General features: G+C 64.8%; 41 protein-coding genes (1 of these 41 running past the window's edge). 28 read left to right on the forward strand and 13 right to left on the reverse strand.

Annotation, left to right across the window (positions count from 1 at the left end; translation table 11 throughout):
- Positions 1–140: 140 nt before the first annotated feature.
- Positions 141–272 carry a hypothetical protein gene (locus tag HWY05_RS38655; RefSeq protein WP_279614189.1) on the forward strand — a complete coding sequence of 44 codons (132 nt, stop codon included), beginning with the start codon at positions 141–143 and terminating at the stop codon, positions 270–272.
- 41 nt (positions 273–313) lie between these two features.
- On the opposite strand, the gene HWY05_RS31495 is transcribed toward HWY05_RS38655, so the two are convergent.
- From HWY05_RS31495 to HWY05_RS31525, 7 genes are all read right to left on the reverse strand, one after another.
- Positions 314–853: a hypothetical protein gene (locus HWY05_RS31495; protein ID WP_176060790.1), complete on the reverse strand. Its 540-nt coding sequence runs from the start codon at positions 851–853 to the stop codon at positions 314–316.
- 9 nt (positions 854–862) lie between these two features.
- A complete protein-coding gene (locus HWY05_RS31500) occupies positions 863–2,914 on the reverse strand; it encodes an alkyl sulfatase dimerization domain-containing protein (RefSeq protein ID WP_176060791.1) in 2,052 nt (683 codons plus the stop codon).
- Between the two features lie 249 nt (positions 2,915–3,163).
- Positions 3,164–3,541: a response regulator gene (locus HWY05_RS31505; RefSeq protein ID WP_176060792.1), complete on the reverse strand. Its 378-nt coding sequence runs from the start codon at positions 3,539–3,541 to the stop codon at positions 3,164–3,166.
- A gap of 115 nt (positions 3,542–3,656) precedes the next feature.
- The gene (locus HWY05_RS31510; RefSeq protein ID WP_176060793.1) at positions 3,657–4,268 is read right to left on the reverse strand and encodes a response regulator; all 612 of its coding nucleotides are present in this window, start codon (positions 4,266–4,268) and stop codon (positions 3,657–3,659) included.
- The gene (locus tag HWY05_RS31515; protein ID WP_176060794.1) at positions 4,231–6,240 is read right to left on the reverse strand and encodes an ATP-binding protein; all 2,010 of its coding nucleotides are present in this window, start codon (positions 6,238–6,240) and stop codon (positions 4,231–4,233) included. The genes HWY05_RS31510 and HWY05_RS31515 overlap by 38 nt, the downstream gene beginning before the upstream one ends.
- Positions 6,241–6,524: 284 nt before the next feature.
- Positions 6,525–7,292: a hypothetical protein gene (locus tag HWY05_RS31520; protein WP_176060795.1), complete on the reverse strand. Its 768-nt coding sequence runs from the start codon at positions 7,290–7,292 to the stop codon at positions 6,525–6,527.
- 237 nt (positions 7,293–7,529) lie between these two features.
- Positions 7,530–8,291 carry a GntR family transcriptional regulator gene (locus HWY05_RS31525; protein ID WP_176060796.1) on the reverse strand — a complete coding sequence of 254 codons (762 nt, stop codon included), beginning with the start codon at positions 8,289–8,291 and terminating at the stop codon, positions 7,530–7,532.
- Positions 8,292–8,555: 264 nt separating this feature from the next.
- On the opposite strand from HWY05_RS31525, the gene HWY05_RS31530 reads away from it, so the two are divergent.
- Genes HWY05_RS31530 through HWY05_RS31555 form a run of 6 tightly spaced genes read left to right on the forward strand, consistent with a single transcriptional unit; the run spans position 8,556 to position 13,383 of the window.
- The gene (locus tag HWY05_RS31530; RefSeq protein WP_035546069.1) at positions 8,556–9,290 is read left to right on the forward strand and encodes a succinate dehydrogenase/fumarate reductase iron-sulfur subunit; all 735 of its coding nucleotides are present in this window, start codon (positions 8,556–8,558) and stop codon (positions 9,288–9,290) included.
- A complete protein-coding gene (locus tag HWY05_RS31535) occupies positions 9,287–9,631 on the forward strand; it encodes a succinate dehydrogenase (RefSeq protein WP_176060797.1) in 345 nt (114 codons plus the stop codon). Before HWY05_RS31530 ends, HWY05_RS31535 begins: the two co-directional genes overlap by 4 nt.
- Entirely contained in the window at positions 9,628–10,071 is a 444-nt protein-coding gene (sdhC, locus tag HWY05_RS31540) for a succinate dehydrogenase, cytochrome b556 subunit (RefSeq protein WP_176060798.1), read from the forward strand. The genes HWY05_RS31535 and sdhC overlap by 4 nt, the downstream gene beginning before the upstream one ends.
- Positions 10,072–10,092: 21 nt before the next feature.
- Complete coding sequence (locus tag HWY05_RS31545) at positions 10,093–10,998, forward strand: fumarate hydratase (RefSeq protein ID WP_051980256.1); 906 nt, start codon at positions 10,093–10,095, stop codon at positions 10,996–10,998.
- A complete protein-coding gene (locus HWY05_RS31550; protein WP_051980254.1) occupies positions 10,988–11,650 on the forward strand; it encodes a fumarate hydratase C-terminal domain-containing protein in 663 nt (220 codons plus the stop codon). Before HWY05_RS31545 ends, HWY05_RS31550 begins: the two co-directional genes overlap by 11 nt.
- Positions 11,647–13,383: an FAD-binding protein gene (locus tag HWY05_RS31555; RefSeq protein WP_176060799.1), complete on the forward strand. Its 1,737-nt coding sequence runs from the start codon at positions 11,647–11,649 to the stop codon at positions 13,381–13,383. Before HWY05_RS31550 ends, HWY05_RS31555 begins: the two co-directional genes overlap by 4 nt.
- On the opposite strand, the gene HWY05_RS31560 is transcribed toward HWY05_RS31555, so the two are convergent.
- Genes HWY05_RS31560 through HWY05_RS31575 form a run of 4 tightly spaced genes read right to left on the reverse strand, consistent with a single transcriptional unit; the run spans position 13,314 to position 17,074 of the window.
- The gene (locus HWY05_RS31560; protein ID WP_176060800.1) at positions 13,314–14,231 is read right to left on the reverse strand and encodes a LysR substrate-binding domain-containing protein; all 918 of its coding nucleotides are present in this window, start codon (positions 14,229–14,231) and stop codon (positions 13,314–13,316) included. The genes HWY05_RS31555 and HWY05_RS31560 overlap by 70 nt on opposite strands.
- 12 nt (positions 14,232–14,243) lie before the next feature.
- Positions 14,244–15,149, reverse strand: coding sequence for an ABC transporter permease (locus HWY05_RS31565; RefSeq protein ID WP_176060801.1), 906 nt, complete (start codon positions 15,147–15,149; stop codon positions 14,244–14,246).
- Entirely contained in the window at positions 15,142–15,939 is a 798-nt protein-coding gene (locus HWY05_RS31570) for an ABC transporter ATP-binding protein (RefSeq protein WP_176060802.1), read from the reverse strand. Before HWY05_RS31570 ends, HWY05_RS31565 begins: the two co-directional genes overlap by 8 nt.
- A gap of 1 nt (position 15,940) precedes the next feature.
- Positions 15,941–17,074, reverse strand: a complete 1,134-nt coding sequence (locus HWY05_RS31575) for an ABC transporter substrate-binding protein (RefSeq protein WP_244146747.1) — start codon at positions 17,072–17,074, stop codon at positions 15,941–15,943.
- Between the two features lie 410 nt (positions 17,075–17,484).
- On the opposite strand from HWY05_RS31575, the gene HWY05_RS31580 reads away from it, so the two are divergent.
- The 4 genes from HWY05_RS31580 (at position 17,485) to HWY05_RS31595 (ending at position 21,735) form a co-directional block, all read left to right on the forward strand.
- Positions 17,485–17,829 (forward strand): UxaA family hydrolase, encoded by a 345-nt coding sequence (locus HWY05_RS31580; protein WP_231584824.1) that lies wholly within the window; start codon positions 17,485–17,487, stop codon positions 17,827–17,829.
- 143 nt (positions 17,830–17,972) lie between these two features.
- Positions 17,973–19,148, forward strand: coding sequence for a UxaA family hydrolase (locus tag HWY05_RS31585; protein ID WP_035546058.1), 1,176 nt, complete (start codon positions 17,973–17,975; stop codon positions 19,146–19,148).
- Between the two features lie 171 nt (positions 19,149–19,319).
- Positions 19,320–20,675 (forward strand): C4-dicarboxylate transporter DctA, encoded by a 1,356-nt coding sequence (gene dctA, locus HWY05_RS31590; RefSeq protein WP_244146758.1) that lies wholly within the window; start codon positions 19,320–19,322, stop codon positions 20,673–20,675.
- Positions 20,676–20,739: 64 nt separating this feature from the next.
- Positions 20,740–21,735 carry an Ldh family oxidoreductase gene (locus tag HWY05_RS31595; RefSeq protein ID WP_035546055.1) on the forward strand — a complete coding sequence of 332 codons (996 nt, stop codon included), beginning with the start codon at positions 20,740–20,742 and terminating at the stop codon, positions 21,733–21,735.
- Between the two features lie 54 nt (positions 21,736–21,789).
- On the opposite strand, the gene HWY05_RS31600 is transcribed toward HWY05_RS31595, so the two are convergent.
- Complete coding sequence (locus HWY05_RS31600; RefSeq protein ID WP_176060804.1) at positions 21,790–22,857, reverse strand: substrate-binding domain-containing protein; 1,068 nt, start codon at positions 22,855–22,857, stop codon at positions 21,790–21,792.
- A 219-nt stretch (positions 22,858–23,076) separates the two neighbouring features.
- Here HWY05_RS31600 and HWY05_RS31605 point away from each other — a divergent pair, with 219 nt between their 5' ends.
- The 17 genes from HWY05_RS31605 to HWY05_RS31685 all read left to right on the forward strand — a co-directional run bounded on the left by HWY05_RS31605 (position 23,077) and on the right by HWY05_RS31685 (position 56,702).
- The gene (locus HWY05_RS31605; protein WP_231584823.1) at positions 23,077–23,868 is read left to right on the forward strand and encodes an ABC transporter permease; all 792 of its coding nucleotides are present in this window, start codon (positions 23,077–23,079) and stop codon (positions 23,866–23,868) included.
- A complete protein-coding gene (locus HWY05_RS31610; RefSeq protein WP_081935628.1) occupies positions 23,865–24,770 on the forward strand; it encodes an ABC transporter permease in 906 nt (301 codons plus the stop codon). The genes HWY05_RS31605 and HWY05_RS31610 overlap by 4 nt, the downstream gene beginning before the upstream one ends.
- Before the next feature lie 53 nt (positions 24,771–24,823).
- Positions 24,824–25,630 carry an ABC transporter ATP-binding protein gene (locus HWY05_RS31615; RefSeq protein WP_035546050.1) on the forward strand — a complete coding sequence of 269 codons (807 nt, stop codon included), beginning with the start codon at positions 24,824–24,826 and terminating at the stop codon, positions 25,628–25,630.
- Between the two features lie 35 nt (positions 25,631–25,665).
- Entirely contained in the window at positions 25,666–26,721 is a 1,056-nt protein-coding gene (locus HWY05_RS31620) for an ABC transporter substrate-binding protein (RefSeq protein ID WP_035546049.1), read from the forward strand.
- Positions 26,722–26,874: 153 nt separating this feature from the next.
- Entirely contained in the window at positions 26,875–28,188 is a 1,314-nt protein-coding gene (gene hisD / locus HWY05_RS31625; RefSeq protein ID WP_035548990.1) for a histidinol dehydrogenase, read from the forward strand.
- Between the two features lie 2 nt (positions 28,189–28,190).
- Positions 28,191–28,985 carry an SDR family oxidoreductase gene (locus HWY05_RS31630; RefSeq protein ID WP_231584821.1) on the forward strand — a complete coding sequence of 265 codons (795 nt, stop codon included), beginning with the start codon at positions 28,191–28,193 and terminating at the stop codon, positions 28,983–28,985.
- A 24-nt stretch (positions 28,986–29,009) separates the two neighbouring features.
- A complete protein-coding gene (locus tag HWY05_RS31635; protein ID WP_176060805.1) occupies positions 29,010–30,014 on the forward strand; it encodes an alcohol dehydrogenase catalytic domain-containing protein in 1,005 nt (334 codons plus the stop codon).
- 286 nt (positions 30,015–30,300) lie between these two features.
- Positions 30,301–31,815 (forward strand): sugar ABC transporter ATP-binding protein, encoded by a 1,515-nt coding sequence (locus tag HWY05_RS31640; protein ID WP_176060806.1) that lies wholly within the window; start codon positions 30,301–30,303, stop codon positions 31,813–31,815.
- A gap of 16 nt (positions 31,816–31,831) precedes the next feature.
- The gene (locus HWY05_RS31645; RefSeq protein ID WP_035546044.1) at positions 31,832–32,857 is read left to right on the forward strand and encodes an ABC transporter permease; all 1,026 of its coding nucleotides are present in this window, start codon (positions 31,832–31,834) and stop codon (positions 32,855–32,857) included.
- A gap of 87 nt (positions 32,858–32,944) precedes the next feature.
- Positions 32,945–33,886 (forward strand): ABC transporter substrate-binding protein, encoded by a 942-nt coding sequence (locus tag HWY05_RS31650; protein ID WP_035546042.1) that lies wholly within the window; start codon positions 32,945–32,947, stop codon positions 33,884–33,886.
- 122 nt (positions 33,887–34,008) lie between these two features.
- On the forward strand, positions 34,009–35,313 hold the full coding sequence (locus HWY05_RS31655; RefSeq protein ID WP_176060807.1) for an L-fuconate dehydratase: 1,305 nt from the start codon (positions 34,009–34,011) through the stop codon (positions 35,311–35,313).
- A gap of 387 nt (positions 35,314–35,700) precedes the next feature.
- Entirely contained in the window at positions 35,701–36,093 is a 393-nt protein-coding gene (gspI, locus tag HWY05_RS31660) for a type II secretion system minor pseudopilin GspI (RefSeq protein ID WP_347880825.1), read from the forward strand.
- Positions 36,077–36,739 carry a prepilin-type N-terminal cleavage/methylation domain-containing protein gene (locus HWY05_RS31665; protein ID WP_035546036.1) on the forward strand — a complete coding sequence of 221 codons (663 nt, stop codon included), beginning with the start codon at positions 36,077–36,079 and terminating at the stop codon, positions 36,737–36,739. Before gspI ends, HWY05_RS31665 begins: the two co-directional genes overlap by 17 nt.
- A 318-nt stretch (positions 36,740–37,057) precedes the next feature.
- Entirely contained in the window at positions 37,058–39,214 is a 2,157-nt protein-coding gene (locus HWY05_RS31670) for a tetratricopeptide repeat protein (protein WP_244146748.1), read from the forward strand.
- Positions 39,215–39,263: 49 nt separating this feature from the next.
- A complete protein-coding gene (locus tag HWY05_RS31675) occupies positions 39,264–41,519 on the forward strand; it encodes a tetratricopeptide repeat protein (RefSeq protein WP_176060808.1) in 2,256 nt (751 codons plus the stop codon).
- On the forward strand, positions 41,516–43,777 hold the full coding sequence (locus HWY05_RS31680; RefSeq protein WP_176060809.1) for a tetratricopeptide repeat protein: 2,262 nt from the start codon (positions 41,516–41,518) through the stop codon (positions 43,775–43,777). The genes HWY05_RS31675 and HWY05_RS31680 overlap by 4 nt, the downstream gene beginning before the upstream one ends.
- 253 nt (positions 43,778–44,030) lie before the next feature.
- On the forward strand, positions 44,031–56,702 hold the full coding sequence (locus tag HWY05_RS31685) for a filamentous haemagglutinin family protein (RefSeq protein ID WP_176060810.1): 12,672 nt from the start codon (positions 44,031–44,033) through the stop codon (positions 56,700–56,702).
- Positions 56,703–56,909: 207 nt separating this feature from the next.
- Here the strand turns inward: HWY05_RS31685 and HWY05_RS31690 are convergent, their stop codons facing one another.
- Positions 56,910–57,671: the 3' portion of a substrate-binding domain-containing protein gene (locus HWY05_RS31690; RefSeq protein WP_176060811.1), read on the reverse strand. 546 nt of this gene lie beyond the right edge of the window; only the last 762 of its 1,308 coding nucleotides appear in the window; its start codon lies off the right edge, out of view; it ends in the stop codon at positions 56,910–56,912.

The following is a 57,671-nucleotide window of genomic DNA, read 5'->3' on the forward strand; positions in this document are numbered from 1 at the left end:
GTTCTAGCGGATTCGTTGCACATCACATCATCAACCACGAGGGGGCCACACGGCCCCCTTATTGTTGAGCGCTTTGCTCAACCTTGCGACGCCATCTTTAAGCGGTTTTACACCGCCGACAACACCACGTCTTCATTCTGGTGCCTGCGCAAGCCGGCGTTGCCGAGTTCCTGCAGACCTTCAAGGAATTCCCGCCGCGCCAGAAGGCGGCAAGCTTCGGCGTCGATCAGGTGATCGAGAAAATGACCGCTGCGGCCGCGGGTGGCGACTGACGGCGGTCGTGTTGTCGTGTTGTCGTGATCGATGAGGGCGGTCAGGCCGTAACGGATGAAAGGAGATCCGTCACTGGCCTGACCGCCTTCAGCATGGAGAGCAAGGTGCCGCGCTGCACGGACGGTCCATCGATAAACAACAGGGACTCCGCATCTAGCTGACGGTTATCTATCTCCCGATCGAGCCAGGCTTGCAGCGCCACCTGAGCGATGACCATCACGAGGCTGCGCGCATCCGGGTTCTCGGACAGCACATCGGGGGGCGCCGGCACGATGTCCGGATCGAAGCCGTATTCGGTTGCGTGAAAAAAGCCCCACGTTTCGTTCTCGATGAGCAAGACGTAAAAATCCGGCAGACTCAACAGGTCGTCGACCGGCAACGCGTCCTGAATGCGGCTTTGCAAACCGTTGAGCGTATCGACGGCCTTCATTCGCAAGCGTGCCTGGGCGAGTGCCCCTTCTTCAGGGTCCATCTGTTGGAGCAAACCCGCTTCAATGGCCTTTCGCGTCGCAACGGCGACCGTTAGCGCCTGAGGATGCCCAACGCCGAACTCGATCTTGAACTCGCAGACTGCGCACATTCGGGCACCTCACGGTGTGACGATATTGAAATAGAACTCGAAGGTGTCGAGCCACGAGATGAACTCGCCGAGCTTCTGACTATCGCCGTCTATTTTCGCGTCTCCCGACATTACCAGCTTCTGCACCGTAGTCGAGCCGAGCATCACGTTGTTCAGGTTGACGCGCGTCATCGTGATCGACGCATTGGCGGTGTTCGACGTCTTTCCCTTCGAATAATGAATCGCGCTGTTTTCCACGCCGACCAGGTAGTTTTCTTTCGTATCGGTCAGCGTCAGATTGAACGAGATCGTTTTGCCGTTTGCACGCTCGCCGTTGAGCCGAATGCCGAGGAAGTCGAGGAACATATCGAGCGGCATGGCGCGAATCGTGTCGGGACTCTGAGGCTCGGGGGCCGGCACTTTCCTGATGCCGTTGCGCAATTCCATCGCGCCGGTGAGATAGAAATTGCGCCATGGCGCCGACTCGGACTGATAGCCGAGTTGCTCGTACGCGTCGGCCAATAGCTGTTTAGCGGCCCTATTCTGTGGGTTGCTGAATACGACATGATTGACCACTTCGGCGACCCACCGGTACTCGCCCTTGTCGTAATACGCTTGCGCCTTGCTCAACACCGCTGCGGAGCCGCCCATGAATTCGACATAGCGCTTGCCGTTTTCCACCGGAGGCAGGCGATGCAGATTCGCGGGCACACCGTCGAAAAAGCCGAGCCGCAAGTTGTATTGCGCGACCGCGTCGTGATAGACGGTTCCGTAGTAGCTTCTGCAATACCAGCGTTTCGCCAGACTGTCCGGCAGCCGTATCGTCTCGCCAATTTCGAGGGGCGTGAGCCCCGTATTGGCAAGACGCAGGGTCTGGTCGTGCAGATAGCGGTACATGTCGCGCTGGCCGGCCAGAAGGGACAGGATGCGGTCGTTGCCCCACGTCGGCCAGTAGTGCGAGGCAAACAGTACTTGAGCGTCGCCACCAAACATGTCGATCGACGCTTGCAGGTACTTGGACCACAGCAGCCCGTCCCGCACTTTGGCGCCGCGCAGCGTGTAGAGATTGTGCAACGTATGCGTCGCATCTTCCGCCGCGCAGAACGCCTTGTACTTCGGCAGATAGAACATGAATTCGGACGGCGCTTCCGACTCCGGCGCCATCAGTACCGTCAGGTCTACTCCGTCTAGCGTCAAGGTCTGGCCGGTTTTTTCGGCGAATATCGTCGGGGTGATCAGGGTGATCGTGCCGACCGAGGTCGTTTTGCCGAGTCCGCCGTCGACGCCGCCCATCGGATTGCGTGGCAGCAGAGAACCATACATGTAGCTTGCCCGCCGCCCCATCGCGTTGCCGGCAATGATATTTTCACCCACCGCGGCCTCGGTGAAGCCGTGCGGTGCGACGATCTTCACCTTGCCCGCGTTCACGTCCTCCTCACTGACGAGGCCGCGCACGCCGCCGTAATGGTCCACGTGGCTATGCGTATAGATGACGTGTGTAATGGGTTTGTCGCCGAGATGAGGAATCACCAGTTCCTTCCACACCGCGGTTGCGACCTCCGCCGTGACGAATGGGTCGACGACAATCCATCCCTGATCGCCGCGAATGATGCTCATCACCGAGAGGTCATAACCCCGCACCTGCCAGATGCCGTCAACCACCTGGAACAGACCGTGGTGCATGTTGAGCTTGGCGTTACGCCAGAGACTCGGGTTCACGGTCGGCGGCGCATTGTTCTCGGGGCCGCCGCTGACAAAGGCGAACTGTTGCAGGTTCCACGCGGGGAAATCCCCCGTTCCCTTGATGACGACAGGCTCAGGAAGCGTCGCGACCCGACCACGGGTGGCGTCCTCGAAATCCTGGGCGTCGGCGAACGAAAGGAACGCCGCATACTGCCGGTTGATGTCGAGGGTGGCCTGGGTGGCGGGCTTGCTGGTCGCGCTGGTGGAGCGCATCGCATTCGTTTGAGCCAACGCTTCTCCCATCACGCCGGATAGCCCGCTCGCGGCACCTGCCACGGCTACGTTCTTCAGAAACGCTCTGCGCGTGCCGGGCTCTGTGGGCTCTTTCGGTTCAGACATAGCGGCCTCCTGTTACGTGTCGATAACCACAAGGTGGGGTGTGTTTCAACCGGCAGGGAGCCGGGGTCATTCGGTGAGCGACGGTCTGCGATGACGTGACGGTTGCCGTCAGTTGGGCAGTCAGCACCACGCCGATCAGCCCCATCGGATTGGCGAGTACGAAAACGGGCGATGCCTGCGAGCTGACCGATGACCCGCCACGGCATGGACCCGATCCCGCGACGCCCTTGCTTCCCATGCAACACCAGCTCAAGGCGAAGCGCCTCGCAGGACGGCCCGTGCAATCGCGTCCAGAAGATCGCTGGCCACGAACGGTTTGGTCAATAGCTCATGGCCGCCGGCGCTCAGGATTGCGCTGCGCGTCGCCGAACTGTCGTGCGCGGTGATGAATACGGCCGGAGGGCGTTGAACGCCGAGTTGTTCGTAGAAACGCGGGCCGGACGCGCCGGGCAGTTGAACGTCCAGCACCAGGCAGTGCGGAGCCCGTGCGAGGTTCGCGCTCACGAAAGCCTCCGCGCTCTCGAAGGTCAGGGTGTCGAAGCCCGACACGCGCAGCAGGCGTTGCAACGCGCGACGCATGCCGTCGTCGTCTTCTACGACTACGATTAACGGTTCTGTCTCTGTCATTGCTCGCCAACGTCCCTTACATCAAGTGTCGTGCGAGCCGGCGTTCGACGCTATCGGGACATGGGGCAACGCGATTGCCCTCAGGGGCAAACCGGGAGGATCGGCGTAACGGTAATCAGGCGCGCACTGCCGGGTCCGCCAGTCTCACGAGATCGGCGAGCGAGTGAGCGTGGAATTTGCGCATGAGATCCGCGCGGCAGGATTTGACGGTTCGTTCGCTCAAGGCCAGTTCAGCCGCGATCTGCTTGTTGAGTCGACCCGCGACAATGCCACGTAGCACCACCTGCTCGCGCTCGTTCAAAGCGACGGCGTCGGTGTCCGTGTGTTGTCTGTCCGTCGACGGCTCGACGGTGACGCTGGCCAGTGCGTTATCGATCGCCGCAAGGAGGGCTTGCGTCTCGATCGGCTTCAGCAGAAAGTCGCTTGCGCCGGCCTTGATGGCGGTGACCGTTTTCGGAATGTCGTGGTGCGCGCTGATGAACACGACCGGCATCGGGTTGCCCATTCGGTGCAGTGCGTGCTGCAAATCCAGGCCGCTCGGACCAGGGAGTTCCAGGTCCAGCAGCAGGCACCCCGGCAACGCGTCAGGCACCGCAACCAGAAAGTCCCCAGCGCTCGGATAGCCTTTTACCTGAAACCCCGCCTGATGGAGGAGTCGCATCAACGCGGTACGGACAGCGGTGTCGTCGTCAACGACATGGATGACGGCTTCGGCGTGATGTCTCACGGTTGTCCTCCTTGTGTTGCTGGTGGAATGTCAATTCGACCGGTTCAGCGGGGCGATCGGGCCGAGGCCCACCGGCGACCGGGTAGATGCCGGCAATTGCGGGCAGCCAGACTGTGAATACGCTGCCGCCGCTTTCCCGCAGCGCTGCCGAAACGTGTCCGCCGTGCGTCGAGACGATGGTGCGGACGATGGATAGTCCGAGTCCCATGCCGTGAGGTTTGGTTGTGTACAGCGAATCGAACAGGCGCTCGCCGGCGTCGGCCGGAATGCCGTGACCTCGATCGGCGACGACGAGTTCATAACCGTGCTCCGCCAGGCGCGTCGAGATGGACAGCATGCGCTGCGCGGGAGGCGTGTCCTCCATCGCGTCCATTGCATTGATGGCGAGATTGAGCAGTACCTGCTGCAGTTGCACGCGGTCGCCCTGGACCAGGGTGTGCTCCGCCGCCAGATTTGACTCGATCGCGATGTGCCGCCTGTTGGCTTCGAGATCGAGGAAGGTCAGGGCTTCGTCAAACGCCGGGTTGAGGTCGATCGGGCTCAGCTTGAGCGTGTGCTTTTGCAGGAGTGCGCGCAGTCGCTGCACCACCTGATTCGCACGCAGCGCGTCGCGACGTATGTCGGCGAGCGCGGACTGAAGTTCGCCTGTCTCGGGCTCGCCTTCGAGCATCATGCCGGCTGCGTCGGCGTTGCTCAGAATCGCGCCTAGCGGCTGCCCAACTTCATGCGCAATGGACGCGCTCAACTCACCGGCCAACGCGAACCGTCCCGCGCGAGCCAGTTCGGCTAGCCGCAGCGTTGCGTTTTCTTCGGCGATCCGGCGGTGCCGGCGTTGCCAGAGTAGAGCGGCAATGGTCAGCGCCTGCAAAAGAACGACGGCGACGGCGATCAGCACCACGCCCCGATATTCCCGCCAGAGCGTGGGCGGCACGTTGATCAGCTCACAGCCCTCCGGCAATGCGTCGGCTTGCAGTCCGAACTTTTCGATCATGCCGACATCCGCGAGACAGTGGGATGCGCTCGGGGCGGCGGTGGCGCTTTGAGGGGGCGCCTTGCCGAGCAGAATTGACGCGGCGAGTTCGCCGGTGAGGCGGCCATTCGCCTCGAAGCTGATGACCGAGCCCGCCGTCATGCCATGACCGAAGTAGGTCGGATACCAACTGTAGAGGGGAGCGCTGGAGGCCTTGGCCATCGGTGCGACGACCTCGTAGGGGAAAAAGGTTCGACCGTTACGGTCGCGATACATCGTGGTATAGAGCACCGCGGTATCGCGGTCCAGCGTAGCGAGGCGCTGCTGCAGTTCGGGTACGGTCAGGCCGCTCCAGAGCTCGACCGCCCAATCGCGGGATGGACGCGCTCGCGCGGTCTCTGCCGCACGCTGCGCGAGCCGGAGATCCAGCTTCGCTACGCCCGACACCACCACGAGGCGTCGAGCATTCGGCTGCAACGCTTCGGCCAACGCCAGCGTCCCGGCCAGATCGAAATGCCACGGTAAATACGCAAATTCGGGCGGAAGATCTTTTTGACGGGTATCGGCGATGCTGGCAATCACGACCGGTACGCCGGGCCAGATTTCGTCGTGATACTTTTTTGTGAAATCCAGTGAAAAATCGGCCAGGCCGATCACGACATCGACCTGTTTATTCTCATATTTTCTCTTCATCAGCGAGAGAAATTCGGGCAATAAATCCTCGCTATCGAATCGCAGATCGTCGAGTGAATCGGTGTAGAACTCAACACCGTCGGGGGCGACGGCGGCAATTGAACTGCGTATTGAGCGGATCTGTTCCTGCACGGCCGGTTGCGTGGGGTCGGCGCCAGGAAGAATCACCACTCGCCATGTGTGCCCCGCATAGGTGCCCGTCGATACGCCCAGCATTAGCAGAAAAATCCAATGGATAACGCGAGCGCGTGCGCCGGCGCGCCGCTTGCGGGTAACCGCAACGATCCTCGGATTGCGTTCCTCGTTCATGGTATTTGCGAAGATTGGCGCCGCAGACACTATGCCAGACGATTTGGTAATTCGAATAGTCTTCTGTATGAAAAATGTCCATGAAAGACTAATGATTTAATGGGGACTAATTTGTCCTACCTGTACCCAATTTTCGGCCTGATGGTGGATCCGGGCCAGAAAATTGTTCAACAAATGGAACAAAAAAAGATAAATTCGCAAGCCGCGTAATTCTGAGTTTTATTAATTCTCTTAACACGTGTTCTGGCATGTGAAATGCAGGCGTTTCACCGTTCAGGGCGACATTACTGTTTTGGTAGGGACTGTGCCGTGCTGATCAGATTTTGCGGCGCGACCCGGATAATGCCATTGCGCGGACTATCGATATCCGCAATCAACATGAACGACAAGGAGACGGTTATCGGCATGATTAACAGCAGGCGGGCCTTGCCTTTTGCATTTTCCGCGCCGTAGCCCACCAGCACATTGCAAAACACGCCGATCACCATCATTAACATCCAGGCGGCCAGCGGAATGCGATTCCACAGGGCCGCCTGGGTATAGCCCTGGGTGTTGATCACGTCGTTCATCCCGGCGATCGCGAGGGCGCTGAGCGGGTTCGGCTGGCCGGCGGCGCCGTCCCTGGCCGCGGACCACAAGTGGGTTTGCAGGTCGGCCGTGGCCGTGTCGATCTGCGCGACGCGCTGCGTGTCGCGGGTCTGGTAGAACTCGATTCGCAGCGTCAGATATTGAGTGAGGAGCGATCGAACCGCGGCGGCCTCGCCGGCTCGCAGAAGATCCGCGCGAAGGAACTCGGTCCCGATCGCATTGGCCTCTTCCTCTTCATAATTTTTTCGTTGATCGTAGCGACCCACCGCCATCGAGAGGCTGAAACCGATAACCAGCGCGAGCAGGGTCAACGTAGCCGACTGAACGAGCTTGAAGTCGTCCCGGGCCTCTGCGGCGATCGGCAGGCGAGTCCGCAGCATCGTGTTGCCGAGCCAGCCGGCAATCGACATCAGCACGATCGACACGAAGAACAGAACGATGGGATGGCTCGTGATGAATTGCATGCTTCGCTCCCTATGTCCGCAGCCCGTCCTGCCGTATCAACCGGAAGGCGAGTCGGCGGCAGGTGTTTCGGGGCGATCCGCGAAGCACTTGCGAAAATCAATGTAGTGGTCGGCGGCGGGAAAGGAAAGGGCGGAAGCCGGGATTGCCCGCCGGGGCAATCCGCTTGCCCCAAGTCCCTATGGCACGGCCCAGGTTTCTGTGCGAAAGATTCGCGAGCACTGACCGGTGCACCAGGCTTACCCGGCCTGTTCCTCGCGCCCCGGATGCGCGCCGATATATTGGTAGTTTTCAGTGTTCAGTCGCGAGACCCGAAGTTCCACCGCGCAACGGTTGTAGGAGTACGCAACCCGCCGGATTTCCAGTAACGGCGCACCCGCATCGAGCGAGAGTTCACGGCTTTCGAGATCATCCGCCAGGGCGACCGTGACGCGTTCGTCGGTCTCGACCACGTTGATCGCAAACACGTCCTGGTAGAAGTTGTAGAGCGTGTTGGGACGATTGCGCAGTTTGGCCTCGGTCAAGCCCGCGAAGCGCGCCTCCGGAACGGTGATGTGTTCGATCAGCACCGTCGCGCCGTGCAATGCAAGACCATTCGTAAATTGAAATACGCGCGCGCCGGTTTCGATCCCGAGTGTGGCCGCGACCTCGCGCGAGGCGCGAGCCTTGCGAAAATCGATCAAGGTCACGACCGGATAAGCCTTGTCGCCGTCACGCCGCACGATCCGGAAGAAGCGAAAGAAATGCCGGTCACGCTGATGCATGGACACGAAGGTGCCCAGGCCCTGATGACGGATCAGAATGTTTTCGGCGCAGAGTTCGTCGATGGCCTTGCGCAGCGTGCCGATGGAGACGCCGAACCGTTCCGCCAGCCGTTTCTCCGAAGGGATGCATTCGCCGCCTTTCCATTCGCCGGCCGACAGCGCGGCGAGAATCGCACTTTTGACCTCCTTGTATCGCGTGCCCCCTAAAGCGGGTGGATTGATGACGAGCGTGCTCATGAAAACCTCTGAAATACGCGAGGCGCGCCACGCAACTCGCTAGGGATAAACCTGCCCCGATTTTAGCCGACAAACTCATCTAGTACATCTAGATGATGTGGATTCTGTCGTCAGCATGTCACACGCATTCCCGCGCACTCCGAAGCACAAAAAATCCTTGTCCTCGCAGCAAGAATTATTGGCTTTTCAAGCGTGCGGGCCGCGCTCTAACCTGTTGTTCAGTCGTTATTTTTTTTATCAGAACAACGGGGTCTTCCCATTCCCATGCAATCAACCGTCAGCGAACTGCTGAGCGTCCGGGTGTGGCGCGGCGCCGAAGATGGCGCGTTCGAATCGTTCGAGGTGCCGCGTCGCGCGAGCCAGACCGTGCTCGACGTCGTGACGCATATCCAGCGCTGCATCGACGCCACGCTGTCGTACCGCTTTGCGTGCCGCGTCGGCATGTGCGGTTCCTGCGCGATGACCGTGAATGGGCGTGCCCGCTGGACCTGCCGCACGCACGTGGCGAAGGTGTTGCGCCGGCCCGGAGATACGCTGGAAATCGCGCCGCTGAATCATCTGCCGATCATCAAGGATCTGACGGTCGACATGACCGGCTTCTTCGACAAATGGCGCGACGCCCGTGGCTATTTCGCGGGCAATCGCGACCGCGGCGCGCCGCTCGAACGGGTCGATCCGGCTTCACCCGAACGACGTGCGGCGGACGCGGGCATCGAGTGCATCGGCTGCGGTGTTTGCTATGCGAGTTGCGACGTGGTCGGCTGGAAGCCGGACTATCTCGGGCCGGCGGCGCTGAATCGCGCGTGGACGCTGGTCAACGACGTGCGCGACACGCAGCAGGGCGCCCGCCACGACGCCGTGGCGACCGACGCCGGTTGCCATTCCTGTCATACGCTCGGCTCATGTACCGAACGGTGCCCCAAGGCGCTGGCGCCCACCGCCAGCATCGCCGGTCTCAAACGCGCGACACGGTCCGCGCCAAAGGGCGGTGCGCGATGAAGCGCGGGCTCGATGCGTGGTGGTGGCAGCGGCTCTCCGCGATGGTGTTGACGCTGTGCGTCGGCGTGCATCTGGCCACGATGATCTGGGTCGTCCACGGCGGCCTGCGCGCGGTGGACGTCGTCTCGCGCTTGCACGGCAATCTGGCGTGGGGCGCGTTCTATTCGGTGTTCGTGCTGGCTGCGGCTGTGCATGTGCCGGTGGGCCTGCGCCGGATCGCCGACGAGTGGCTGCGCTGGCGGGGCGCGTGGGCCGCGCGGGCCAGCGTCGCCGTGGGCGTCGGGTTGGCGTTGGCGGGTCTACGCGCGGTCTATGCGCTGATCGCCGGGGCGCCGGTATGAGCGCACAGCCGACCACCTCCACCTCCACAGCCACATCCACAGCCACATCGACGTCCACGGGAAAGCGCGCGCGCGCCGTCGCGCCGGGCCGCAAGCTCGACTTCCGCGCCCGTAATCATCCCGCGTGGTGGGCCTTTCTGGTTCACCGGCTGTCCGGCCTCGCGCTGGCGTTCTTCCTGCCCGCGCATTTCTGGGCGCTCGGCACGGCGTTGAACGGGGCGGCGCGCTTCGAATCGTTTCTGGTCGTCACGCGTTCGCCGGGCTTCGTGTTCGCCGAATGGGGGCTCGTGACGTTGCTCGCGGCGCACCTGATCGGCGGCGTGCGCCTGTTGCTGATCGAATTCCGGCCGTGGAGCGGCTTGCGCAAGGATCTGATCGCGCTGACCGCGGGCGGCGCGTTTGTCATCGGTATGGCGTTTGCGCTCTCGCTCAGCTTGTGAGCGTATTGCACGAGGTGTTCAATGGAAACTGCAACGAAACTCGAAGTGGCCTTCAGCGTCGATTACGCGCAGCTCGAAGAGGTGGCGAAGACGCTGTACATCCGCTCGCTAAAACTGCTGCCGCCCGACATCAAGGCCGGCATCGCGGCGCTCGAAACCGGCGAGCGCAACGATACGGCGCGGCGCGTGCTCGGGACGATGCGACAGAACATCGCGGTGGCCGAGCAGGCCGACAATCTGCTTTGCCAGGATACCGGGCTGCCGATCTACAACGTCGTGATAGGCCAGGGCACGCAGTTCGACGGTGTGCGTCTGAAGGCGGCGATTCGCGACGGCTGCGCGCGCGCCACGCGGGAGCATCCGTTGCGTTCGTCGGTGGTGCATCCGCTCACGCGCCACAACGAGCAGAATTCCTGCGGCGCCGGCGTCCCCGTGATTCACATCGATTTCGACGATACGCCGGGGACGCTCTCCATCGAAATGATTCCCAAGGGCAGCGGCTCGGAAAACAACTCGTTCCTGCGCATGGCGATTCCGGCGGAGGGCGTCGACGCGATCCGCCGGTTCGTGATCGATTGCGTGGTGGAGGCGGGCGGCAAGACCTGCCCGCCGACGATCGTCGGGGTGGGAGTGGGCGGCACCTCGGATCTGTGCGTGGCGCTCGCCAAGCGCGCGGCCACGCGGCCGCTCGGCACGAGCTGCGCTGACGAACATGGCGCGGCGCTCGAACGGCAATTGTCGGCGGCAGTCAATCAACTGGGCGTGGGGCCGCAGGGGCTCGGCGGCGACTCGACCGCGTTCGCGGTTCATATCGAACTGGCGGCCACGCATATCACCATGAACCCCGTGGCCGTCAACATGCAGTGTCATTCGGCGCGCCGGGCACGCGCCACGCTGACCGCCCAGGGAGTCGACTATGGCTACTGACACGCTGCCTACCGGCACGCATCACACGCTCGCCATGCCGGTCGGCGAAGCACAGATACGCGCGTTGCGCATGGGCGATACGGTCACGCTCGAACACACGCTGTTCGGCATTCGCGACGCCACCCAGATCCAGATGTTCGACCACGGCCGCAAGACGCGCTTCGATCTGCGCGGCCATGCGGTGATTCACACCGCGCCCAATGTGCGCCGCGTCGACGTCTCGCCGGAGCATCCCGCGGGCTATCAGCCGGTCTGTATCGGCACGACCACGTCCGCGCGCATGGAGCGTTTCACCGCACCGCTGATGCGCGCCTACGGCGTGCGCGCGGTGATCGGCAAGGGCGGCCTCGGCGCGGACTCGAGCGCGGCCTTCGTCGAGTTCGGCGGCGTCTATCTCGCGATCGTCGGCGGGACCGCCGCGTTGGAGACCACCTGGATCGAGCAGATCGAAGACGTGGACCTCGACGATCTTCACCCCGAGTCGCTGTGGCGTTTCAGGATCCACGGTTTCGGGCCCTTGCTGGTCGCCATGGACAGTCACGGCGGCAGCCTCTATACCGCGGTCCAGCAGAACACGCGGACGCAGCGCGACGCCGTGCTCGCCTCGCTCGGCATTCGCACGGCCGACCCGGCCGGGAGCGCGCCCCGATGAAACAGGTCGATACCGACATTCTGATCCTGGGCAGCGGCGGCGCAGGTCTCTTTGCCGCACTGCATGCGCAGGCGGCGGCGCCGCAATTGCGCATCACCGTTGCGGTGAAGGGCCTGCTCGGCAAATGCGGCTGTACACGCATGGTGCAGGGCGGCTACAACGTGGCGCTGGCGCCGGGCGATTCGATCGAGCGGCATTTCATGGATACGATCGAAGGCGGCAAATGGCTCTCGAACCAGGACCTCGCATGGATGCTCGTGACCGGCGCCGTCGAGCGGATTCGTGAACTCGAAAACGAACTGGGCTGTTTCTTCGATCGCAATCCGGACGGCTCCGTGCGGCAGAAGGCGTTCGCCGGCCAGACCTTCGACCGCACCGTGCACAAGGGCGACCAGACCGGCATCGAGATCATCAACCGGCTCGCCGAGCAGGTGTGGGCGCGCGGCATCGACCGGCTGGAGGAATATCGCGCGGTGGAGTTCATCCGCAGCCGCGACGCCCAGACGCTTGCCGGCGTGCTGATGATCGACATGCGCAGCGGCGAGTTCGTCTTCGTGCGCACGCAGGCCGTGCTGCTTGCCACCGGGGGCGGCCCGACCATGTACCGCTATCACACGCCGAGCGGCGACAAAAGCTGCGACGGCATGGCCATGGCTTTGCGCGCCGGCCTCACGCTGCGCGACATGGAAATGGTGCAGTTTCACCCGACCGGCCTGCTGGCCGGCGCCGATACGCGCATGACCGGCACGGTGCTGGAAGAGGGGCTGCGCGGCGCGGGCGGCTACCTGCTGACGGGCGCGGGCGAGCGCTTCATGGAGACTTACGATCCGCGCGCCGAACGGGCGACGCGCGACGTGGTGTCGCGCAGCATCTTTCGCGAATTGCGCGCCGGCCACGCGACGCCCAACGGCGGCGTCTATCTGCAGATGCACCACCTCGGCGCCGACAGTGTGCGCGCGCGCTTCAAGGGTATGGTCGAACGCTGCGCCGACTGCGGTTTCGATCTCGCCGGCGGTCTCGTCGAAGTCGTGCCGACCGCGCACTACATGATGGGCGGCGTCGTGTTCGACGCGAACTGCGCGACCACCTTGCCGGGTCTGTTCGTCGCGGGCGAGGACGCGGGCGGCGTGCACGGCGCGAACCGGCTGGGCGGCAACGGCGTGGCCAATTCGACGGTGTTCGGCGGGATCGCCGGCGATACCCTGGCGGCCTGGGTGCCGCGCCACGGTCAGTTCGCCGAGGTCGATACGGACGCGCTGAACGCGGCCATGATGCGTTGCAACCGGCCGTTGCGTACGGCGCGCGGCAATCTCGAACCGATCCGCGACGCGCTCGCCGAAGTCATGTGGAACGACGTGGGGATTCTGCGCGACGCCGCCGGACTCGAACGCGCGAAACAGCGGCTCGTGGAACTGGACCAGCAACTCGATGAAACCGGTATCGACGGTCGCGACCTGCGCTTCAATCTGTCGTGGCACGACTGGATGAACCTGCGCAATCTGATTCTGGTGAGCCGCGCGATCACGGAGTCGGCGCTGCTGCGGGAGAATTCGCGCGGCGCGCACTATCGCGAGGACTTTCCGGACGCGGGCGATCTGGAGACCTCCGACTACATGTGTCTGCGTCTCGACGGCGAGCGCTTCGCGGCAAGCCGCCGGCCGGTTCAGTTCACGCGCGTGCGACCCGGCGAATCGCTGATCGGCGAGGCCAGTTCGGCCGTATCGATGAAGTGACGTTTCACCGCGTCGGTGAACGCTTCGCGTGGATGATCGCGCCGTTCGAGCAACCCGACCCGGCGCGGCGCGATGCGCTCCGGCAAGGGCGTGACCCGCAGGCCGGTTTCGCGGGTCCAGTTCGCATTGGCGAGCAAGGGCACGATGGAAACGCCGAAGCCGCGCCGCACCATCTCGGATATGGCTTCGATCGAATTCAGCTCCATGATCTCGTGGCCGTCGAAGTCGAGTTGACGCAGTGCGTTGTCGACCAGCACGCCGGTCCACGTGTGACGGTCGAAGCGGATCAGCGGCTCTTCGAGCAGCGCTTCGATCGAAGCGTGCTGGCCGCTGGCGGACGAAATCAGCACCATCGGCTCGCTGTACAGCAGGGTCCATCGGAGTGTGGCGGGCAATCCGGAGGGCGCCTGCGCGACGATCGCCGCATCCAGTTCGCCGCTTTCCACCCGCGCGGCAAAGTCGCTCGACAAGCCCGTAAACAGTTTCAGATCGAGACGCGGATAGCGTTGCTTGAGCTTGAGCATGGCGTCGGCGAATGCGCCCATCAGCGAGGAAACGAGTGCGCCGACCCGCACCGTGCCCGACAGTTCGCCAGCATCGCCGACCGCGAGAATCTGCCGGTAGTGGGCCACCAGCGTTTCGGCCAGCGGCAGCACGGCGCGCCCCTGCGCGCTGAGCGACACCGAACGGGCCGCGCGATCGAATAGCACGAGATCGAGGTCGCGCTCCAGCGAGCGCATCTGCAGGCCGACCGCCGCCTGCGTCAGGCACACTTCCTCGGCGGCACCGGCGAACGAGCCATGCCGCACCACCGCGAGAAACGTGACGAAATAGCGAATCGCGCTCACGACGACTCCGCGCTATTGCATACCCCAGCGCTGCACGGTGTGGCGCTCGAGTACGCGGAAAATCAGGTTCTCGACGGCCAGCCCGATCAGGATCACGGTGAACAGCCCGGCGAACACGTTGGCGATGTCCAGCAGGTTCTTGTTCTCGTAGATGAACCAGCCGAGCCCCCCTGAACCGGAACTCACGCCGAACACGAGTTCAGCGGCGATCAGCGTGCGCCATGCGAAGGCCCAGCCGATTTTCAGGCCGGTAAGAATGCTGGGAAAGGCGGCGGGCACGAGAATTTGCAGCACGTAGCGGCCACCCCGCAAGCCGTAATTGCGTCCGACCATCTTCAGCGTATTGCTCACCGAGAGAAATCCCGAGTGCGTGTTGAGCGCGACCGACCACGTCACCGAATGCACCAGCACGAAGATCAGGCTGCCGTTGCCGAGACCGAACCAGATCAGCGCGAGCGGCAGGAGCGCGATGGCGGGCAGCGGGTTGAGCATCGAGGTCATCGTCTCCAGAAAGTCGGTGCCGATGCGCGACGTAATGGCGGCCGCGGTGAGCAACGCCGCGAGCACAATGCCGACCGCGTAGCCGATCAGCAGAACATGGATCGAGGCCCATGCCTTGCCCGGCAATTCGCCGCTCGCAATGCTTTTGAAGAACGCTTCGAGCGTCGCGCTGAAGGTCGGAAACAGCAGCGGGTTGTTCAACACCCGGCCGTAGATTTCCCAGATGCCCGCCAGCACCGCCAGGATGATCAGCTTGCGGATCCAGGCCTGGTTGTAGAGCCGCTCGAACGGCGACAACGGCTTTTCGACCACGCTGAATTCGCGCGTCTCGGACGGCTCGCGAACCACCTCGGAGCGCGGCACGGTGGGTGCGGCGTTGCGATGTGCGGCGCCGCCGCGGGTCAGCATGTCAGACATTTTCCGCCCTCTCGATCTCGTCTTCGAACAGCATGTGCTGAATCCGCTTTTCCAGCGCGATCGCGGCTTCCGGGCTTGCCGCGGTTTCGAGTTCGGCCTTCACCTGGCCGGGATGCGGCGACAACAGCAGAATCCGGCTGCCGATCTTGATCGCCTCCGGAATCGAATGCGTAACGAACAACACGGTGAAGCGCGTTTCGTCCCACAGGGTCAACAGTTCGTCCTGCATCTTGCGGCGCGTGAGGGCGTCGAGTGCGGCGAACGGCTCGTCCATCAGCAGGATGTCGGGCTCCATCGCCATGCCTCGCGCAATCGCCACGCGCTGCTTCATGCCACCGGACAGCGTATGCGGATAGCTGTCGGCGAAGGACGCGAGATTGACTTTGTCGATGTAGTGCATCGCGCGTTCTTCGACCTCCCTGGCGGGCAGGCGGTGCGAGGCCTGCAGCGCGAACATCACGTTCTGTCGAACGGTTTTCCACGGCAACAACTGGTCGAATTCCTGAAACACCATCATCCGGTCCGGGCCCGGCCGCGTGACCGCTTTGCCCTTGAGCGAGATCGTGCCTTCGGTGGGCGCGAGATAGCCGCCGACACTTTTCAGCAAGGTCGACTTGCCGCAACCGGACGGACCGAGCAGCACGAAGCGATCGCCGCGAAACACGTCGAAGTCGACGCGGTAGGTGGCCATCACGAGCGTTTTCGGCGTCTTGTATTGCAGCGTCACGCCGCGCACCGAGAGCAGGGGCGAGGTGTCGGGGTAGGGCGTGGCTTCGGTGGCGGCGCGCATCTCAGCTTCCTGATAACGATTGGGCGGTCGGAAAAAACATGTCTTTCCACGATTGCGGTCTGGACTTGATCAGCCCGGTGCGCGCCATGAAGTCGGCGTATTTGATGGTGTTCTGCGGCACCGTGGTGAACGACACGTCGGGCGACGAAATCATTTTCTCCACTTCGTCCACGCTACTCTTCTCCTTCGAAATGCGCAGATACGCGACGGCCGCCGCATGCTTGTCGTGGTTGATCCAGGCTTCAGATTCGTCCAGTGCGTCCATGAACGCCTTCGTCAGCTTCGGGTTGTCCTGATAGAAGCGCGCCGTACACCAGACGAGATTGAAACTCGACTTGCCGCCCAGCACGTCGTAGGAATTCAGCACGGTATGCACGTTGGGCTTTTGCAGTTCCTGTTCCTGAAACGGCGGCGATCCGAAGTGCGCGGTGACTTCGCTACTGCCGGACAACAGGGCCTGTTGCGCATCCGGGTGCGAGAGCGACACGGTGTATTTGTCGAGCTGCCCCTGATTGCCCGCACCGAACGCCTTTTCCGCGGCCATCTGCAAGGTGATCGCCTGAATCGACACTTTGGCGGCCGGCAGCGCGATCTTGTCCTGGCCGGTGAAGTCCTTCACCGTTCTGACTTTGGCATTCGTCGTGTTGAGCAGCAGCGGCATCGAGTTGATCGCCGACAGCGCCTTGACCTCGACCGAGGTCCCCCGGGTGCGGGACCACAGCAGCACGAGCGGGGCGACGCCGCCGGAGGCGATCTGCAACGAGTCGGACAGGAGCGCGTCGTTCATCACGTTGCCGCCGGCGAACTCGACCCAGGACACCTTCAGGTCCTTGATGCCCAGTTGCGCGGCATGCTTTTCGAGGAGCTTCTGATCCTGCATGACCATCAGCGGCAAATAGCTGACGCCATATTGCCGGGCGATCTTCACCTCGCTGAGCTCCGCCCGCGCGGCGCCGGCGGCAAGCAGGCCGGACACCAGACAGACCACGCTTATCAGGCGAACCACGCGCTTCACGCCGATGGCCGGCGCCTCCGCATATCGGGACGCGCCGCACCGGCGCATGACAACGGCGGACAGCCGCCGGCAGGTGGGTGCGGGCGCGGCCCACAACCTGACGAGAGGGGCAAGCATCATGCGTGTCTCCTGGGGCGGATCGTGCGTCGTGTGCGCACTGTGTGCCGGCGTCGTTGCAGCGCATTCAGGGTTCGGGAACTCGTGCCGCCGGGCACCAGATGAGGGCGTGTTATTTAGGTCATCTGTATGACTGCGAAGTCTAGGCGATGATTCGCCCGAAATCAAACTGGTAGAAACGCGGTCTGGTTCGCGGCGTGGTCCGCGCACCCTTCGACGCTCGCCGCCACGCGCGCAGGCTCGCCGTAACCCGCATGGGAAAGCCTCGGCTACTGGAAAACACTCATCTAAGACATATATATGACCTAGTTGACATGCGCAAACCTGCCGCCTAATATCAATTCACAGCAACGCGCTTGACGCGCTGCCCCAGCGGCACCCACACCGCATTCCACAGACGAACGGAGACGCTAATGAGCAATCCCACGGCAGACATCAACGGCAGCGCGGCGGCAGGTGCCGCGTCCGAGCGGAAGACGATTCACATCGTCCTGCACGAGGCAAAAGATACGGTCGGCGTGGCGGTCGTCGAGGGCATCAAGGCAGGCACGCAACTGAACGCATGGATCATGGACGACGACGAGGTCGTCAGCTTCCCGGCCAAACAGGACATTCCGATCGGTCACAAGGTGGCGCTGAAAGACATGGCGGTCGGCGACACGGTGTTCAAGTACGGCGTGGATATCGGCAAGGTGGTCGCGCCGATCAGCGCGGGCGAGCATGCCCACGTGCACAACATCAAGACGAAACGCTGGTGAGGGCGGGCCGTGCCCGCGAGCGTTCGCGCGTGCCCGCCAGTGCGTGAGCTACGCACCGGGCGGCGCGGAACCGCGTCGGATCGCCCGCAGCGAGCCGAACCAGACTGAACCGAACCGAACCGAACCTGAACGAGAGACCCATCATGAGCGTGATAGATCTGGATACGACTTTCCGCGGCTATCGTCGCGACAACGGCCGCGTCGGCGTGCGCAACCACGTGATCATTCTGCCAGTCGACGATCTGTCGAACGCGGCGGCGCAGGCTGTCGAGCACAATATCAAAGGCACCATGGCGCTGCCGCATCCGTACGGGCGGCTGCAGTTCGGCGCCGACCTCGACCTGCATTTCCGTACGCTGATCGGCGCGGGCAGCAATCCCAATGTCGCGGCGGTGATCGTGATCGGGATCGAGGAAGGCTGGACCAAGCGTGTGGTCGACGGCATCGCCAAAACGGGTAAACCGGTGATGGGTTTCGGCATCGAATTGCATGGCGACCATGACACGATCATGCGCGCCTCGAAAGCGGCGAAGGAAATGGTGCAGTACGCCACCTCGCTCGATCGCCAGGAATGCCCGATCTCGGATCTGTGGGTCTCGACCAAATGCGGCGAGTCGGACACCACGTCGGGCTGCGGCGCGAATCCGACCGTCGGCAATGCGTTCGACAAACTGTACGGCCTCGGCACCACGCTGGTGTTCGGCGAGACCTCCGAGTTGACGGGCGGCGAACAGATCGTGGCGGCGCGCTGCGCGAACGACGGTGTGCGCGAGCGCTTCCAGTTCATGTTCGACCGCTACCAGGAGATGATCAACCGCTGGAAGACCGACGACCTCTCCGAGTCGCAGCCGACCAAGGGCAACATTGCCGGCGGCCTCACGACCATCGAGGAAAAGGCGCTCGGCAACATCCAGAAGATCGGCAAGAAATGCATGGTGGACGGCGTGCTGGACAAAGCCGAAGAGCCGACGCATGCGGGGCTCTGGTTCATGGATTCGTCGTCGGCGGCCGCGGAGATGGTGACGCTGTGCGCGGCGTCGGGCTTCGCGGTGCATTTCTTCCCGACGGGCCAAGGCAATGTGATCGGCAACCCGATCGTGCCGGTCATCAAGATCTGCGCCAATCCGCGTACGGTGCGCACCATGGGCGAGCATATCGACGTCGACGTGACCGGCATCCTGCAGCGCGAACAGAACCTCGACCAGAGCGGCGACAAACTGCTCGAGTGCATGATGGCGACGATCAACGGGCGTTTCACGTCGGCGGAAGCACTCGGCCACCGCGAGTTCGTGCTGACGCGCCTGTTCGAAAGCGCCTGATTCCGGCGGCCTGGCCGCTCCGCGAGCCTGTGCGACCGGAGCGGAGCGCGATAGTCCGGCGCAGGCCGGCACGGAGAACGGCTGTCATGCCGCCCGTGCCGGCAAGCCATGCCGCCCACGGCGCCGGCTCGACATCTGGCGGCAGCGAGTGGAGGAGACACCATCTTGCGCGTGCTCAAACATCTCTACGTGCAGGTCCTGATCGGACTTGCGGCGGGCATTCTCGTCGGTTATCTCGCGCCGTCGTTCGGCGTCGACATGAAGCCGCTCGGCGACACCTTCATCCGTCTCATCAAGATGCTGATCACGCTGGTGATCTTCTGCACCGTCTCGGTGGGCATCGCGCGGATGGAAAGTCTCAAGCAGGTCGGCCGCGTCGGCTTCAAGACCTTGCTCTACTTCGAAGTGGTGACGACCATCGCGCTGGTGATCGGACTGGTGGTGGCGAATGTGCTGCGTCCGGGCGCCGGACTGAACATCGACCCCGCCACGCTCGATCCGCACGCCATGTCGCACTACGTGGCCGACGCGCATGCGGCGTCGTCGAGCTTCTTCGATCTGATCGTGCCGAATTCGGTGGTGGGCGCGTTCGCGCGCGGCGATCTGCTGCAGGTGCTGCTGTTCTCCGTGCTGTTCGGCATTGCGCTGTCGATCATGTCGCAGCGCAGCCGGCTGCTGATGCGCGGCATCGAACAATTCGGCGACACGCTGATGCGCATTGTCGAAATGATCATGCGTCTCGCACCGCTGGGGGCGTTCGGTGCGATCGCGTTCACGGTCGGCAAATACGGCATCGGCACCTTGCAGCAACTGGGGCTGCTGATTCTGTGCTTCTACATCACGAGCATTCTGTTCGTGGCCGTCGTGCTGGGTTCGGCGGCTCGCTGGGCGGGCGTGGGGCTCTGGCCGTTGCTCAAGTATTTCCGCGAAGAATTGCTGATCGTGCTGGGCACGTCCACCACCGAGTCCGTGCTGCCGCGTCTGATGGAAAAGCTCGAACGCATGGGCTGTCCGCGCGCCATCGTCGGGCTCGTGCTGCCGACCGGCTATTCGTTCAATCTCGACGGCGCGGCGATCTATCTGACCATGACCTCGCTGTTCATCGCGCAGGCGACCAACACGCATCTGTCGCTGTGGCAGCAGGTGGGCTTGCTGGCGATCCTGATGCTGACGTCGAAGGGCGGCGCGGGGGTGGCCGGCGCGGCACTGGTGGCGCTGACCGCCACGCTGTCGACCCACAACATCATTCCCGTGGCGGGCATCACGCTGATTCTGGGCGTGGACCGGGTGCTCAACGAGGTCCGCGCGCTGACCAATATGATCGGCAACGTCGTCGCAACGCTGGTGGTCGCGCGCTGGGAAGGCGCGTTCGACGCTCGCGCGGCCCGCGCGTTTCTGGCCGCGCCGCGCGAGCGCCTGGCCGAGGCGCAACAGCCGTTGACCCCGCAGGCGCCGGCCGCCGGGCCGGGCCTCGACGAGATACGGCATCCGGCCGCGCACCCGCTGCTGGAAAAGGCGGCCAAATGAGCACGGCCGGCAGACGGATCGTCGTCTGATCGACCGCCCACACCGCCTTCTCAGGGAAGACTCGATGGCCCGACTATTACCCGCTGCGCTCACCGCCCTGGCGATCGATTCGTTGCGCCAGGCGGGCGCGTCGCAAGCCACCGCTGAATCGACTGCCCGCGCGCTCGTCTATGCCGATCTGCGCGGCCTGTCGTCGCACGGCGTGGCGCGTCTGCCGATGTATTGCGCGCAATTGCGCAACGGCCGCGTCGACCCCGGCGCGCAGCCGGCCGTCGTCGCGGATCGTGGCGCGGCCGTGCTGATCGATGCCGCGGATGGACTCGCCTATCCCGCCTGCGACCTGGCCGTGACCACGCTGATCGAACGGACCCGTCAGTTTGGTAGTGCCGTGGCGGGCGTAAAGCGCAGCCATCACTTCGGCGTGGGCGCGGCGCATCTGGCGGCGCTCGGCGCGGCGGGCAGGGTGGCGCTCGCTTTCAGCAACTCGCCCGCGGCCATGCCCGCCTGGGGCGGCCGGCGCGCGCTGTTCGGCACCAATCCGATCGCCGCCGTGTTCCCACGGCGCCATGGCGAACCGCTCGTGATCGATCTCGCGCTGTCGCAGATCGCGCGCGGCAAGATTGCGCTGGCCGCGCGCGACGGCCAGGCGATTCCCGAAGGCTGGGCCACCACCCGCGACGGGCAGCCGACCACCGACGCCCATGCCGCGCTCGACGGCATGATGCTGCCGTTTGGCGGCGCGAAAGGGGCGATGCTCGCGCTGATCGTCGAGTTGCTGGCGGCGGCGCTGACCGGCGCGAATTTCGGCTATGAAGCGGGGTCGTTTCTGAGCGAAGAGGGCGAGCGTTCGCGCATCGGTCATCTGTTCTGGGCGATCGATCCGGGCGCGCTGGCCGGCGACGACACTTATCTGTCGCGCGTCGAAGCGCTGATCGGGATGATGAGCGCGGACGACGACGTCCGTCTGCCCGGTTCGCGACGAGAGCGGCTGGCGGAGACGGCGCAAACAGACGGCGTGGAGATTCCCGACGCGCTGATCGCGCAGTTGCAGCGCAATTGATCCGCCGTCGCGCACGAGGGCGGCCCGCGCCGACCGCGCCGGCCGGCCTGCGCGCTATAGCTGCGGCGGTTCGTTGCGCAACGATGACGGCCCGGTCGTGCCGCGCACGATCAACTCGATCGGCAGGCGTTCGTGCGGCGGCGGGTTGCCGTTCGCGAGCCAGCTCAATACCGCGCGGGCCGCATGTTCGCCGAGCTCGTAGGTGGGCAGCAACACCGTGGTGAGCCCCGGCATGATCTGCGAGGCGATCGGCAGGTTATCGCAGCCGACGATCGACAGTGCGTCCGGCACGGCGATGCCGAGCGCTTGCGCTTCGAACAGGCAGCCGAGCGCCAGCACGTCGTTGCCGCAAAAAATCGCGGTGGGCGAAGGGCGCAGTTTCAACAGATGCTGCAAACCGGCGCGGCCGCCTTCGAAGCCGAACGGCTGCTCGATCACGCAGGCGTCCGGCAACGCGTAGCCGTGTTGCGCGAGCGTCTCGCGAAAGCCGCCGATGCGCTCGCGGGCGCGGTCGTTGTGCCGCGTGAAACCGGAGATCGCGCCGAAGCGGGTATGGCCGAGCGACAGCAGGTGATCGGCGGCGAGACGCCCGATCAGCCGGTTGTCGAAACCGATCGCGGGCGGTGCGCTTGACTGCGCCGGCTCCGGCTCCTCGCCCGGGCTCGACCACATGACGACCAGCGCGACCTGACTCGCGCGGATCAATTCGTAGGTTTGCGCGGCATGGTCCTGACCGACCAGCAGGATCGCGTCGACGGAGCGCTCCAGCAGCGCGCGGACCACCTCGGTCTCAGCCGCCAGGTTGTATTCATGGGCCGAGATCAGCAACTGGTAACCGGAATTGGACAGGGTGGTCTGCAAGCCCTGCACGGCGCGCGCGAAGATCGCGTTGTCGAGCGTCGGGACGATCGCGCCGACCGTGCGGGCGCGCCCCAGCGCGAGCGCGCGGGCCGCGCCGTCGGGCACGTAGCCGAGCGTGGCGATGGCCTCGCGGATACGGGCGCGGGTGTCCGGCTTGACCCGGTTCGGGCTCGACAGCGCCCGCGAAACCGTGGCTGTCGATACGTCGGCGAGGCGCGCGACGTCGTCGATGCGCGCGCGCGAGGGAGGGGCATTGCTCACTGGAGATGTCTCGTTCGAAAACCGCTGCGGCGGCTACCGTTCAGACCGCGGTTCAGACCGCGGATAAGTCTGATTGTAGTGCGTGAATGCAAGCGCATGACATTTCTTCGCAAGGCTTGGTGTAAGTCCTGATACAACAATCGGAAATCAGGATTATAGTCAAATGCAAGCGGTTGCATTGAGTGGCAGGACGACCAACCGCACCCCACAGGAGACGACGTGCTGACGGCTATCCGTTCCATTCGCTCACCGCGCCTTGTCTGCAGCATCGGCACGCTCGGCGCGACGCTCGCGCTCTGGTACGTGTTCACCAGCGGCACCGGCATCGTCGGTCCGGCGCGCTTGCCGGCACCGCTGGAGGTATGGCAGGCGCTGTTGCAGGTGGCCGGCGAGGGTTACGCCGACGGCCGTCTCGACCAGCACATCGTGCAGAGCGTCAAGCTCGTGCTGTACGGCTTCGTCACCGCGGCGCTCAGCGGTGTGCCGCTCGGTTTGTGGATGGGCCAGTCGCGCCGCGCCCAGGCCTTCTTCAATCCCATCTTCATCATGCTGCGGCCGATTCCGCCGCTCGCGTGGATTCCGCTCGCGATCGTCTGGCTCGGTCTCGGCGACGCCGCCAAGGTCATGGTGATCTGGTTCGCCGCTTTCGTGCCCTGCGTGATCAACAGCTTTGCCGGCGTGCGCAATCTCGATCCCGCACTCGTCGAAGCGGCCGACATGCTGGGCCTGCGGCGCCGCCAGTTCGTGTTCGAAGTCATGCTGCCGGGCGCGTTGCCGATGATCTTCACCGGCTTGCGGCTCTCGCTGCAAGCGTCCTGGACCACGCTGGTCGCCGGCGAACTGATCGGCGCGGTGCGCGGTCTCGGCCACTTGCTGACGCAGGGCTCGCTCGACATTTTCCCCGCGATGATCGTGGTCGCCATGCTGAGCGTCGCGCTGTGCGGCTGGTTGATGACCGTGCTGCTGGGTCTGCTCGAAAACCGTTCGATGCCGTGGAGAGCAAGGCGATGAAACTGCAGCATCTGGCACGTTCCGACATGGACCCCGTGAGCCTGGTGAATCGCACCGACGCGGCGCACGCGAAAGAGACGCGACGGCAGGCCCGCGCAAGTGCCGTCGCGGCGCATGGCGCGGGGCCGGGCAGCGGCACGTTGTGGGCGTTGAGCGCGGCGGGTCTGCTGGCGTTTTTCGGCATCTGGTGGCTCGCGGCCGCGGCGCAACTGATTCCCGCCGCGTTCCTGCCGACCCCGTTCGCCGTCGCGACGCGTTTCGTCGACCTGCTGACGCATCCGTTCGTCGGCTATACGCTCGAACAGCACCTGTGGTCGAGCCTGCAGCGCTACCTGATGGGGCTCTCGCTGGCCATCGCGGTCGGTGTGCCGCTGGGCCTGATGATGGGCTGGTTCCGCTGGCTCGATTACATCGTGAGTCCGCTGTTCGAAACGCTGCGCTTCATCGCGCCGATCGCGTGGGTGCCGTTCGCGGCGCTGTGGTTCGGCACGGGTATCGGCGGCCCGGTGCTGATCATTTTCGCCGGCGCCTTTCCGCCGTGCGTGGTGAATGCCTACCGCGGCGCGAAGCAGGTCGACGAGCGTCTGCTGGAGGCGGCGCGGATGCTGGGCCTGTCGAACCGCATGATCGTCTGCGAAGTGCTGCTGCCCGGCGCGTTGCCGGCGGTGATCGCCGGGCTGCGGGTGGCCGCCGGGCTCGGCTGGATGTCGCTGGTCGGCGCGGAACTGATCGTCGCCTCGAGCGGCATCGGCTACATGATGGTCAAGGGCCAGTCGTCGATCGATACCGCGACCGTGATGAGCGGCATGATCGCGATCGGCATGGTGGGCGCGGTGATCGACTGGCTGCTCGGGCGTATCGAAACCTTCGCGATGCGGCATCGGCGCCGCGCGCGCCGCTGAGTGCCTCGGCGACTCCCATTCCGGGTCTGCCGCAATCGCTACGGAGTACCGACATGAGCGTCATCCGCTTCGACGATGTTTCCCGCGTTTTCGGCCACGCCGGCAGCGGCATGGTGGCGCTGGATCACGTGAGCCTCGAGATCGCCGACCGTGAGTTCGTGGCGATCGTCGGGCCGTCGGGCTGCGGCAAGACCACCTGTCTGCGGATGGTCGCGGGGCTGGAGTTTCCGTCGTCCGGCACCGTCAGCGTGGACGGCCGGCAGGTGCTGCGTCCCGGACCGGATCGGGCGGTGGTGTTCCAGCAGTTCGCGCTGTTTCCCTGGAAGAGCGTCTACGAGAACATCGAACTCGGTCTGCGGGCGCAAGGCGTGGCCGCCGCGAAGCGCCGCAGCACGATCGAACGCTATATGGACCTGATGAACCTGCGCGGCCATGAAGCGGCCTATCCGCATCAGTTGTCGGGCGGCATGCAGCAGCGCGTCGCGATTGCCCGTGCCTATGCGCTCGATCCCGGCGTGCTGCTGATGGACGAGCCGTTCGGCGCGCTCGACGCGCAAACGCGCGTGGTCATGCAGGAGGAACTGGTGCGCGTCACCCGTGCCAATCCGCGCACCGTGCTGTTCATCACGCACGCGGTGGAGGAGTCCGTCTATCTGGCCGACCGCGTCGTCGTGATGACCAGCCGGCCGGGCCGCGTCAAGGAAATCGTCGACGTCAAATCGGTGCGCGAAGCGAACCAGTGGGACCAGCACAAGCGCATCGAGGACGTCATGGATCTGGAGTCGTTCGTGCGACTGCGCACGCACATCTGGAAATCGTTGCGCGACGAGCACGGCGGCGCTGCGCGCGCGGCCGCATGAGCGGCGCGTCGACACTGAAAAACAGGGAGACCAGCATGAACCGGTTGCGAGCGATTTCCGTGGTAGCCATGTTGTGCGCGGGCACGGCGCTGTTCGTCACGCGCGCCGAGGCGGCCGCGCCCACGCCGATCAAGGTGACCTATCAGCCGGCGCTCTACTGGGCGCTGCCGTTTTACGTGGCGACCGAGAAAGGCTGGTGGGCGGCCGCGGGCCTCGCGCCGGAGTTCGTGGTGTTTCCGGCCGGCGTGCCGCAGATGGCCGCGGCCGCCGCGAAATCGTGGGACGTCGGCGGCACCGGCTCGGTACCGGCGGTGCTCGGCTACAAGCGTTTCGGCGTCGAGGTGATCGGTATCACCAACGACGAATCGCAGGGCAACGTGCTGATGGCGAGCAAGGCGCGCTATGACGCGGTGAAGAGCAATCCGGCCTCGCTGAAAGGGCAGACCATCGTCCTCACGTCGAATTCCACGGGCGACTACGCGGTGCAGGCGTGTCTGAAGAAGTATGGGCTTACCAAGACCGACGTCACGCTCAGAAACATGGGGCAAGCCGAGATCATTTCCGCGATGTCGTCAGGCAACGCCGACTATGCCGGCGTGTGGGCGCCCTACGACTACACGCTCGAAGAAAAGTCCGGCGCGCGGGTGCTGTGCAGCGGCAAGGACGGCGGCGCGTCGGTGCCGGGCGCGCTGGTCGCGCGCGGCGACTATGCGAAGGAACATCCGGAAGCGGTGGCGGCGTTTCTCGCGGTCTATCTGCGCGCGTGGTCATGGATGAAAGCGAATCCGGACCAGGCCACCGCGTTGATGAAGAAGTTCTATCAGGAGGGCGGCGTGACGATCAGCGACGCGTCGATGCGCAAGGAGTTCGCCACGCGTCCCACCTTCGACCTCACGCAGCAACTCGCCGCGATGGATCGCAGCAAGGGACCGTCCGAAGCGGACAAGTGGTTCACCAGCATCGCGCAGTTCATGCGCGCGTCGGGGGCGCTGCAAGGGGTGCCCGACGCGAAAGACTACATCGACGACAGTCTGATGAAGCGCGTGCAAGCCGATCCGAAGCTGGCCGCCTTCGCGGTGGATACGAAGTAACGAATCAGCCAGACACGCCAGCCGGACACGACAAGCAGGCCGGGGCGCACGCCCCGGCAGGAAGACCTGAGAGGTCTTTTTTAAAGCCGCAGTATGCAAGCGTTTGCATTTACCCAGACCGACCGAACCGACCGCATCGAGAGGAGCAACACCATGAGCGTCACTTACCTGAAGAAAGCGAGCAAGACTCCAGAGACGGAGACCGCGACGGCGCAAAAGGTCGTGGCCGACATGCTGGCGCAGATCGAAGCGAACGGCGAGGCCGCGGCGCTGGCTTACGCGAAGCAACTCGATGCGTGGGACGGCCCGATCATCGTGACGGCAGACGAGATCGAGCGGCGCGCCGCCGATGTGCCGGCGCATGTGCGGGCCGACATCGACTTCGCGGCGCGTCAGGTGTTCGATTTCGCGCTGGCGCAGCGTCGCTCGATCGAAGACTTCGCCGTCGAGTTGTATCCGGGCGTGACGGCCGGGCAGAAGGTCGTGCCGGTGAATGTCGTCGGCTGCTACGCGCCGGCTGGGCGCTACGCGCATATCGCGTCGGCGTATATGGGCGTGGCGACGGCGAAGGCGGCGGGCGTGAAAACCGTGATCGCCTGTTCGAGTCCGTTTCGCGGCGGCGGGATTCATCCGTACGTGTTGTACGCGTTCAAGGCCGCCGGCGCCGATATCGTGATGACGCTCGGCGGCGTGCAGGCGATTGCGTCGATGGCTTACGGGCTGTTCACCGGCAAACCGGCTGACGTGGTGGTCGGGCCGGGCAACAAGTTCGTGGCGGAGGCCAAGCGCGCGCTATTCGGCAAGGTCGGCATCGACGTCTTCGCGGGGCCCTCCGAAGTGGCGGTGATCGCCGACGAAAGCGCCGATCCCGCGATCGTCGCGAGCGACCTCGTCGGTCAGGCGGAACATGGACACGAGTCGCCGGCGTGGTTGTTCACGACCTCGAACGCACTGGCGCTCGACGTGATGCAACGCGTTCCCGAGCTGATCGAGCGCCTGCCGCCGACCGCGCGCGATGCCGCCGGCGCCGCGTGGCGCGACTATGGCGAAGTGATCGTGTGCGATACGCGCGAGGACATCGTCGAGATCTCCGACCGTTACGCGTCGGAACATCTCGAAGTGCATGCGGCGGATCTCGACTGGTGGCTCGAACGGCTCACGTGCTACGGCTCGCTGTTCCTCGGCGAAGAAACGACCGTCGCGTTCGGCGATAAAGCCAGCGGCCCCAACCACGTATTGCCGACCAAGGGCGCGGCGCGTTACTCGGGTGGCCTGTCCGTGCATAAGTTCGTCAAGACCCTCACCTGGCAGCGCATGACCCGCGACGCCGCCAGGCAGATCGGTGAAGTCACCGCCCGCATCTCCCGGCTCGAGGGCATGGAAGCGCACGCCCGCACTGCCGACGACCGCCTCGACAAATACTTTCCCGACGAGCGTTTCGTGCGCGGCGAACCGGTGGTGGTGTGATCGTGGCGCCGAACCAGCCTGATTCGCGCCGAGCGGTACAAGGTCTGTTCGGTCTGGGCGGCCGCACCGCGCTCGTGACCGGTGGCAATTCGGGCATTGGCGAGGCAATGGCGCATGCGCTCGGTCTTGCCGGCGCGCGCGTGATTCTGGTCGCGCGCCGGCGCGACACGCTCGATCTCGCGAGCGGGCGCCTCGCCGCCGACGGCATCGAAACGCACGCGTTGCCGCACGATCTCGCGGACGAAGACGCTGCTCGCGAGTGTGCGCTCACGGCGCAACGCCTGTATGGCCAGATCGACATTCTCGTCAACGCGGCGGGTATCAATCTGCGCCAGCCATTCGGCGAAGTGACGCCGGACGCCTGGCGTCGGCAGTTGGCGCTGCATCTCGGCGCGCCTTTTTTCATGACCCAGGCGCTCGCCCCGGCCATGCAGACGCGCGGCTTCGGCCGGATACTGAATATCGCCTCGCTGCAGTCGTACCGCGCGTTCGGCGACAGTGCGCCGTACGGCGCCGCCAAGGGCGGCATCGTGCAGCTCACGCGGGCGATGGCGCAGGCCTGGTCGCCCCACGGAATCACCTGCAACGCGATCGGTCCGGGCTTCTTTCCGACGGCGTTGACGGCGCCCGTGTTCGGCAACGCCGCGCTCGCTGCGCAACACGCGGCGCAAACCTGCATCGGCCGCAATGGCCGGCTCGAGGACCTGTACGGAGCGACGGTGTTCCTCGCCAGCGAGGCATCGGCCTATATCACTGGACAAACCCTGATGGTCGACGGCGGCTATACCGCGCGTTGATCGTAGCGGAGCAGAGAGGCACTCATGAAAGCATTGGTGTACACCGGACCCAACGAAATGCAGCTGCTCGAGCGCGCCGATCCGGAGCCGGCGGCGGGCGAGGTCGTGCTGAAGATCGACGCCGTCGGCATCTGCGGCTCGGACATGCATGCTTACCACGGTCACGATCCGCGTCGTCAGCCCGGGCTGGTGCTGGGGCATGAGTTCGCCGGCACGGTCGCGGTGAGCCGCGCGCCGCATGTGCCGGTCGGCCTCAGGGTGACCGGCAATCCGTTGATCACGTGCGGGCGCTGCGACTATTGCCTGCAGGGACGCGACAATCTGTGCGTCGACCGGACCATGGTCGGCATGACGCGACCGGGTGCGTTCGCCGAGTACATGTCGATACCCGCCGCGAGCCTGATCGAGATTCCGCCCGACATGCCGGCGACGCACGCCGCGATGACCGAACCGGCCGCGACCGCACTGCACGCGCTCAATCTGTCGATGCGCGCGCTATCCCGGCCGTTGCCCGAAACGCGCACGCTGGTGATTGGCGGCGGCGCGATCGGTCTGCTCGCGGCCTTGCTGCTGAGAAGCTACGGCTGTCGCAACGTGGAGATGGCGGAGGTCAATCCGCTGCGGCGTGCTTCGGCGGAGCGCCATGCCGGCTGCCGGGCCTTCGATCCGCAGACCACGGACACGCCGCCGAATCGCTTCGATTTCGTGCTCGATGCGGTCGGCGCCAAGGCCACGCGCAAGCTCTCGCTGTCGGCGGTGAAGCCGGGCGGCGTGATTATGCATATCGGCCTGCTCGACTGGGATAGCGAAATCGACATGCGCAAGCTGACGCTCGCCGAGATCTCGCTGCTCGGCACCTACACCTACTCGATGGCCGATCTGCGGGCGACCGTCGCCGCGCTCGCCGGCGGCGCATTCGGCGATCTCGCGTGGAAGCAGACACGTCCCCTCGAAGGCGGCGCGCGCGCGTTCGAAGAGCTCGATCAGGGCCGTGTCGAATCGAGCAAAGTGATTCTGGTGCCGGCTTAGTCGGACAGTGAAGGGCGGGTGATTCGCGCCATGCGGTGGATCACCCGCGCTTCTGTCAGGCTGCCGTCCACCCTACCAGCCGCGCTCCCACCCCCGGGAATGCCCCGCCTTGAGCCCCCACCGCCCACCAGCGTAGAATCGTCGCACATCGATTTGGGAGTCCAGCAATGCGTCTGGTTTCTCGTGGCGATTTCCCTCACCCAACCCGGCCAACCCCGGCGTTTTCTCGACCCGCCTCTCGCGCAGAGGTCCGCGGTCGTTGCGGATTTGTTCTCAGATCCGCGCCATGATCCCACTGATTTCCGTAAAAAAGCTCAGCAAGAGTTTCCCCGGCGTACGGGCGCTTCACGAGGTCCAGCTTGAGCTGATGACCGGAGAAGTCCATGCGCTGATGGGTGAAAACGGCGCGGGCAAATCGACGTTAATGAAAATCCTCGCCGGCGTGTACACGCGCGATACCGGCGAAATTCTCGTCGACGGCCAGCCGGTCGATTTCCAGAGCCCACGCGACGCCCAGGCCGTCGGCGTCGGCATCATTCATCAGGAACTCCAACTGATGAACCATCTGAGCGTGGCGCAGAACATCTTCATCGGCCGCGAGCCGCGCGGACGCCTCGGCGTTTTCCTCGACGAAGACAAGCTCAACGCACAGGCACGCGACATTCTTGCCCGCATGCACGTGAACATCGACCCGCGCGCCATGGTCGGCGCACTGACCGTGGCGAAACAGCAAATGGTGGAGATCGCCAAGGCGTTGTCGTTCGATTCGCGCGTGCTGATCATGGACGAACCGACCTCGGCCCTCAACGACGCCGAGATCGCCGAACTGTTCCGCATCATCCGCGAGTTGAAGAGCCGGGGCGTGGGCATCGTCTACATTTCCCACAAAATGGACGAGTTGAAGCAGATCGCCGACCGCGTGACCGTGTTACGCGACGGCGAATACGTGGCCACCGTCGCCGTTGCGGACGCCAGCGTCGAGACGATCATCGGCATGATGGTCGGGCGCACCCTGACCGACGTCGAGCCGCCTAACAACACCGCGGACAAAGGCGAGATCGCGCTCCAGGTCACACACCTGAACGCGGGCCCGCTGGTCAGAGACGTGAGCTTCACGCTGCACAACGGCGAGATCCTGGGCTTTGCCGGCCTGATGGGCGCCGGCCGCACGGAAGTCGCGCGCGCGGTGTTCGGCGCCGATCCGATCGAATCCGGCGAAATCGTCGTGCGAGGCAAGCGGGTGACGATCCGCCAGCCGAGCGACGCCGTCGCGCACGGCATCGGCTATCTGTCGGAAGACCGCAAGCGCTATGGCCTCGCGACCGGCATGGACGTCGAGTCGAACATCGTCATGTCCAATCTGGACAAATTCCTGTCGCTCAACTTCTTCCTGCGCCGTGCACGGATTCGCCGCACGGCCGGTCATTTCATCAAATTGCTCGCTATTCGCACGCCGTCCGCGACGCAGCCGGTCCGCCTGCTATCGGGCGGCAATCAGCAGAAGGTCGTGATCGCCAAATGGCTCGAACGCGACTGCGACGTGCTGTTCTTCGACGAACCCACGCGCGGTATCGACGTCGGCGCCAAAAGCGAAATCTACAAGCTGCTGCGCGCGCTCGCGGCGCAAGGCAAGGCGATCGTGATGATCTCGTCGGAACTGCCGGAAATCCTGCGCATGAGCGACCGCATCGTCGTGATGTGCGAAGGCCGCATTACCGGCGAACTCCTGGCCGCCGAGGCGTCGCAGGAAAGCATCATGCATCTCGCGACGCAGCGCGACCCCTTGAAAGCAGCGGCATGAAACTCGTGAGGTCTGAATGAAGTTGCCATCGGATACGTCGGCGTTAGTGAACGAGGGGCGCGCTTCCGGCCTGAGAGCGCGTCTCTTCGCGCCGGCCGCGCTGCAGAAAATGCTGGCGTTTGCGAGCCTGGTCCTGCTGCTGGTGTTTTTCAGTTTCGCGTCGCCGGCGTTCATGCAGATCGACAATATTCTCGGCATTCTGCAGGCCACGGCCGTCAACGGCGTGCTGGCGATTGCCTGCACGTTCATCATCATCACCGGCGGCATCGATCTGTCGGTCGGCACGCTGATGACGTTCACGGCGGTCATTTGCGGCGTGTTTCTCACCTACTGGCATCTGCCGATGTGGACCGGCGTGCTCGCGGCGATCGGCGCCGGCGCGATGTGCGGGACCATTTCCGGGACCCTCATCGCCAAGATGAAAATCCCGCCGTTCATCGCGACGCTGGGCATGATGCTGCTGCTGAAAGGGCTCTCGCTGGTGGTCTCGGCCGACAAGCCGATTTACTTCACCGACACTGAAAACTTCACCCTGATCTCGCAGGATTCGCTGATCGGTTACGTGCTGCCGAATCTGCCGGTGCCGAACGGCGTGCTGATCCTGTTTTTCCTGGCAATCGTGAGTTCGCTCACGTTGAATCGCACGGCGCTCGGCCGCTACACGTTCGCGCTCGGCAGCAACGAAGAAGCGGTGCGTCTGTCCGGCGTGAACGTCGACCGCTGGAAGATCGCCATTTACGCGCTCGGCGGCGCTATTTGCGGCATTGCCGGCTTGCTGATCGCGTCGCGGCTGAATTCCGCGCAGCCGGCGCTCGGCCAGGGCTATGAACTCGAAGCGATCGCCGCCGTGGTGATCGGCGGCACGTCGCTGAGCGGCGGCGCGGGCACGATCCTCGGTACGATCATCGGCGCGTTCATCATGAGCGTGCTGACCAACGGGCTGCGCATCCTGTCGGTTGCGCAGGAATGGCAGATCGTCGTGACCGGGCTGATCATCATTCTCGCGGTGTATGCCGATATCCTGCGGCGCAGCAAGCGCTGACACGCCACACACGAAATCAAAAAAGGGGAGCGCGAAAGGGCTTCCTCATTACTGAAGGCGGTGGTCCACCTTAGGAGGAGAGTTGCCATGTTGAATCGAAAACTATTCGGTGTCGTGGTCGGCGTGGGCGCGCTGGTCGGCGTGACGAATCTGGCCCGCGCGGAAGAACCGTATATTCCGCTGATCTCGAAGGGCTTCCAGCATCAGTTCTGGCAAGCCGTCAAATCCGGCGCCGAACAGGCGGCGAAGGAGCAGAAAGCCCGCATCACGTTCGAAGGTCCCGAAACCGAGGCGATGGTCGACAAGCAGATCGACATGTTGTCGGCGGCGCTGGCGAAGAAGCCGCAGGCGCTCGGCATCGCCGCGCTCGACAGCAAAGCGGCCATTCCGCTGCTGCGCCGCGCGCAGGCCGCCAAGATACCGGTGATCGCGTTCGACTCGGGCGTCGACAGCGACATTCCGCTCACGACCTGCGCGACCGACAATCTCGCCGCGGCCGCGCTCGCCGCCGACAAGATGGCGGCGGCAATCGGCGATTCGGGCGAAGTGGGGCTCGTGGTGCACGACCAGACCAGCCGCACGGGCGTGGACCGTCGCGATGGATTCCTGAACGAGATGAAGGCGAAGCATCCGAACGTCAAGATCGTGTCCGTGCAGTACGGCGGTGGCGACCACTTGAAGTCCGCGGAAATCGCCAAGGCGATGATCCAGGCCAATCCCAATCTGAAGGGCATTTTCGGTTCGAATGAAGGCTCGGCCGAAGGCGCGGCGATCGGCGTCAAGGAGTCGGGCAAGAAGCTCGTGCTGATCGGCTACGACTCCGGCAAGGAGCAGAAAGACGACATCAATTCCGGTCTGATGCTGGGCGCGATCACGCAGAACCCGGTCGGCATCGGCAAGTGCGTCGTCGATTCCGCGATGAAGGCGCTGAAGGGCGAGAAGCTGCCGAAGAAGGTCGACACCGGCTTCTACTGGTACGACAAGAGCAACATGAGCGATCCAAAGATCGCCGCCGTGCTGTATGACTGAGTTGCGCCGCCAAGGCGCAATGGGGGAGGCCGCGCGCGTGGTGCGCGCCTCTCTCTTTCTGGTTCCGTCGGGTGAGAGGGAGACAGGCGGACATCGATAGCTGTCGCTCAGGAGCGTGCCAAGTGACTACGATCACCAACCTGTCCGTGCGGGACATCCGCTTTCCGACTTCGCGTTCGCTCGATGGTTCCGACGCGATGAACGCGGCGCCGGATTACTCCGCCACTTACGTGACGCTCGAAACCGATTCGGCGCAGCCAGAAGGGCTCACCGGTCATGGCCTGACGTTCACGATCGGGCGCGGCAACGAGATCTGCGTGGCGGCGGTGAAGGCGCTGGCGCCGCTGGTGGTCGGCCGAACGCTTGAAGAGATCGCGGCGAACATGGGCGCGTTCTGGCGCGCGCTGACGTCGGACAGTCAATTGCGCTGGATCGGTCCGGACAAGGGCGCGATCCATCTGGCGACGGCGGCCGTCGTCAATGCCGCCTGGGACCTGTGGGCCAAAGCGGAAGGCAAGCCGGTGTGGAAGCTGCTGGTCGACATGAGCCCGGAAGAACTCGTGCGGTGTCTCGACTTCCGTTATGTGACCGACGCGATCACGCCGCAGGAAGCGATCGCGATGCTGCATCGTCATGCGTCGTCACGCGGCGAGCGCGAAGCGGAGATGCTCGCGCAGGGCTACCCGGCGTACACGACATCGGCCGGCTGGCTCGGCTATGACGATGACAAGATTCGCCGCCTCGCGCGCGAAGGCGTCGCGCAGGGTTGGACGCACTTCAAGCAGAAGGTGGGCGGCAATCTCGACGAAGACATGCGGCGCGCCCGCATCTTAAGAGAAGAGATCGGCGCAAACCGCAAGCTGATGATGGATGCGAACCAGGTCTGGGACGTCGACGAAGCGGTGGCGAACATGCGACGCCTCGCGCAGTTCGACCCGTGGTGGATCGAAGAGCCGACCAGCCCCGACGACATTCTCGGCCACGCGGCGATCCGTCAGCGGCTCAAACCGATCGGCGTGGCGACCGGCGAGCATTGCCACAATCGGGTGATGTTCAAACAGTTGCTGCAGGCACAGGCCATCGACTTTTGTCAGGTCGACAGTTGCCGGCTGGGCGGTCTGAACGAAGTGATCGTGGTCCTGCTGATGGCGGCAAAATTCGGCGTGCCCGTGTGTCCGCATGCGGGCGGCGTCGGTTTGTGCGAGTACGTGCAGCATATTTCGCTGTTCGACTATGTTTGCGTGTCGGCGTCGCTGGAGAATCGGGTGCTCGAATACGTGGATCATCTGCATGAGCATTTCATCGATCCGGTGGTGATCCGCAATGGGCGTTATATGCCGCCGCAGCGCCTCGGCTACAGCATCGAAATGCACGCGGCGTCGCTCGACCGGTATCGTTTTCCTGACGGTGCGGGCTGGACGACTTGAGCGCGCGCGTCGCTTACCGTGGCGCCGTTTGGCCGTGCTGATGCCGCTGGAACGGAACGCGTCCAGCGGCCACCCTCACCACTCCCGCCACTTCAGCGTCAAAAATGGTCCGTACCATTCGACACGTTGATGCCACAGGCGTCCGTTACCGTCAGCGGACTGCTTCCCGCCCAACCCTGCTGTCCGGTGCGAATGCGGCATCGCCGCGCTGCCGGCGGCGCGTGAGCGCCTGCGCGTAATCCGACGACGCGGCGGGAGCCGACCTGATCGCCTGTTCTGATCGTTTCTTCTGCGGGGAATCCGATGAGTGTCCGTCCGATAGGGCACGCGCCTGTCGCCTGGCCATGGACGCGGCCGATGCGGCCAACACGGCCTATGCGGCGGCCGATGCGTGCGCGCGCAACCTCCGGCAAGTCCGGTGGCTTCACGCTCATCGAAGTGCTGATCGCGCTCGCGATCGTCGCCATTGCGCTGGGCGCGGTGCTGCGCGCGATCGGCTCGCTCGCGACGGACACCGACAGCGCGCGCGCACGTTTGCTCGCGCTGTGGAGCGCGGACAATGCATTGGCGGCCATTCGTATTTCATCCAGTTGGCCGCCCGTGGGGCGAAGCACCTTCGCCTGTCCGCAGGGACAGTATCCGTTCGTCTGCCGCCAGGTGGTGACGGCGTTCGAAAGCCCGCTGGTGCGTCAGGTGACGGTGAGTGTGTTGCCGTCCGCGTCGAGCCGCAGCGTCCTCGCCGAAGTCGTGACCGTGGTGCAGGATGAAGCGCGCCACTAGCCCGCGCGGCGCGCCGCGAACGAAGGGCTTCACGCTGATCGAGATGCTGGTCGCGATCACGCTGCTCGCCGTGATTGCGTTGCTGTCGTGGCGCGGCCTCGACGCAACGATTCGCGGACGCGACGACATCGCCGCGAAGCTCGGCCAGACGCGGCTGATCGGCCGATACTTCTCGCAGATGCAATACGACCTGCTGAACCTCGTCACCGCCGACGAAGTGTTCGGACCACCCTTGCGAATCCGGCCCAATGAACTCGTGCTGGTTCGGCATCTGGGTATCGGCAGCGGGCCGACTCAGGTGCAGGTCGTACGCTATCAATTGAAGGGCAGCGAACTGATACGCAGCGCGTCACAGCCGCTCAGCTCGCTCGCCGATCTCGACGATGCCTTGCAGCACATGGATCAATTCGCGCGCATTGTTGTCAGCGACAACGCGCGTTCGATGCAACTCGCGGTATGGATCGCGCCGGACGGCTGGACGTCCAGTCAGCCCGCCGTCGAGGCTGCGTACACGCGCTTTCTGTCGCAGCACGGCATCAGCAACATCACGTCGCTCGGCATGCCGCTGCCGCGTGGTCTCCGCTTCACCGTCGCGCTCGGCAGTCCGCCGGTCGAATTCGTGCGGATGATTCCGATCGGGCAATGAGGCGTGCGTTAGAACCCGTCCTCGGTTCAGTGCCGCACTACAGTCACATTGCAGCCGCATAGCAGCCGCGTGCAGCCCCATTTCGCTCAATTCAATGCGATAGGCATAGTTGAGGAAATGTTCCGTAACTTTCGTCATACGCCTGTTATCGCTCGTCCCTAGTCTCGGGTTGAAGCCGTCACTTTCAAAGATCGTTTCACACGATTGAAGTGGCGGCGCGTAGCGCAACATGACGAGGGAGCGAACGTGGAGGCGGGATACTCACAAGACACGCGAGCGGGCGCGCAGAGCGGCGATGCGTCGGCCATGCGGCGAAGCGTGGCGAATTTATCGCGGGCCAAAGATTGGCATGCGGCAGGGCGCTTCGACGAAGCGGCGCGCGAGTACGAAACGCTCCTGGCCAGCGACCCCGACAACCCCGAGCTGTTGCATCTCTACGGCGTGCTGCATTACCAGCGCGGCGCGGTGGCCGACGCCGAGTCGTTGCTGCGCCAGTCGATTGCGTTGACGCCCACGGCGCGCGCGCTGTCCGATCTCGGCGCGGTGCTGGCCGAATCCGGACGGGCCGACGCAGGCCTCGCGCAGTTCGACGCCGCGTTGCGGCTCGATCCGCTCGACATCCAGACGCTCGTGCGCAAGGGCAATACGCTGACGGCGCTGCGTCGCCATGCGGCAGCGCTCGAAGCGTTCGACCGCGTGCTGTCGATCTCGCCGCTGGTGCTCGACGCATTGTGCAATCGCGGCGGCGCGTTGCGCGCGCTGGGGCGGCGCGAGGAAGCGCTCGACACGTATGACCGCGCGCTGGTCGTCGATCCTGCTTCGTTCGAATCGTGGTTCAACCGTGGTCTGGTGCTGCGCGAATTACAGCGCACCGCCGAGGCGCTGCAAAGCTTCGAGCGCGCGCTTGCGATCCAGCCCGGCCATGCCGTGATGCTGTCGATGCGCGGTCAGTGTCTGGTGGACCTCGGTCGGTTGAACGAGGCGCTCGCGGCCTTCAACGAAGCCATCGCGGCCGAGCCCGGCATGATCGAGGCGCTCTACAACAGCGCGGTCGCACTCGACCGTCTCGGGCGACCCGACGAAGCGATCGGCCGCTGCGCACGGGTGCTGGCGTTGGACCCGCACCATGCGCGCGCGTTGACCTGCCGGGCCAATGCGATGCTGCAATTGAAGCGCTACGACGCGGCGTTGTCGAACTACGACCTCGCGTTGACGATCGACCCCGACGCGGCCGACATTCACTGCAACCGCGGCACGGCATTGCGCTATCTGAAGCGCTACGACGACGCACTCGCCAGTTACGACGCAGCACTCGCGCTCGACGACCGTTTCGGCGAAGCATGGACCAACCGCAGCAACGTGCTGCAGGATCTGCATCGCTACGACGAAGCGATGAGCGCGCTCGACAAGGCGCTGCAGATCAGACCAGATCACGCGACGAACTTTTTCAACCGCGGCAATCTCCACTACGACACCGGCCGTCACGAAGCCGCGCAAGCCGCCTACGACCGCGCGATCGAACTGAAGGCGGACTACGTCGACGCGCATTTCGCGCGGGCCTCGCTGTATCTCGCGCAAGGCGACTTCGCGCGCGGCTGGGCCGGCTACGAATGGCGTCTGCGGGACGCCGAACTGGCGCGGCACTATCGCCCGTTCGTGCAACCGTTGTGGCGCGGCGACGAACCGCTCGACGGCAAGACGATCCTGATTCACGCCGAACAGGGCTTCGGCGACACGCTGCAGTTCTGCCGCTACGCGCCGCAGCTAGCCGCGCTGGGCGCGCGCGTGGTGCTCGAAGTCCAGCCGGCCTTGCGCAAGCTGATGACGACGCTGCCAGGCCCCGCGCAAGTGCTCGCGCGAGGCGAGCCGCTGCCGGCTTTCGACTATCAGTGTCCGCTGCTCAGTTTGCCGTTTGCGTTACGCACGGAACTGGCGAGCATTCCGCGTCACACGCCGTATCTGCAGGCGGACGCGGAGCGCGCACGGCAATTTGCTGAACGGCTCGGTAATGGGCGGCGTCCGCGGATTGGGCTGGCGTGGTCCGGCAATCCTGAGCATCGCAACGACCACAACCGTTCGATCGATTTCGCGCAACTCGCGCCGCTGTTTGCGCTGGACGTCGACTGGATCAGCCTGCAAAAAACCGTGCGCGAGCAGGACGAAGCGTTGCTCGGCGACTCGCCCATCATCTGCCTCGACGACGAACTCGACGATTTCGCGGACACCGCGGCGCTGATCCGTTCGCTCGATCTGGTGATCTCCGTCGACTCGGCCGTCGCGCATCTGGCCGGTGCGTTGGGCCAGCCGGTCTGGGTGCTGTTGTCGGACCCGGCCGAATGGCGCTGGCTGCGCGAACGCGCGGACAGTCCGTGGTATCCCGACGCGCGGTTGTTCCGGCAAAGCACGCCGGGTCAGTGGGGCAGCGTGATCGAAGCGGTCAGGGCGGCCATCGGCCAACCGGACGCGGAAGACTGAACTCGACGGAAAAACGCCGGGCGCGAGCGCGGCAACAGGGGCCGAAACAATGACATCGAATGGGGAAGGGACGACGCTCGCGATCCAGACAGATTCCGCGCGGGCGCGAGACGAGATCCCGAAGCCCGACGCCGCGCAGCTCGACCGTCTGTTGCAACGGGCGCGCAAGGCGCACACCGAGGGCGGCCTCGACAAAGCGGAAGCCGCGTATGCCGAGTTGCTGATGCTCGACCCCGCGCATGCGGAAGCGCTGCATCTGCTAGGCGCGGTGCGTTTCCAGCAAGGACGGTTAGAGGAAGCCAATGCGTTGATGAGCCTCTCGATCGAGCGGCAACCGGTCGCGCTGGCGCTCACCAATCACTCTGCCGTGCTGCTGGGTCTCGGGCGGACGCAAGACGCGCTGTCCAGACTCGATGAAGCGCTGGCGCTCAATCCCGGTCATCAACGCGCGCTGTTCCAACGCGCGGGTCTGCTCGCGCAACTGGGCCGTCACGACGATGCGCTCGCCGCATACGACCGTTTGCTCGACATCAATCCGGGTTCCGCCGAGGCGCTGCTCAAGCGCAGCGAATCGCTGCGCGCGCTGGGGCGTTGCACCGACGCACTGGTCTGCTGCGACCGTGCGTTGTCGATAGCCGGCCGTTCCTTCGACGTGCTGCGCGAACGTGGACGCGTGTTGCGCGAGCTGGGCCGTTTCCAGCACGCGACGGATAACTACGGTCTGGCGTTGTCACTCGTGCCGGGCAGTGCAGAGGTGCTGTTCCTGAGAGGCGTCGCGTTTCTCGATCTGCACGAACCCGGCAACGCGCTCGCCGATTTCAACGCGGCGATGGCGGCGAGCCCGAGTTTCGTGGAGGCGATCTACAACAGTTCGGTCGCGCTGGAACAGCTTGGGCGGCATCAGGAAACGCTCGCGCGTTGCGACCGCGTGCTCGCCATCGAGCCGAATCATGCGAAGGCGCACGCGAACCGCGGCAACGCGGCGTGTCATCTGGGCCGCGACGGCGACGGCGCGCAGAGCTATGCGCGCTCTCTCGACGTCGAACCGGACAGTGTCGGCGTGTTGTGCAATTACGCTAGCGCGCTGATCAGCATCAAGCGTTACGACGACGCGCGGCAGGCCTGCGAACGCGCGCTCGCGCTCGAATCGGACTACGTGCCAGCGTGGTTCACGCGCGGGCGTGTGTCGCTGGAAACTCACCGTTATGAGGACGCGCTAGGCGATTTCGCGCGCGTGCTGGACGCAACACCGCGCGACAAGCTCGCGCATTTTCACACCGGCAATGCGCTGCGTTCCGTACGGCGGCATGAAGAAGCGAAAGCCGCCTACGCGCAGGCTATCGACATCGATCCGGACTACGTGCTCGCGCACTGCATGCGCGCGTTTCTGTGTCTGTCGATCGGCGACTTCGAGGCCGGCTGGAGCGAATACGAATGGCGCTGGCGCGACACGCAACTCGACGGCAGCCGCCGCGAGTTCGTGCAGCCGAGGTGGACTCACGGCATGCCGCTCGCGGGCCGCACCATCCTGCTGTATGCGGAGCAGGGTCTCGGCGACACGCTGCAATTCTGCCGCTACGTGCCGCTTGTGAAGGCGCTCGGTGCGACGGTCGTGCTCGAAGTGCAGCGTGAGTTGACCGGGCTGCTGGAGAGCCTCGACGGCGTCCACACAGTGGTCGCGCGCGGCGGGCCGCTGCCGCCGTTCGATCTGCATTGTCCGTTGCTGAGTCTGCCGCTCGAGTTCCGCACCGAACAGGCGTCGATTCCCGCCGAGGTGCCGTATTTGCGGGCCGATCCTGCGCACGTCGCGCGTTGGGTCGAGCGGCTGGGTATGTCGCAACGGCCGCGTATCGGCCTCGTGTGGTCGGGCAATCCGCTGCATCTGAACGACCGCAACCGGTCAATGCCGCTCGCCGATCTGCTGCCGCTACTCGACGACGCGTTCGACTGGTTCAGTCTGCAAAAGGTGGTGCGCGACGAAGATCAGGCAGCGCTCGCCGCGAGTCCGCTCCGCCACGTCGGCGATCAGATCGAGGACTTTGCCGACACGGCCGCGCTGACCGCGCTGATGGATTACGTGGTGAGTGTCGATACGTCGGTCGCGCATCTTGCGGGCGCGTTGGGGCGGCCGCTTGCGGTCTTGTTGCCGCATACGCCGGACTTCCGCTGGATGCTCGATCGCGACGACAACCCGTGGTATCCCGGCGCGCGACTTTTCCGCCAGGCCGAGGCGGGGAACTGGGCGCCGGTGGTCGAAGCCGTAAAGGCGGCGTTGCCTGGGCTCGTGAATGGAGCGGGTCGATGAACCGGCAAAGAGCGCAGGACGCCGCTTCTTCGTTTGCGCCGGTGGCGAACGGGAGTGCCGTGCAGGTGGCTATCGCCGATTCGTTGCGCAATGCGCGCGCGCTGCTGGAGAGGAATGACCTCGGCGCGGCGCGGCGTCTGTACGAAGGCGTGCTGACTCTCTCGCCCGACAACGTCGAAGCGCTCCATCTGCTGGGACTCGTCTGTCTGCGTCAGGGCGACGCAGCGCGCGCGGAGCCGCTGATCGCGCGCTCGATGCGCGCGGGTTTGCGGCAAGCCTGGAACTTCACGAATCACGGCGCGGCGCTGGTCGGCGTGGGCCGCTATCGCGACGCGCTCGCCGTACTCGACGAAGCGTTGAAACTCGATCCCGCGCATCCGCCCGCTCACACGGCGGTCGGCGATGCGCTGCTGGGACTCCAACGCTTCGACGAAGGGATCGCGGCCTACGACCGTTCGCTGCAACGCGCGCCCGCGCAAGCCCAGGCGTGGAGCCGCCGCGGCGCCGCGTTGCGCGCGCTGGGTCGTCCTGCCGATGCCTTGATCAGCCTGGAGCGCGCGCTGAATCTCGATGCCAACGACGCCGCCGCGCACGCCGAGCGCGGTCACGCGCTGCGTGAAGTCGGGCGTCATGACGAAGCGTTGCGGCAATACCGGCTGGCGATGGTGGTCTGCGGGCGTAGTGCGGCGTTGCTGCTGGCCACGGGCATCGCGTTGACGGAACTGGGGCGTGCCACTGAGGCGCTGACGATCCTCGACGAAGGCCTGCAACTCGCGCCCGACGACACCGCGTTGCTATACGCAAGCTGCGTCGCGCTCGACATGCTGCATGCGCGCGCGGAACTGCTGCGACGCTGCGACCGGCTGCTTGCCATCGATCGCGAGCAGTCGACGGCGTGGGTGGGACGCGGCAACGCACTGCTCGGTCTCGACCGTCATCAGGAGGCGGCCGAGGCCTACTGCGAAGCGCTCAAACGCGCCCCCGAACATATCGACGCGCTGCGCAACCATGCGGCGGCATTGCGCGCGCTTGGCCGCCACGACGAAGCGCTCGACGACTACGACCGCGCGCTCGCGCTGACCGGCGCGCATCCCGAGTTGCTGTACAACCGCGCCGTCACGCTGCAACAACTCTCGCGCTACGACGAGGCGATGGACAGTCACGCGAAAGCCGCCTGCGCTCCGGCCGATACCGCGCAACATCTCTATACGCGCGCGGTCGCCTTGCAGCAGATCGGCGAACACGAAGCCGCGCTGTGCGCCTACGCGCAGGCCTGCGAACGCGATCCGCATCATGGCGCGGCGCGCCGCTCCGAGGCGTACTGCCGTTTGTTGATGGGCGACATGGCAACCGGCTGGGCACTGCACGAAGCGCGCTGGCACGCCACCGACGTCGCGTTGAACCGGCGTCACGCCGATCGTCCGCTGTGGCTCGGCGTCGAGCCGATTGCGGGCAGGACCGTGCTGCTGCATGCGGAGCAGGGCTACGGCGACACGCTGCAATTTTGCCGCTACGCGAGCCTCGTTCATGCGAAGGGCGCGACGGTGATCCTGCAGGCGCCGCGCGAACTGGCGACGCTGCTGGCGTCGTTGAGCGACGTGAGTTGCATCGTCAGCGAAGACGATGCGATACCGCCGTTCGATTTTCAGGTTCCGTTGATGAGCCTGCCGCTCGCTTTCCGCACGACGCTCGACACGATTCCCGCGCGGGGTGCTTATTTGCACGCCGATGCGCGGCGGCGCGATGAATGGCGTCGCCGTGTCGATGCCATCGCCACGCCGCACAAGCTGAAAATCGGCCTCGCGTGGTCCGGCAATCCTCGCCACAACAACGATGAAAACCGCTCGCTGTCGTTCGCCGAACTCGCGCCGCTGTTCGCGCTCGATGCAACCTTCGTGAGCCTGCAACCGCAAGTGCGCGAGCGCGATCGCGCCGCGCTGGCGGCGAGTGACGTCGTGTGTTTCGACGATGCGCTTGCCGATTTTGCGGACACCGCCGCGTTGATCGATGCGCTCGATGTAGTGATTTCGGTGGATACGTCGGTGGCGCATCTGGCGGGCGCGGTCGGCAGGCCGGTGTGGATTCTGTTGCCGCGCGCGCCCGACTGGCGCTGGCTGCTCGAACGTGAGGACAGCCCGTGGTATCCGAGCGCGCGGCTGTTCCGTCAGTCGCGGCCGGGCGACTGGCCGGCGGTGATCGAACGGGTTGGCACCGCGTTGCTCGACATGATGCCGTTGCGTGACGTAGCAGCGGCATGAGCCGCCCAGGCCGCCCACAGCAGCAAAAGCTACGGACCATTTGAAGCGGCTCAAATGATGCGTAACAGCCGCAACATCGCTGCCACGCGCGGCCCGTATTTTCGATGGATTCAGGCTGTTCGACGCGGGGTCGGCGAACGGTCGAAAGATCGAAGAATCGGGGATTCGGGTAATCGACATTCGCGGCTTCACGTGGGCGCCAGAGTGGGCGCAAGCGACGGGGTCGTCAACTTCTAAGGTTTCGGGGTGGAGAATGGCAGCACGCGCGCGCGCAGCACGACAACAACACCAGTATCGTTCGCAGACTGTCCTTATCGCCGACGTGCGGCCGCTGCGTCGCGCCGTCGCGCTGATCCTGGCGGCGGGATTCACGACCCAGGCGCACGCCGCGGGTATCGTCAATCTGGGGCAAGCCACCGCGCGTAACGCGGCGGGCGGCGCGGGCGGCTACGGCGGCACGGGTGTGCCGAATCTCGGCGTGTCGCCGCAGCAGGCACTGCAGGCGAGCCAGCCGTCGATTCGCAATCTCGGTCACGCGGCGCAGGCGATCGCGGCGCAGATCGCCGCGCAAAGCGCGGCAGCGGCAGCCGCCGCGGCGACGGTGTCGAACGTGCCCAACGGCTTGACGCCTGGCGGCCTGCAGGTGGCGCCGGGCATCACCTTCGTGAACAACGGCAAAGGCGCGCTCGTCAGTCAGAACACGGATTCGACCAATCCGCTGCTGTGGATCAACGCGAACGGGCCGCAGCAAACCGTCGACAGCAGCGGCCACGTCAACGTGAACGTGACGCAGACCGGCCAGAACGCGGTGCTGACCTGGCAGACGATGAACGTCGGCAAGCAGACCACGCTGAACTTCGATCAGTCGGCCGGCACGCAGACGAACGGCGCGAACAACTGGGCGGTGTTCAACCGGATCGTCGATCCGAGTGGCGCACCGAGTCAGATTCTCGGCAACATCACCGCGCAGGGCGCGGTGTATGTGATCAACCGCAACGGGATTCTGTTCGGCGCGGGGTCGCAGGTGAATGTGCACGCGCTGGTGGCGTCGTCGCTCGATCTGTTGAACATGAACGACTACAACCAGACGCTCGTGAAACAGGTGCCGCTGGTGACCGACAGCACGCTCGCGCAGGACGCCGCGGGCATCGTCGCGAGCAACCAGCAGTTCCTGAGCTTGCCGGCGGGCACCACGGGCGGTCTGGCCTATCCCGAGTCGGGCAACTCGACGACAGGCGGCGTGGTGGGCCACACCGGCGTGCCGAACGAGGTGTTGGGGCTGGGCAACAAGATCCAGCTCACTTCGCTGAGCCAGTATCAGGGCTGGGGCGACGTGACGATCTCGCCTGGCGCGTCGATTACGACCCATACCAACGGCAATGTGAGCGACGGCGGCTTCGTGATGATCGCCGCGCCCAATGTGAACAACGGCGGCAAGATCACGGCCGACGGTGGGCAGGTGGTGCTGGCGGCCGGCATCGGCGTGAGCCTCCTGCCCAATGTGGGCGCCACGACCAACCCGCAGGTCCTGCTTCCGGAATTGAGCGGTCAAATCGTCATGACGGATGCGAGCGGCAAGACGATCGATCTGACACCGGCCGGCACGTTGACGAATACCGGCATCGTTCAGGCCGCGCGCGGCAACGTCAACCTGCTCGGCAGCAACGTGCAGCAGAACGGAGTGGTAGGGGTGACGACCAGCGTCAATACGCCGGGCGCGATCACGATCTCGACGGTCGACGAGTACCAGTCGAACAATCCGGCGAGCGCCGGCTACCTGGGCCGCGGACCGTTCACGGCCGGCGCGGGCGTTGCCAGCGGCGCGGGCCGTGCCGGCCTGCTGAGTTTCGGTCCTGACTCCGTGACGGCAATCATGCCGGATGCCAATGGCCAGACCGCGACGTCGACGCCGGGCACGGTCTTCACGGCCGGCAACATCACCATGACCGCAGGCTCCGTGTGGTTTCAGGGCGGCTCGCTGATCGAGGCGCCGGGCTCGAGCGTGTCCGTCAACGCGCTGACCCAGTCGGTGGTCGGTTATGCCACGCCGGTCGGTCAAACCGCGGTGCCGGGCCGTATTTACCTGGACAGCGGCGCGACGATCGACGTCTCCGGTCTGGCGAACGTCGAACTGCCCATCTCCAGCATCCTGCTCACGATCGACCGGATCGGCCAGAACGAACTGGCCGACTCGGCGCTGCTGCGCGACGGCTTCCTGTTCGGTCAGAAGGGCGTGGTGGTCGACAGCACGCTCACGGGCACGCGCAGCGATGGCTTGCAATGGGTCGGCAGTCCGATCCTGAATCTGTCCGGCTACGTGAACGGCATGCCGCGCACGGTCGACCAGTTGCTCACCAACGGCGGCACCATCACGCTATCGGGTAACGAGGTGATGACGGCGGGCGGTTCGTCGCTGAACCTGAACGGCGGCTACGTTCACTACGACGGCGGCATGGTGAACACCACGCGCCTCGTCGACGCGAACGGCGCGATCGTGCCGATCGGCCAGGCGAGTCCGTTCGATACGTTCGTGGGTATCGCCGGCCAGTTCATGGAGAACCACCCGCGCTGGGGCGTGACGAAAACCTGGTACAACCCGTTGCAGACCGGCGGGACTTATCAGCCTGAGTTCATTGTGGGCGGCAACGCCGGGACGCTGGATCTTTTCGCGTCGCAGTCGATGGTGCTCGACGGCGATGTCACCGCGCAGGCGTTCGGCGGTTCGAAGCAGACCCAGGGCAATGATCTACCGACCGGCGGCACATTCAATCTCGGGGTCGATCCGAAACTCACGACGGCAAATGCGGTGATCGGCCTGACGCAGAACGGCAGGGACGGCGCCCCATCGGGTGAATTCAACCTGGTGATCCTGCAGAACGCCGCGCCGAAGCTGGACGATCTGGCGCCGGGATTTTCATACGACACGTTGCTGAATCCGGCCGCGCTGAATGCACTGTCGGCCACCGATCCGAACAACGTGCTCGCGACCATCGTGGTGCCGGTCGATACGTTGAATGCAGGGGGCTTCGCGAACGTCGATCTCACGGGCGACAAGAGCAGCGGCAAAGGCTTTCTGGTGTCAGAGGGAACGAAGTTGACGCTGCAGCCCGGCGGTTCCCTGAAGCTCAATGGTTCGACTGGCGGCAGCGCGACAGTGGCGGGCCAGTTGATCGTGCCGTCGGGCACGGTCTCTATCACCACCGGCAGCAACATCACGGTCGGTCCCGATGCGTTGATCAGCGTGGCCGGCCAGTGGGTGAACAACGACGTGCAGGCCGCGCCGGGCACGACGCCGGGCAACAGCCAGTTCATCAACGGCGGCAGCATCGCGCTGTCGACGCTCGGTAATAGCGCGAACATCAACGGGACAGTGACCGACGGAACCGGCTCGATCCTGCTGCGGCCGGGCAGTGTGCTCGACGTGTCCGGCGGCGGTGAGATGCAGGCCAACGGTCAACTGCTGACGCAGAACGGCATCCCGGCCGGCAAGGGCGGGAGCCTGTCGCTGCTGACCTACGCCGCAAATGGCAACCCGTTTGGCAATGGCGATGTCAACTCGCCATTCCTGCCTGCCAGTCAGCCGGTGGCGGGGCAAATCCAGATGGACGGCACCATCCGGAGTACCGGTTTTGCGGGCGGCGGCACCTTGACGCTGCAGGCGCTGGGGTTCCAGATCGGCGGCGATCCGGCGCAAGCGCCGGCCTGGGACCTGCTGCTGCCGACCGATTTTTTTGCCACCCAGGGGTTCGGCAATTACGTGCTGAACGCTTTCTACGACGCGACCGTGGCGCCGGGCGCCATGGTCCGGTTGACCCAGCAGAACCTGATCCCGGACGCGGTCGCATTGCAGCGCACCGTTAGCGGCGCCAGTCTGTCGGCCGCGGGGCTGACCACGCCGGGACCGCTCGACGCGTATCACCGCCAGGCGACCAGCCTCACGATGACCGCGGGCGGTTACGCGAACTGGCACCGACTCGATTCAAGCGGAGTCGCCCAGGTGCCGGTTTATGCCGGCGTGACGGGCGGCGTGAGCGTGGGACAAGGGGCAGCGATCGTCGGCGACGCCGGCGCCAGTATCGGGCTCGGCTCACCCGCGCAGGTGACGGTGCTCGGCGCGCTGATCGCGCCGGGCGGCTCGATCGTGCTGAGCGGCGATTCGGCCACGGGCAGCTTTGAACTGCCGGGACAATACGCAAGCAATACGTTCACGAGCCCGACCCAATCGGTCTGGTTGGGATCCAACGCCGTGCTCGATGTATCCGGCGTCGCGTTGACCAACCCGCTGGCCTCACCCGTGAAGAACGGCTTGACGACGCTGACGCCGAACACGGGCCGCGTGCTCGCAGGCGGTAGCGTGACGATCTCCGACGACTCCGGCTACGTGGTGGCGCAGGCCGGTTCGAAGATCGACGTGTCGGGCACATCGGCCAGCTTCGACCAGTTGCAGGCGAACGGCACGTACGCGTCGCAGCCGGTGTGGAGCAATGCCGGCTCGATTACGCTCGGGGCAGCCAGCGGGCTGTTCTTCGACGGCACGCTCAACGCCAGGCCAGGCGGCGATCAGGCCGCCGGTGGCACGCTGACGATCCTGCCGCAGCAGAATGCCTCGTCCAGTGTGTATGTGAACGATGGCACGAAGGGAACGGTGGCCGGCGCGACCGCGCTGATCGTGCGCCAGGACGGACAATTCGTGCCGCAGGGCCTCGCGCCGGGACAGCGTTTCGACACGGCCATCGATCCGACCACCGGGCAGGCGCTCGGGACGCCGAACGGGGTGATCCAGTTCGCCGCCGACCGTCTGAACGGTTCGGGGATCGCGAATCTCGTGCTGGGTGACGCAAAGCTCGTCGCGCCGGTGACGGTCGCGTTCGCCGGCGACGTCAACCTGACGCTGCCGGGTTCGGTCACCGTGAACTCGGGGCGGATCGCGGCGATAGGCATGGACCAGTTGTCCACGCTGCTGTCGACGCCGGCCATTCAACCGACGCCGCTCAATCCATCCCCCGCGCCGGTGCTGACGACGCTGCTCGGCGGGGCGCCGCAGAATCCGCTCGGCACCACGGTGACTATCGACGCGCCGTACGTCGCGCTGGTCGGCCCGAAGCTCGCAAACAATCCGCCGGCGTTCACCCCGGTTGCGACGCTATCGGACGGCACGCTGAACGTGAACGCGTCGTTCATCGATCTGGAGAACCAGTTTCAGCTGAACAACTTCGGTCAGGCGAACTTCACGAGCCGCGGCGACATCCGCCTGAGTTCGACCAACGCCGCGCAGACGGTCAGCCTGGGGCTCCTGGCGGGCGAGCTCTACACGCCCGGCAACCTGACGTTCAAGGCGGCGGATCTGTATCCGTCGACCGCCAGCACGTTCATTGTCGATGCGATCGGACCCACGGACCCGAGCACGGGCAAACCGGCGCCGACCACGGTCACGTTCGTCCCGAACGGCGCGTCGGGCGTGCCGTTGTCGGCGGGCGGCACGTTGCTGGTGGATGCGTCGAACATCGTGCAGGGCGGCACGGTGCGCGCGCCGTCGGGCACGCTGGTATTCGGCGTGGGCGACCCCACCAATGCCACGACGCAAACCCAGTTCAACAGCAAGACGCTCGTCGCGACCGACTCGGTCACGTTCGCGAACGGCAGCGTGACGTCGGTATCGAACGGCAACAGCGTGATTCCGTACGGCACGACAGTCGACGGTACGGAATGGCAGTTCAACCCGTTAGCCGGCAACACGACGCCCGATCTGAATGCGCCGCCGTCGAAGTTTATCGGCGTGAACGGCAGTAGCGTCGCGCTGAACAAGGGTGCGACGATCGACCTGTCCGGCGGCGGCGATCTTCAGGCCGCCGAATGGATACCTGGCACGGGCGGCACGCGCGACGTGCTGTCGCAATACAACGTCAGCTACGCGAGCAATCCGACCGGCGTGGCGGTGCCCGTCAACGTGGGCGCGTCGAACGTGTACGCGATCCTGCCGGGCGCGCAGTCGCCCGTGTCCGCTTACGACCCGACCTTCGCGCAAACGCTGCAGCCGTCGACCAATGGCAACGGCACCGTGGGCACCAGCACGGCGAGTCTCGGTATCGGCCAGGCCGGCATGGGCAGTGCGATCGGGCAGTCGGTCTATCTGTCCGGCGTGCCGGGGTTGACGCCGGGCTATTACACGTTGTTGCCGGGTAAATACGCGACGGTGCCTGGCGCCTATCGGGTCACGGTGGCGAGCACCACCGGCAACGTGGCGCCCGGCTCCAGCAACGTGCTGGCCGACGGCACGGTGATGACCGCGGGCTACTTCGGCAACGCCGTCACGGGCAGCCGCAGCGCGACGCCGACGCTCTTCGACGTGCAGTCGGGGCCGGTGTGGCAGCAGTACTCGCAATACACGCTGACCAGCGCCAATAGCTTCTTCCCGACGCTAGCGGCCGGCAAGGGCAACGTCACGCCGCCGCTACCGGTCGACGGCGGTCAACTGGTGCTGGCCGCCACGCGCGCGCTGACGCTCGGCGCGACGCTCAACACGGCGCCCGGACAAGGCGGCGCGCCGGCGGAAGTCGACATCGCGTCGCAGGACATTCAGATCACCGGCAACGGCAGTCCCGCCTTGTCCGGCTATCTGCAGATCAGCGCGACCGATCTCAACTCGCTGAACGCGGGCAGCCTGCTGATCGGCGGCACACGCACCGCGACGACCAGCGGCATCACGATCAACCCGCTCGCCGATAGCGTGGTGGTCTCGAACAATGCGGGCAGCGCACTGAGCGGCCCGGAAATTCTGCTGGTCACGAAGACGGACCCGACCGGTATCGATCCGAACGCGGCCAACGGCCTGCGCGTCGATGCGGGCAGCGCGATCACCGCGACCGGCAGCTATCCGGCGGCGAAAGATCAGCCGATCGCGATCGCGGGCGACGGTTCGCTTTTACGTGTCTCGAACGGCGCAATGACGACGGTGACGCGCGCCGGCGCGACCGGCACCGGCTTGCTGGCGGTCGGCGCGAACGCGACGCTCACGGGCGGCCAGGCGCTGACGCTCGATTCGTCGGGCAACCTCAAGGTCGACCCGAGCGCGACGCTATCGGCGAAAGCCATCACGGTGGATGGCTCGGCGATCACATTCACAAATCAGGCCGGCGCGGCTGCCGCAAACCTGCCGGGTTTCGTGCTCGATCCGGCTGGACTCGCGCAACTCGCGAACGCGCAGCAGGTGATCTTGCGCAGCGCGGGCGCGATCAATTTCGTCGGCAATGTCAACGCGACGTTCGGCAACAGCGTGGACCTGAGCGCGGGCACGTTCGCGAGCGACGGCGGCAACGTCGTGCTCAATGGACAGCAGATCGCGTTCACGAACGAGACCGGCGCGCCGACGCCGGCCGCGACGGCGGGTAGCGGCACGCTCACGGTCAACGCCAAGGAGATCGACTTCGGCACGGGCGACAAGATCGTCAGCGGCTTTGGCGCGGCGACGATGAATGCGCAAGGCGGCATCGTCGGGCAGAACACCGGCACGTTCGACTTCGGCGCGTTGCCGGTCACGCTCAATGCGCCGGTGTATCTGGCGGATACGAGTTCAGCCTCGACCGTGAAGACGACCGGCGTGCTGACGCTGAATAACGCGGCGGGTACGGCGTTGACGCGCACGGGCGTTGGCGGCGCGTGGCATCTCATTGGCGGCACGATTGCGGACAACGGCGCGACGATCGCCGCCGCCGCGGGCAACGTGGGGCTCGAAGCGACGAGCGGCGACCTGACGATCGGCACGGGCTCGACGGTGAGCGCGGCGGGCGCGGCGAAGCAGTTCTTCGACGTGACGCAATACGCGCCGGCCGGCTCGATCGCACTGACCGCCGACGTGGGCGCGCTGGACGTGCAATCGGGTTCGACGCTGGACTTCTCGGGCGCGAAAGGCGGCGGCGCGGCGGGAAGTCTGACGCTGTCGGCGCCGCAGCAGAGCGTGAATCTGAATGGGACGTTGAAGGGCGGAGCGGCGAGCGGTTATGCGGGCGGTTCAATTTCGCTCGACACCGGCGGCGCGGTCAACCTGGACAGTTTCGCGCAGACGCTGGCCTCGAGCGGCGTGAACAACGCGATCGCGATTCAGACGAAGTCGGGCAACCTCACGCTGTCGCCTGGCAACACGTTGACGGCGCACCAGGTGCTGCTGACCGCGAATGGCGGCGCCGGCGGCCAGGATCCGAACAACGGCGAGGTGCAGATTTTCGGCACCATCAACGCATCGGGAATCGCCGGCGGGCAAATCGGTCTTTACGGCAAGAGCGGGGTCGACGTCGAGGGTTCCCTGATTGCGACGGGGTCGAGCACGACGCAACGCGGCGGTACGGTGATCATCGACACGATCGGCACGCCGGGCAGCACCGTGACGGTGAATCCGACGTACGGCTACGAGAACATTTCGGCGGCGAACTCGGGTTTGATCACGCTAGGCAGCAACGCCCTCATCGACGTGTCGGGCGGCACGGCGGCCGGGCTGTCGGGCGGCACGGTCAACTTCCGCGCGCCGCTGCTGGACAACGGCGGCGTGAACGTGACCTTGCAACCCGGCGCGCAGATCAAGGGCGCGCGCGGCGTGAATCTCGAAGCGTACGCGGTGTGGAGTACGACCGATCCAGGCACGGGCGCGCGGCACTTCGACGGTATCGTCGATCCGGCGGGCTGGTATGGGAACAGCGTGGCGGGCGCAGGACAACCCGGCATGGTGGCGGGCACCTGGACCGATCAGAGCGGCAACGCGCTGGCCGATCCGACTCCCGACGAGCTGGCGAAGTATCAGTCCCAGTACTTCTTCAAGCCCACGACGGCGAATGCCGATCACGAGTCGTTCTACGGCTACGTCATGAATAGCGACGGTAGCGTCGCCGGGCCCGGCACGCTGATGAACTTTGTCGAAAACGGCGTGAGCGGCGTGGCGGCGAAGTTCGCTGGGACCCGCATCGCGAACTTCCATGTGGTGCCGGGCATCGAGCTGGACAATCCGAGTACCGCGATCAACAACGGCGACATCTCCATTCTGACGAACTGGAACCTCGGGGCGGGTACGTCGCCGACGAATCTTGCCTTCCGCTTCGAAGGGCAGGCACCCGTCATCACCTTCCGGGCCGACAACAACGTCAAGGTCAACGCCAGTCTGACGGACGGTTTTTTCCAGATTGCGAACCCGGTGGGCAACGGCGTCTCCGCACCGATCCCGCCGGCGTCGTCCTACACCAATACGGAAAACCAGTGGGCGACGACCCCATTCGGGGAATTCAACTACATCCTCGCCAACTACGCCTACCTCGGCCTGACGGCGCCGATCAACTGGACCTCGGGCGACACCGGTGAGATTGCACAGTACTACGGGATGTACCAGGAATACGCGCAATACCTGTCGTCACAGGATGCCAACGGGAAGTACATCTTCCTTGGCGCCCAACCCGCCAATCAGAACGCACCTGTGGTGACCGGTCAGCCGGTACTGGGTGTAGCGGCACCGACCGCTCAGGAAGAGCACGACGATTCCACCGCCTATCCCCGCTACCTTGCGCTTTATGAAACCTATCGCAATCAGCTTGCGCAATGGGTCCAAGCCAATCCGAACGCGACGCCGCACATCGATCAGTTGCAGGCGCCGCCCGCGACGCTCGCGCAACTCATTACTCAACCCATCCTGGTGACGGCCGCGCCGACCGACAACTCGCCGTCGCCGGTCGCGGTCGTCGGCAACGCGTTGCCGTTACTCTCCGCGAGCCTGAACGGCGGTTCCAGCAGTTCCTACCGGATCGTGGCGGGCGCCGACCTGGCGAGCGCCGATCCGCTGTCCGTGCAGGCCGCGCCGGTTTTTTCGAAGGCCGCTGGGATACCCCTCGCGGGTGGTGGCAACGTGACGTTGGGCGGCTACTTCGCGTACGCCAATTCGACCAATCCCAACAACCCCGACAACCTCGTGTTGCTGGTGCCGACGATGATACGTACCGGGACGGGCGGCATCGACGTCGCCGCGGGCAATGGTGTGTCGTTGTTCGATCCGGGCGCGACGCCGAAGAACGACCCGAACGTGATGGTCGTACCCGGCGTGATTTATACGGCGGGAGCGCCGGCGGCAGGTGCGCCCGCGGTGACGGGCAATGGCGCCGTGGTGCGCGGCGGTGCGGGGGATCCCGACATTCTGGTGTCGCCGGCCGTGAACCCCGATTCCGCCGGCGATATCACGATTCACGCGCAGGGCGATATCAACTCGGCCGAATACACCACGGACGCGCAAGGCCTGGTGACCGGTGTCGCCGGCAGCAGCATGGGTCAGTTCTGGTGGCAGTGGATGCAGATCACGGCGAGCCGGACCGCGTCGACTGTTGGGATTACGACCCTGTTGAACCGGACATCGATCGATTTCGGCGCGTTCGACCAGGGCGTAATGAGCGTAGGGGGCAACGTCTCGATCAGCGCCGACGGCAATATTTCGGACCTGGCGGTGTCGTTGCCGACGACGTGGTATCTGAACGGTAACGGCGCCCCGGTCACGGTTGGCGGCGGCAATCTGTCGGTGCGCGCGGGCGGCAACATTCTGAGCGGCGACTATTTCGTTGCTAAAGGAACCGGGACGATCGTTGCGGGCGGCAGCATCGGCTCGGACATTACCGTCGCTGCGCAAACCGACTTTCAGAAACCCATCGCCGTGCCGACCGTGCTCGCACTACAGGACGGAATTTTCAACGTAACGGCGCGGCAAGATATCAATATCGGCTCGGTGCTCGATCCGTCTTATTCAAACACATTTACCGCGCCGAATAGTCAGACGGGTAGCAGAAGTCTGTCGAACTACAAACAGTACGCGGACAGCCAGGGGTATTCGGCAACCTCCGCGGTGAACATCCTGTCGACAACGGGCGACGTCGCGATGGGGGGATTGCTTGGCTATTTGACGGGCGCGATCTCCACCTTGCCGGCCAGTCTCAACGTGACGGCGTTCGACGGCAGTATCGGCATGCAGGCAAGCGGTTCGCTGTATCCGTCCGCGGTAGGGCAGTTGAACCTCATCGCCGATCAGAGCGTGACTTTTTCCGCGGGCTTGTCCTCCCAGTTCGGCATGGGAGACGCCGATCCGGCGCAGATGCCGTCGCCGACGCAGCCATCGGCAAAGCCGGCTGCTCACGCAACCAGCCCCGTGCACGCCGACGATACGACGCCGGCACGCATCTATAGTCTGAACGGCAGCATCGTCAACGGGATTCTCGATACGACCGGCACCACCGCGGGTTTCTACAACCAGCTCGTTACGATCTCAACCGACAAGGCAACACTGATTCAGGCAGGCCAGGACATCGTCAATCTGGCGTTCCAGGGGCAGAATCTACGCAGCTCGGACGTGACGCGTATCGTGGCGGGCCGTGACATCTACGACACCAGTTATCAATCGCCTGGCGCCGTGCAGGTGGTGCCCGCGTTGATCCTTGGCGGCCCGGGCACCCTGGACGTGCAAGCGGGCAGAAACATGGGTCCGCTGACCACGGCGTCTCAGGCCGGCAGTGTGGGTCCGACTTTCGGGTCGGGGATCGAGGCGGTCGGCAACGCGAACAATCCCAATCTGCCGCACGAGAGCGCGAACATCAACGTGCTGTTCGGTGTTGGACCCGGTGTCGACCTGTCGACGTTCGTCTCGACCTATATCGCCCCCGGCAGTTCAGTAGCCGGGGTGTCCAGCGCGACGCCGGCGCTGATCGCGTTCATGCAGCAGTACGATGCGGGCCTTGGCGTCGATACGGGTCTGCAGGCTGACAAGGATGCTGCGCAGAAAAGCTTAGGCACGCTGTCCGCGAGCGCGGCATGGAAGCAGTATCAGGCGTTGCCGTCGTACGTGCAGCAGCTTTTCGCCGAGCAGGTGTTGTTCAGCGTGTTGACCCAGGTCGGCACCGACTACAACAATCCCGCCAGCCCCTATTACCAGAAATACGCGCGCGGCTACGAGGCGATCAACACGCTGTTCCCGGCGTCGTTCGGCTACACGGCGAACAATCTGGCCGGTGGCGGCAACGGCGCGAACAAGGCAGTCAGCACCGGCAACCTCGACATTCGCAGCACGACCATTCAGACGCAGCAGGGCGGCAACATCTCCATTCTCGGTCCCGGCGGTCAGGCGCTGGTAGGCAGTACGACGGCGCCTCCCGAGGCTATCGACAGCAACGGCAAGGTGATAGCCGGTCCCGGGTCGATGGGCATCCTGACGCTCGAGCAGGGCAATATCGACATCTTCACCGACCAGAGTGTGCTGCTCGCGCAGAGCCGTATCTTTACCGAGCAGGGCGGCGACCTGACAATCTGGAGTTCGAACGGCGACATCAACGCGGGCAAGGGTGCGAAGTCGTCCGCCGATACGCCGGCGCCGCAATACGTGTGCGACGCCAACCACTACTGCACGGTCGACGCGCGCGGCGAGGTGACAGGAGCCGGGATCGCGACCTTGCAGTCAGTGCCGGGCTCGCCGACGGGCAACGCGAATCTGATCGCCCCGCGCGGCACGGTGGATGCGGGCGACGCGGGCATTCGCGTGTCGGGCAACCTGAACGTGGCCGCGTTGCATGTGGCGAACGCCGACAACATTCAGGTGCAGGGGACGTCGCTGGGCGTGCCGGTTGGACAGGCCGTGAACACGGGTGCGCTGACCGCCGCGAGTTCGGCGGCGTCGGCGGCGAGCCAGTTGGCGCAGGACCTCGTGAAGAACAATGCGTCGGGTGTCGGCCAGCGACGCTGGACGATCTCGGTCCAGGTGGAAGGCTTCGGCGACGCAACGGACGACGGCAGGAAGCGCAAGCGGGAGCAGGTTGGGTACGACTCGTCCAGCGCGGTGTCGATCGTGGGGTTCGGGCAGGTGGGGCCGACTCAGCAAGCCGTGCTTAGTGCGCAGGAACGGGAACGGTTGGGAAAAATATAGAAACAGGAAGGATGGCGCGCTGACCGAGGTTGGTTGGCGTGCAGCTCAGGTTTGATGGGGGCGAAAGTCGAGCACGAGGATGGCGGCGATTGCCGCCATTTTCATTTGAGCGGCGTCGCGATCCGCGGCATAAAAAAACCGCGTCTCCGGTTTCCCGGGGACGCGGTTTCTAAAATACTTCTGCGGTATTCAGACTGCGAGCAAAACTTAACGACCCGTGATCGTGCCCGTGCAAACGCCCGCGTTGCCGATGTCGAGGTTCCAGCCGCTCGCGTTGCTCAGGAAGTCGTTCGAGATCGCCGTCTGGAAGCTGGACGGAACCGTATCGAAGCCGTTGCCGCGGATCACGGTGGCGAACGTGGAGTTCGTGTAGTGATTGTTCAGGAAGTCATGCACGGCCGTCTTGACGGCCGGATCGGCGTAGCACTGGCTCACGAGAATCTGGCTCGTACCCGAGACCGGATAGCCCGAGGCCGGGTTGGCGTTGGCCGTGTAAGACGCGCCCGCGATCGGCACCCAGTTGGCCGGTTGCGATGCGGCGTTCTTCGTGCCGGGCGCGGCGATCGACAATGCCGTCGTCGCGTTGCCAGCCGTCGGCGCGTAGTACAAGCCGTTCTTCGCGTTCAGCAGGCTCGCCACCTGGAGCTGCGACGAAGCCGACGAGCTCGACGGTGCAAGGAACGTGTTCGTGTAGTCCGGGCTCAGGTAAGCCACTGCGGCAGTACCGGCCGCGAGGTAGGAGGTCAACTGGCTCTTGACGCCGCCGCTACCTGTTGCCCCAACGAAATTCGACGGCACGCCGCTCGGGAAGGAGGCTGCGAAGGTGAGCGAGTCGACGAACGTGATACCGGGTTTTGTCGCGCTGGACGCGGCGCAGACAGCCGCCAGATGGCGCGTCAGCAATTCGCTCGTACCGCTGCTGTCAGCGCGGTACACGACCTTGATCGCGCCAGCCGGATACTTCGTGGT

Origin of the sequence: Paraburkholderia sp. BCC1876, from assembly GCF_902833695.1 — a bacterium.
GTDB lineage: Bacteria > Pseudomonadota > Gammaproteobacteria > Burkholderiales > Burkholderiaceae > Paraburkholderia.

Bases quoted from the DNA above. Each gene is read 5' to 3' on its own strand.
- HWY05_RS31525 (WP_176060796.1), bottom strand. From the start codon at position 8,291: ATGAGCACGCTCGTCATCAATCCACCCGCTTTAGGGGGCACGCGATAC.
- HWY05_RS31580 (WP_231584824.1), top strand. From the start codon at position 17,485: ATGAGCAATCCCACGGCAGACATCAACGGCAGCGCGGCGGCAGGTGCC.
- HWY05_RS31570 (WP_176060802.1), bottom strand. From the start codon at position 15,939: ATGCGCGCCGCCACCGAAGCCACGCCCTACCCCGACACCTCGCCCCTG.
- HWY05_RS31685 (WP_176060810.1), top strand. From the start codon at position 44,031: ATGGCAGCACGCGCGCGCGCAGCACGACAACAACACCAGTATCGTTCG.
- HWY05_RS31530 (WP_035546069.1), top strand. From the start codon at position 8,556: ATGCAATCAACCGTCAGCGAACTGCTGAGCGTCCGGGTGTGGCGCGGC.
- hisD (WP_035548990.1), top strand. From the start codon at position 26,875: ATGAGCGTCACTTACCTGAAGAAAGCGAGCAAGACTCCAGAGACGGAG.
- HWY05_RS31585 (WP_035546058.1), top strand. From the start codon at position 17,973: ATGAGCGTGATAGATCTGGATACGACTTTCCGCGGCTATCGTCGCGAC.
- HWY05_RS31550 (WP_051980254.1), top strand. From the start codon at position 10,988: ATGGCTACTGACACGCTGCCTACCGGCACGCATCACACGCTCGCCATG.
- HWY05_RS31500 (WP_176060791.1), bottom strand. From the start codon at position 2,914: ATGTCTGAACCGAAAGAGCCCACAGAGCCCGGCACGCGCAGAGCGTTT.
- HWY05_RS31620 (WP_035546049.1), top strand. From the start codon at position 25,666: ATGAACCGGTTGCGAGCGATTTCCGTGGTAGCCATGTTGTGCGCGGGC.
- HWY05_RS31555 (WP_176060799.1), top strand. From the start codon at position 11,647: ATGAAACAGGTCGATACCGACATTCTGATCCTGGGCAGCGGCGGCGCA.
- HWY05_RS31615 (WP_035546050.1), top strand. From the start codon at position 24,824: ATGAGCGTCATCCGCTTCGACGATGTTTCCCGCGTTTTCGGCCACGCC.
- HWY05_RS31545 (WP_051980256.1), top strand. From the start codon at position 10,093: ATGGAAACTGCAACGAAACTCGAAGTGGCCTTCAGCGTCGATTACGCG.
- gspI (WP_347880825.1), top strand. From the start codon at position 35,701: ATGCGTGCGCGCGCAACCTCCGGCAAGTCCGGTGGCTTCACGCTCATC.
- HWY05_RS31665 (WP_035546036.1), top strand. From the start codon at position 36,077: ATGAAGCGCGCCACTAGCCCGCGCGGCGCGCCGCGAACGAAGGGCTTC.
- HWY05_RS31640 (WP_176060806.1), top strand. From the start codon at position 30,301: ATGATCCCACTGATTTCCGTAAAAAAGCTCAGCAAGAGTTTCCCCGGC.
- HWY05_RS31515 (WP_176060794.1), bottom strand. From the start codon at position 6,240: ATGAACGAGGAACGCAATCCGAGGATCGTTGCGGTTACCCGCAAGCGG.
- HWY05_RS31595 (WP_035546055.1), top strand. From the start codon at position 20,740: ATGGCCCGACTATTACCCGCTGCGCTCACCGCCCTGGCGATCGATTCG.
- HWY05_RS31645 (WP_035546044.1), top strand. From the start codon at position 31,832: ATGAAGTTGCCATCGGATACGTCGGCGTTAGTGAACGAGGGGCGCGCT.
- HWY05_RS31635 (WP_176060805.1), top strand. From the start codon at position 29,010: ATGAAAGCATTGGTGTACACCGGACCCAACGAAATGCAGCTGCTCGAG.
- sdhC (WP_176060798.1), top strand. From the start codon at position 9,628: ATGAGCGCACAGCCGACCACCTCCACCTCCACAGCCACATCCACAGCC.
- HWY05_RS31575 (WP_244146747.1), bottom strand. From the start codon at position 17,074: ATGATGCTTGCCCCTCTCGTCAGGTTGTGGGCCGCGCCCGCACCCACC.
- HWY05_RS31505 (WP_176060792.1), bottom strand. From the start codon at position 3,541: ATGACAGAGACAGAACCGTTAATCGTAGTCGTAGAAGACGACGACGGC.
- HWY05_RS31565 (WP_176060801.1), bottom strand. From the start codon at position 15,149: ATGTCTGACATGCTGACCCGCGGCGGCGCCGCACATCGCAACGCCGCA.
- HWY05_RS31535 (WP_176060797.1), top strand. From the start codon at position 9,287: ATGAAGCGCGGGCTCGATGCGTGGTGGTGGCAGCGGCTCTCCGCGATG.
- HWY05_RS31495 (WP_176060790.1), bottom strand. From the start codon at position 853: ATGTGCGCAGTCTGCGAGTTCAAGATCGAGTTCGGCGTTGGGCATCCT.
- HWY05_RS31610 (WP_081935628.1), top strand. From the start codon at position 23,865: ATGAAACTGCAGCATCTGGCACGTTCCGACATGGACCCCGTGAGCCTG.
- HWY05_RS31520 (WP_176060795.1), bottom strand. From the start codon at position 7,292: ATGCAATTCATCACGAGCCATCCCATCGTTCTGTTCTTCGTGTCGATC.
- HWY05_RS31675 (WP_176060808.1), top strand. From the start codon at position 39,264: ATGACATCGAATGGGGAAGGGACGACGCTCGCGATCCAGACAGATTCC.
- HWY05_RS31650 (WP_035546042.1), top strand. From the start codon at position 32,945: ATGTTGAATCGAAAACTATTCGGTGTCGTGGTCGGCGTGGGCGCGCTG.
- HWY05_RS31680 (WP_176060809.1), top strand. From the start codon at position 41,516: ATGAACCGGCAAAGAGCGCAGGACGCCGCTTCTTCGTTTGCGCCGGTG.